Raw genomic sequence first — 50,691 nt, 5'->3', positions numbered from 1 at the left:
GGCAAGAACGGCTCTGTACCGTTCCGGGCCAGCTTCGACTGGTTGATCGCGCCGAGCAACTTCGTGAAGGTCGTCGAGGGGAATTACAGTGCGTGATCCCTACAGCCTTGAGGCAGAACACAGCGTGCTGGGTGCGATGCTTTTGCGTCAGGAACTGATCGACGTTCTCAGCGCAGACCTGGCGGTCGATGATTTTTATTTCGAGGATAACGCCGCGATCTATCGCGGAATCCTAGCTCTGCATGGCGATAACAAGCCTGTTGACTGCGTGACGGTGGGTGTGTTTCTCCACGAGTTGGCTGATGGTGTCAGCGCTCTTGCGTATGCCTCAGAAATTGCAAGAAACACGCCCAGCGTTGCTAATGCGTCCTCGTATGCAGCCACAGTTCGGGAGCGCAGCCTAGATCGCGCCATGATTCAGTTGGGTTCTCGCATCAACGATATCGCCTACAGCGATCAGCCCACCCCCGACAAGGTCGCAGCCATTCAGACCGAGGCTCTGGCCATCGACGGCAAGACTGCCACGGCGGAAGTCATCAAAGCCCAGGACATCTTGGATGATTACATCGAGGTGTTGCAGGCGCGGGCGGATCGCGGAGAGGGTATCGACGGACTGTCGACCGGTATCGCAGACCTCGACGAAAAGCTGCAAGGGCTCAAGCCAGAACAGTTGATCGTGATTGCTGGCCGGCCTGCAATGGGCAAGACAACCCTTGCGATGAACATCGCGTCCCATGCCTGCATCCGCGAGAAAAAGAGCGTGATGGTGTTCAGTCTTGAGATGAACCAGAACGGCCTGATGGATCGCCTAATGGCCTCCGAGGGGAAGGTGCCACTGCAACTGATCAAGAGCGGAAAAGCACCGCATACACACGGTGCCGAACTGATGGGTGCAGCTGCCAAGATCAAGCACGCCGACCTGTACATCTCAGACCGAGCCTCGATGACGATCAACCGGATACGGTCCGCTGCGCGCCGTCACAAGCGCCAACGCGGCCTGGATCTAATCGTCATCGATTACCTGCAGCTGATGGAGTCGGATTCTCGGACATTCAGCCGCGAGCAGGAAGTAAGCCACATGACGCGCAGCGCCAAGCTGATGGCTAGGGAACTGGGTGTGCCTGTAATCCTGCTGAGTCAGCTTTCGCGTAAGTGCGAAGAGCGCCCGAACAAGCGGCCTCTTTCTTCTGACCTGCGTGAGTCCGGGGCGATTGAGCAGGACGCCGACATTATTTTGTTCGTGTATCGCGATGAGGTCTATCACGAACACAGCGAAGCCAAAGGCATCGCCGAGATAATTATCGGCAAGGGACGGGATATCGAAACGGGCACCGTGCGAGCCGCATTCCTCGGCCAATACAGTCGCTTTGAACAGCTTGCTGCGGGCTGGGTAGAGCAACCGAGACCAGCAAAGGTCGCAAGCCTTGCAGATCGTTATAGCAACAAGGATCGGTTCTGATGACCAGTAGACGCTTGGCTCTTCCAGAAATTGAGACCTACCGATACGCAGTGTTCTGCTGCTCGTTCAAGGTTGACCTCAGCTCGACGCCTGACCATGCATTGGCCTTGTTCGTTGATTTGGCTATGGCCAAGCGTTACGGCGCATGGATGTGGCCGAGCACTTTCGAAGTCGTCGACGTGGTCACAGGGCGGCCGCTATGAGCACCGATCTAATGTTGCCCTGGCCACCAAAGGTCCTAAGTCCCAACGCCAGGACGCACTGGGCTACCAAAAGCCGAGCCGCAAAGGCCTATCGGAACGCCTGTTACCTCCTTTGCCTTCAGGCTGCATTGCCAGTGCCCGAGGGCCGCGCATTGCTTGCGCTCGAGTTCATACCGCCGGATCGGCGCCGGCGTGACGATGACAACTGCATCGCGGCGTTTAAGTCTGGACGAGACGGCGTTGCCCAGGCGCTGGGCATCGACGACAGCAGGTTCGTCACCCAGCTGCAGATCAGTGCCGAAACCATCGAGGGTGGCGCTGTACGCGTTCGAATTTCTGACTACGTTGAGGCTCCAGCATGAGCAATCAATTCAAGCCGGGCGACCTGGCGCTGATCGTCGGGACGCACATGACTCCGGACAACGTAGGCAAGGTATGCGAGTTGGTGGAGTTTTTGGCTCAAGAGCAAATCAGCGCATGGCGAGAGCCCCACCACGGCATGGTTATTCAGAACGGTGATGTTCATGCCGCTTGGGTTGTAATCGGCGCTGGCCTCGTATCGTGCTTCGGCTTGAGTGGTTGGGCGCTGGTTGATCAAATCCACCTCATGCCACTGCGTGACTACTCTGTCAAAGAGCAGCAGAAACGCAAGGAGGCGCATCCAGCATGACGGCCGCCGTGCGCATCACCGATGCAGAAATCAAGCGCCAAGCCGCTGGCACCGAGCGTGACCTGCGCGACGTGGAGAACCGTGGCCTGTACCTGCGCTTCACCCGGGACCGTGCGCGGGCGTCGTGGTACTTGGTCAGCAAGGGCAAATGGAACCTCGTCGGCAGCTTTCCCGATCTGTCGGCCAAGCAGGTCGTCGCGGCATTGCCTGCCATCCGCTTGCGGCTCGATGCCGGTGCCGGATCGAACCTGTCTAAGTGGGTCACGACTGGCGAGCTGCTGGACTGGTACGCCGACCGCATGTCGCGCGACCGCAGCCTTTCCGAGAAGCGCAAGAAGACCGGCGCGTCGCTGATCAAGTGCCATCTCAAGCCGCGCCTCGGCGCCGTGCCGCTGACAAGCATCGACAAGGCCACCCTGGACGATCAGTTCATGTGGCCAGCGCAGGAAACCATCGGCATTGACTATGTGCGGTCGGCGTTCCAGCTACTGGCCCTGGCATTTCGGCAGGCCTACAAACTCCGTTTGATCGCGGCCAACCCGATGAAGGAGATCAGGTTCAGCGACTTCTCGAAAGCCAAGGTCGGCATCAAGCCTTCCCGGCTGCGCGGCACCCAGCTGCAGGAACTGATCGCACGCCTGCTGACCGTGCTCGAGTACGAACCAGTCGATGGCCTGCTGGCGCTGATGATGCTTTGCCACGGCACGCGCATCGGCGAGACGCGGCAAGCGCGCTGGGCACACATCAGCCTGGCGGAGCGCGAATGGTTCATTCCTGCCGAGAACACCAAGACCTGCGTTGAGCATCACCTGCCCCTGACCGAACAGGTATGCAAGCTGCTGATCAGCTACAGGGACATTCAGTTGGCCGGCGGGTACAGAGGACAGTTCCTGTTTCCATCCCGGAGCGGCAAGGCACTCAGCGAAGGGCAGGCCAGCGCTGTGTTCAGAAGGCTGGGCCTGGGTGAGTGGACGAGCCACGACCTGCGCAAGGTCGCGCGCACGGGCTGGGCCGATATTGGCATTGACCACCTGATCGGTGAGCTGCTGATCAACCACGCGATGGGCCACAACGTGAAGGTGTACATCCAGTCGGACGTGATGAGCCGCAAGCGTGATGCCCTTGAGAAGTGGCACGCGCATCTAGATTCAAAGGGCCTGAACCGCATTCAGACATTGACCCGCTTTAGAACGGGAGATTCTGGTAACGGGCTACAGACCACGGAACACAAGGGCTGCGACCCTATTCAAGAATCAACCATAGGCGAGGTTTAAAAATGATGATTTCGCACGACAGCGCCTTGGCTTTTGCCTATGCGCTTCAGAAAACCGATATAGGAACGCCCTCGCCGTCGGCCTTCCGTCGCGAGTTCGACCGCTCAAAAGTCTTCATGGTGATGAAGCAAAACTTCGACGACTTCACCCGGCTGACGGTCGTAATGGATGGCGGTCACCGTTTCGATATCGACAGCGACAAAGTCACGTTCAATATCGACCGCGCTGCTGACTGGCTGGTTGGTGAAGGATGAAGAAGAGTCACGGCCCTGCGTTCCGAGCCGCCCAGCTTGAGTTGGCCCAGTGCCCGGCCTGCCGAGGTCGCGCAGTGGTCAAGGGTATTTACTACGAAATGGCATGCGTCCAGTGCAACGCCTCGGGCTGGGTCGCCTCCGAGACCGGTGATGCGCTGCCGCTGGAAGTGCTGGTGACGCAGCTGAGCATGCGCCTGCAGGCCGCTGACCGGCAGATCGAACAATTGAAGCGCCCGGACCAGGTGACTGGACCTGCCGCGATTTATAACCAGAACAACCGCCGCGGTGCCGGTGGATCAAATTGGACAGGGGATTGACCGTGAAAAAACGTACATATGTAGACAAGCCGCTGGGCGATACCGAATACCTGCTGGAAAACTGGGGCTCCTGGCGGAAGTCTGGCATGGGCGTGCCGAGCTATGTCTCCCCACTGGCGGCCCTGATGAGCCAGTGTTGCTCAGAGCCGAGTGAAACGACTTATGTGATCACCGACGATACGGCAATGCTGGTGGACTCGACGATCGCAAGGTTGATCACGCGCAACCAGCAGATGGGCGATTTCATCTGGTGGTACTTCGGCTCCAAGTGGACGATGGTCCGCATTGCCGAGGCTAACAAGATGTCGGAGCGGTCAGCACGCGAAATCATCCGTCAAGGTGTGGCATGGATTGACGGTGCGCTGGGCGATATTTGCGAAGCGGCGTAAAAAGTTCTTTCAGGCCTGATAAACACCTGTTCTGATGGCACGGTGTTCAGCTGTTCCAGCGCGGCACCCCTGATGATTAAGCCCAGCCAAGTGCTGGGTTTTGCTTTCTGAACCATTTCAAAGGCTCGCCATATCGGCGGGCCTTTTTCGTTTATAGATCCCGAAAGGGCCAAGACCGGATGCGCACTATGCCCGACAAGCCAGACACCTGGGCCAAGCTCTGGATGGCCTTATCGAATCCACTATGGCAGGGCGCGATCATGGCCATCATCGTCTCTCTACTGCGAGTCCTCTACGACGCCAAGGAAACCAGCAAGCGCCGGATTTTCTTTGAAGCGTTGATCTGCGGTGCGTTGAGCCTCGTTGCGTCCAGCCTGATCGAGTGGATGGCCTGGCCGCCTAGCCTTTCAGTCGCTGCCGGTGGCACCATCGGTTTTCTCGGCGTAACAGCCATTCGCGAGCTGGTGACCCGGTTCATTGGCCGCAAGGTGGATTCCGTATGAAGGCTCTCGCCGCTGCAATCATCATCAGTTTGGTGGGCCTGCTGCTGGTCGGTATCCAGCAGTACCGCGTCCTCGCGCTGGAAGGGCAGGTGACGCTGCAGATGAAGACTGCCAAGGATGCCACCGACGCCAACACCGAAAGCCAGAAGACAATCACCACGCTCCAGGCCGAGGCCAAGCGCAATGCCAACTACACGGCCGATCTACAGCAGCGCCTCAAGGCCAGTGAAGACAAGGCCCGACAAGCGAGGAAAGACTTTGAAGACCTCAAGCGTAAGAGCCCGGCTGTTCGTAAGTGGGCTGATCAGCCTTTGCCTGACGGCCTGCGCGGCAAGCCCGCGCCCAGTGGTGGTAAAGACATCAGCGGTAAGCCTGGAAGCCCCGGTAATGGTGCCGTGCGAACGGGTCAGCGATAGCGACGAAGACTTGGCGCTGAACGGTGACCTCTGGGCCTTGAAGGACCGAGCAGTAAACCTGCTGGACACGTGCGCCGATCAGGTCGACGCACAGATCAAACGCAGCCAGAGCAAGTGAGTCGAGGTCTGATATGTCCACTCCAGATAGCTTCCACAGCTGTAACGATGGCCGTGGTGCGAGACGTGTCTACGTCAACGGTAATGAAATAAATCGGGTTGCTTGGTGCGATACGCGGATGGGTATCGCTGTGTTCATCCCATATCCCTACAAGATGAATCGGGCATCTGGTGCCTTGGTAACGCGCCGATTGAAAGGCACGGTAACTGTAGAGCGGGTGAACTGATGTCCTGTAGTGGATGTGATGCGCGCCGAGAATGGTTCAAGAAGTGGAGCAAGGTGGCATATGAACGAGCACAGCAACTCTTTGCTAAGCCAGATACTGGCCGAGCAGGTGAAGCAGACCCAGCTGCTACAGCGGATGGCAGAGCAACAGACGCTGCTGATCGACGCACTGAGTGAAGAAGAGCCGGAAGACCCCGATACTCAGCCCCGCACCTACCTGGACGGCACACCATGCCGTTGAGGCCGCAGAAGCCGTGCAATGCCCAGGGCTGCAACACACTGACCCGTAACCCTCGGTACTGTGACGCCCATAAGGATGCGGGCAAGCAGTTCGAAGTAAAGCAGCGTGAGAAGCAACGCGAGACCAGCAGCCAGCGCGGCTACAGCTACAAGTGGCAGCAGGCCCGTAAGTCCTACCTTGCCAAGCATCCGCTGTGCGCTGAGTGCGAACGCCAAGGATTGGTGGTAGTGGCCACTGACCTTGATCACATCGTGCCTCATGGTGGTGACAAGGAGGCCTTCTGGGTTAGATCCAATTGGCAAGGCCTGTGCCATTCCTGTCACAGCAGGAAAACGGCAGCAGAGGATGGCGGCTGGGGGAACGCCAAGGCTGACCGGCCGCGCTGACCGAAACGAGAACGATTCTCGTCAGGTTTCACGAAAATGCACTGATATGGTGCTCGCACCAGTCTGGTGCGGTGGGGGAGGGTCAAAAGTCTGGTGCCTTTGGCTTCTAGACCGCGCCCTCAGTCGTTTTTTTACACCCGCGAAATTAAAAATTCTGGAGTTGCGCGATGGGAGGTACCGCCACGGTCGCCGGCCGTGGTCGCAAACCCAAGCCGACCGCCAAGAAAGCACTAGCCGGAAATCCCGGCAAACGCGCGCTGAATAAGGCCGAGCCCGCTTTTTCGAAGATCACAAATGTTGATCCGCCCGAATGGCTCAGCGACCGCGCTTCGCAGATGTGGAAGATGATTGTTCCCGAGCTTCTGCGCGAAAACGTGGTCGCGATAACTGATTTACACAACGTCGAAGCGTTCTGCGTTGCATACGACAACTGGCGGATGGCGCAGGAGTCAGTCCAGGCCCACGGCATCGTGGTTACTGGTGCCACCTGCGGGCCGATGAAAAACCCGGCGCTGACCGCCGCGAACGAAACGATGCGGCAAATGGTGACGTTCGGTTCGATGCTGGGTCTGGACCCGGCCAGCAGGACACGCCTTATCGGCGGCAACAAGGAAAAAGAAACCAACGAATTCGCCCAACTACTGAGATCTTAAATGGCCAAGTCCACCCACCCCAACGTCGATAAGGCGATGGTTTGGGGAAGGTCCCTGTTGCGTGGGAAAGTGCCAGCCTGCCGTTACATTCATCAGGCCGTTCAACGTCACTTCGACGATCTGGCGGCCAGCCGCAAGCGCGGGTTCAGATTCAAGTTCGATCCGGCCAAGGCTGAGAAAAAACTCAAGCTGATCCAGCTATTGCCGCATACCAAGGGTGAATGGGCGTTCAAGCGCCAGTTGATCACGCTTGAAGGATGGCAGCTCTTCGGCTTGGCCGTCACGTTTGGATGGGTCAAGAAGAAGGGCGGGCACCGCAGGTTCCGCGAAAGCTACTGGGAGGTGCCACGCAAGAACGGCAAGTCCGTTGTAGCGGGTGGTGTGGGCATAGGCATGTTCGTTGCCGACGATGAGTTCGGTGCCGAAGTCTATTCAGGCGCTACCACCGAGAAGCAGGCGTGGGAGGTTTTCAGACCGGCAAAGCTGATGGTGGCGAAATCGCCAATGCTTATCCAGGCTGCAGGCATTGAGGTCAACGCCTCGAACATGAACATCCCGTCCGACTTCAGCCGGTTCGAACCGCTGATCGGCAACCCCGGCGACGGTGCTTCGCCCAGCTGCGCCATCGTCGATGAATACCACGAGCACCCAACCTCGGCTCAGTACGACACCATGCTTACCGGCATGGGGGCGCGGCGTCAGCCGCTGATGTTCATCATCACCACGGCCGGCGCGGACATCGAAGGGCCTTGTTACGACAAGCGCCGCCAGGTGATCGAGATGCTGGCTGGCACGGTTCCAGACGACGAGTTGTTCGGCTGGATCTGGACGCTTGATGAGGGCGACGACTGGACCGACCCCAAGATGTTGGCCAAGGCCAACCCCAACCACGGGGTATCAGTGTTCCAGGAATATCTGGAAAGCCAGCAGGCTCGAGCGATTCGGTCTGCACGTTTCACCAACACGTTCAAGACCAAGCATCTGAACCTTTGGGTGAGCGCCAAGTCCGGCTTTTTCAACATGGAGGACTGGAAATCCTGCGAGGACACCTCGCTATCGCTCGATCAATTCGAGGGGCAAGAGTGGATCGCTGGATTCGACCTTGCGCGAAAGCTGGACATGAACTCGAGGGCGCGCCTGTTTTGGCGGGTGATCGACGGAAAGATTCATTACTACAGCGTGGCTCCCAGGTTTTGGGTGCCATACGACACCGCTTATGACAGCGACAACAAGCGCATGTCCGAACGCTTCCAGGCCTGGCTGAACTCGAAACACCTCGAGGTTACCGATGGTGCCGAGATCGATTACCACGAAATTCTTGAAGACACCAAAGAGGCGAATCAACACGCACCGCTGCGTGAATCGCCCATTGACCCGCATGGTGCTACTGGATTGAGCCATGACCTCGACGACGAAGGTTTCAACCCGATCACCATCACCCAGAACTACACCAACATGTCCGACGCCATGAAAGAGCTGGAAGCGGCTATCACCGCTGGAAGGTTCCACCATGACGGCAATCCCATCATGACCTGGTGTATCGGCAACGTGATCGGCAAAAACATGCCCGGTAACGACGACGTAGTGCGGCCCATCAAACAGGGCGATGACAACAAGATCGATGGCGCTGTGGCACTAATCATGTCGGTCGGGCGGGCGATGATGCAAGTCATTGTCGGCGATGGCGGCGTGGACCGATTCATGGATTCAATCCGGGACCCAATATTCGAATGAATACAGCATCAATCATGTACCTGCTGACTGCGTTGCTGGGCTTTGCCCTTGCAGTGGCGGGCGTATACGTACTGCTTGGCGTGGGCTGGGCGCTTCTTGCCGCCGCTTCGTCATGCTTCGTCGCGGCGGCATTCATCCGAAGAGGGCTGACCAGTGGCTAAGTCCTTCCTGTCCGTACTGAGCCGCGCGGTGTCTGCGCCGCAGACGTCGATCATTGACTGGGTCGGTCGGTCGTTATCCGGTGGCGCCGGCGGGATCTGGGCCCAAACGGTCGGCAGCACGTCCGCTACCGGCAAGACCATCACCGTTAACAAGGCGATGCGCTTGGCGGCCTGCTGGTCCTGCGTCCGGCTGATCTCCGAGACGATCGCCACGCTGCCCTTGGGCCTGTACATGCGCCAGGCCGACGGCGGCCGCAAGGTGGCCAGCGACGACGATCTGCACTGGATCATCAACACCAACCCCAACAGCCGAATGACCGCCGTGCAGTTCTGGGAGGCGGTGGTCGCCTCGATGCTGCTGCGAGGCAATGCCTTCGTCGAGATCGTCCGCATCGGCGGCCGGATTGTGGCACTGGAGTTTCTGCTGCCCAACCGCATGGACCTGGACGTCGCCGACAATGGCGAAATCCTCTACCGGTACCGCGAGAAGAACGGTCAGCTGCGCGACATCGCGGGCAGCGACATGATGCACATCCCGGCGTTCTCGCTGGACGGTCAGATCGGCCTGTCGCCTATCGCCTACGGCGCCGACGTCTTCGGCGCGGCGATGTCGGCAGAAGACGTGGCCGGCTCCACCTTCAAGAACGGCATGCACCAGACGGTCGCCTTCGAGGTGAACAAGACCCTCTCGCCGAAGCAGCGTGATGATTTCCGGGACTACGTCCAGCGCATCAGCGGCGCCATGAACGCCGGCAAGTCGCCGGTGCTGGAGGAGGGCGTCAGCGCCAAGGTCATCGGCATCAACCCGGTCGACGCCCAGCTGCTGGAGTCTCGCGAGTACAGCGCCGAGGAGATCTGCCGCTTCTACATGGTCGATCCGACCATGGTGGGCTACAGCGACAAGGCGTCGAACTGGGGCACGGGCCTGGAGCAGAAGCTGCTGCGCTTCCTGACTTTCACACTGCGCAGCTACATGCGCCGGATCGAGGAGGGCATCAACCGTAACCTGCTCACGCCAGCCCAGCGCCGCCAGATCTACTCGGAGTTCTCCATCGAAGGCCTGCTGCGTGCTGACAGCGCCGCCCGCGCGACGCTGTATTCGGGGATGGTGCAAAACGGCATTTACACGCGCGACGAATGCCGCATGAAGGAAAACCTGCCCAAAATGGGCGGAAATGCCGGTGTGCTAACTGTGCAAACAAACCTTTCGCCGATCGACAAACTGGGTCAGGGCGATGACGGGCAAGCCGCAAGGGCAGCTCTGCAGAACTGGCTGGATCAGCCGGCAAATTCGAAGGAATAAATCATGCAACCAAAATCCAAGGCTGGCAGTTTTAACTGCGAGCTGAGCCCGCGCGCGCTCGATAAATGGAATCCCGCCATCAAAGCGGCCGTGGAGTCCACCAGCGATACCATCACCATCTACGGCGTTATTGGCCAGGACTGGTATGGGGAAGGCGTTACCGTCTCGCGCATCGACGCGGCCCTTCGCTCAATCGGCGACAAGCCAGTCACCGTTTACATCAATTCGCCAGGTGGCGACATGTTCGAAGGCCTGGCCATCTACAACCGGCTCCGAGAGCACAGCCAGGCGATCACCACCAAGGTTCTGGGCTTGGCCGCATCGGCTGCATCGGTGATTTACATGGCCGGCGCAAAGCGGGAAGTGGCGAGCAGCGGGTTTCTCATGATCCACAACTGCTGGACGCTTGCAGTCGGAAACCGCCATGACTTGCGCGATGTCGCGAACACGATGGAAGAGTTCGACGCTGCGATGGCCGACCTTTACGCGGAAGGCAGCGGCCAGGCCGTTGCTGACATTGCCGAGATGATGGATGACGAGACGTTCATACGCGGCCGCCGAGCAGTTGAGCTCGGTTTTGCAACGGCCGTTCTCTCTTCTGACGAAATCACCGAGCGTGAAGACGAGCAGGCCCAGCAGAGTAACGCGCTGAAGGCTATGGATATCGCTTTGGCAAAAGCCGGAATGGCCCGCAGCGAACGCCGCGAACTCTTCGCCAATTTCAAGTCCAGTACGCCGCGCGCTGCTGGCGGGGGTACGCAAAACGCTGCCCCGTCCGATAAGCCCCGCGCTGTCGAGATGGACCTGGCACCCCTACCGAAACTCAACTTTTCCTTTCCCGCATGAGGCTTCACACAATGATGAAATTTCGTCTGTCCCCGGCATTCTTGATGGCTGTGTTGTCCATCGCTGCCTTGATCCCGCTGACCTTCGGTGCCACGCCCGAAGCAGTTATGGGTTCTCTTCTGCTGGTGGGTATCTCCACTGCGCTCGTAAAGCGTGGAACCTCTCACTATCGCGGCTGGAATGCTCAGATGGGGAAAATCGGTGAGGATGACATCGAAACCCAGTACAAGCAGACCCAGGCCAACCTCAAGGACATCGGTGATCAGCTCAAGGCACATGCCGAGCAGGCGCAGAAGAATGTCGATCGCCATGAGGGCCTGAGCAAAGAAACGTCGGCCAAGGTTGACGAGTTGCTGATGAAGCAGGGCGAACTGCAGGCTCGCGTGCTGGAAGCCGAGCAAAAGCTTGTCAATGCCAATCGCGACACACAGCGTACCGAGACTCCGAAGTCCGCTGGCGAGTTGGTTGTTACCAGCGAACACATGGAAGGCGTCAATTCGTCGTTCCGTGGCTCCCGTCGAGTTTCCGTGCCTCGCGCCGCTATCACCACCACATCCGCCGGTGGCTTGGCGGCCACGGAGCGCCTGGACACTGTCGCGCTGCCGGGCATGCGTCGGGCCACCATTCGCGATCTGGTTGCCCCCGGCCAGACCGAAGCTGGCTCGCTTGAGTACGTCCGCGAGACAGGCTTTACAAATAATGCCGCGACCGTAGCGGAGGGCTCTGCAAAGCCGTATTCCGAAATCACGACTGCCTTGGTGACGGCGTCGGTTCGTACTATCGCCCACCTGTTCAAAGCGTCGCGTCAGATTCTGGATGACGCGAAGGCTTTGCAGAGCTACATCGATGCGCGCGCTCGCTATGGCTTGCTGCTCACTGAAGAGTCGCAGTTGCTGTACGGCAGCGGTGCCGGTGCAAATCTGCAAGGTCTCGTTCCGGTTGCAAACCAATACGCGTCTCCAGCTGGCTGGACCGTAACCGGCGAGCAGCGCATCGATCGGCTTCGCCTGGCCCTTCTGCAAGCCGAGCTGGCAGAGTTCCCTTCGGATGGCATCGTGCTCAACCCAACTGACTGGGCTCTGATCGAGTTGATCAAAGACAGCCAGGGTCGCTATCTGATCGGTCAACCGCAGGAAGGCACTGCGGCTCGTCTGTGGAATCGCCCTGTAGTCGCAACCCAAGCGATGAAGCAAAACGACTTCCTGGTGGGGGCCTTCAAACTCGGCGCGCAGATCTTCGACCGGATGGAAGTTGAAGTATTGATTTCCACGGAGAACGACAAGGACTTCGAGAACAACATGGTCACGCTTCGCGCTGAAGAGCGCTTGGCGTTTGCCATCTACCGTACCGAAGCCTTCGTCACTGGCAAGCTCACGGCTGCGGCCGCTGCGGCTTAAGCTGCCCCAACCCCTAAAGCGGCCGGCACCCCCGGCCCACCGAGGTGAGACATGTCAGATGTATTGATCAAGCCGCTGCGGGCTTACGAGGACCGCGGCACCATCCGTGACACCGACAACGAGCCTTATGCCGCGCCTGTATGGCTGGCCAAGGAACTGGAGCAACTCAAGCTTTGCAAGATCGTAAGCGAGGCTGGCGCAGCGCTGACCAACAATTTCAGTGATCGCTCGGCGCTGACGATTGCCAAGAAGGGGCAGCGCTGGATTATCGTCGACGCTGAGGGCGCTCAGGTCGGTGACTTTATCGGCAAGAAAGAAGAAGCCGAAAGCGAGTTGGCCAAACTTATGACCTCCACCACACCGGATCCCGCTGGCAATCCTGAACCTGATGTTCCTGGCGAAGGACCGCCGGTTCAGGACGAGAATTCGCCTCCACAAACCGAGCAGAACCAACCGCCTCAGGAGTGATACATGCCTGTTATCAGTATAGAAACGGCTATGCATCACCTGCACGCAGAATCCGAGGATCAGCCGCTCGTGGAGGAACTTCTGGGCGCGGCTGAGGAAGCTGTTATGCAGTTTTTGCAGCGCCGCTTCTATGCCGATCAGGCTGATGTGGATAGGGCGAAGGCTGACACCATTCAGCGAACTCAAGCCGCGAGAGCTGCATACCGGGCTGCGCTGGAGCTGGCCGACGACCCAGAAAACTCCGACATTCGCTGCCGTCTTCGCGAGCGCGCTCGCCAGTCATTGTCTGAAAGCTTTGAGCAGATAGATATGGACGACTTCGGCGTCGTGATCAACAAGGCCATACAGGCAGCATGCCTGCTCAAGCTGGGCAACCTCTTCGCCAACCGCGAGGAAGTGGTAATCGGCACGATTGCCTCGGAGCTGCCGCTGGCCTCCAAGTCGCTGCTGATGCCATACCGCATCGGGATGGGCGTGTAATGCGTGCCGGCCGACTTCGACATCGCATCACGTTCCAAGCGTTGGGCCAACTGCAGGACCCTAAAACCGGTGAAGAGCTTGAGAGCTGGCAAACGGTATGGGACAAAGTGCCCGCAGCGGTCGAGCCGTTGAGCGCCAGGGATTTCATTGCTGCCCAGGCCAGTCAGTCAGAGGCCACCGCGCGGATGGTGATCCGCTACCGAGCCGGTGTGCTGCCGACGATGCGGATCCTGTACCGGGGTGATACCTACGACATCAAAGGCCCGGCTTTGCCCGATCCCGATTCAGGTTTGGACTATCTCACCATCTTGGTGGCCAAGGGGGTCAACGATGGCTGACTCAGTGGATTTCCAACTGGAGGGTATTGACTCTCTCGTTGGAAAACTCGAATCGATCACTCAGGACATGAAGCGCAAGGGCGGGCGCTCAGCACTTCGAAAGGCAGCTCAAGTTGTAGCGGATGCCGCGAAGCAAAACGCCAATCGGATCGATGATCCGAAAACAGCCGCCGCTATCTACAAGAACATTGCGCTTCGATGGAACGGGAGACTTTTTAAGACCAGTGGCAACCTTGGATTCCGGGTAGGTGTGCTCGGCGGCGCCCGGATTCCGAAATCGAAGCCGAAAGGGGAGGACTCCGGATACCCTGGCGGTGATACCCGTTATTGGGCATTTGTCGAGTTCGGCACGTCGCACTCGGCAGCAAAGCCATTCATGCGTAACGCGCTGGCAGACAACATCAGCCTCGCCACGAACACGTTCATCACGGAATACGAAAAAGCAATAGACCGTGCCATCCGCCGCGCGGCCAAGAAAGGAACGACAGCGTGAACTCAGCCCCGATATTCGCCGTGTGCGCTGCTGATGCTGGTGTGACTGCGCTTCTGGGTGCGTCTCCGACAAGGCTGTACCCATTCGGGGAAGCGCCCGAGGGTGTCGCCAAGCCCTACGCCGTCTGGCAGCTGGTCACCGGCAGCCCGGAAAACTACCTCGCTGGCCGTCCGGACCTCGACGGCTACACGCTGCAGGTCGACGTCTACGGCGCCACGGCAGCCTCGGCCCGCGCCGTGACTACGGCCATCAGCACTGCCATCGAGCTGCAAGCCAACGTGACGCGCTGGGGCGGCGAGAGCAAAGACACCGAAACAAAGCTGTACCGGTCGAGCTTCGATATCGACTGGCTTGTGCCCAGATAGCCGAAACTCATTCATCCGGCCCGCCATGTGCGGGCTTTTTTATGTCCGTCATTTGGAGAACATCATGGCGATTCTTACCCAGGGCACTCAGATCTTTGCGCTTGTGCCCACCGCAGCTGATAAGACCAAATTTGAAATTCTCGAAGTTGAATGCGCTACGGCGTTCAGTCCCGGCGGTAACCCGTCTGACCAAATCGAGGTGACGTGTCTAAGCGACAAGGCTCGTCGTTACATGCGCGGCCTACGCACTCCGGGCCAAGCGTCACTCACTGTGAATGCCGACCCGAACAACGCTTCGCACGTGCGACTTCACCAGCTTTCGGAAGACGACAGCATTGAAAGCATCGCATGGGCGGTTGGCTGGGCTGACGGAGCGGGTATCGCTCCGACGCTCAACGCAAAGGGCGATGACTTCGTGCTGCCGTCCACACGGACCTGGTATCTGTACGACGGGTATGTGTCAGATTTCCCTTTCGACTTCGCGGCGAACACGGTGGTGACCACCGCTGCAACTATCCAGCGCTCCGGCGGTTCCGTCTGGGTTCGTAAAGCCAAGGCCGCCTAAGGAGTTGTCATGAAGCTTAGTCTTGAAAGCTTGCGGGGCGTCGGTGCGTTTACCGGTCGCCCGGTCGAAAAAGAAATCAAATGGCAGCAGGGTGATGAAGAGATTGTCGCCACGGTGTACGTCAGGCCGCTGGGGTTCCAAACGGCGATCAACGATGTGCTTTCCGCAGCAGGCAGGCTTGAGGTTCATGCCGCCCGGATCGCCGCCAGCATCTGCAACGAAGAGGGCAAGCCTGTCTTCACAGTAGATGACATCACCGGTGACGCTGATCCCGAGCGCGGCGCGCTGGACGGCAACCTGACGATGGCGCTGATGAAAGTCATTGCCGAGGTCAACAACCTGGGAAAGACGAAGCCCTCTCCGACGACGAAGAGTTCTGGCACGAGCTCGTCCTCGCCGGCATCGGCGGGCGCACCATCGCCGAAGCGAAGGAAACCCTCAGCCTGATCGAGTTCAGGTCCTGGCTGAAGTACCGGGCGCTACGTGGCTCTCTGAACATCGGCATGCGGGTTGAGCGTGGATCGGCATTGCTCGCCATGTTGTATGCCAACGTGAACTACAAGGACGGTCCGTACAAGATGTTCGACTTCATGCCGCATGAGGCTGAGCAACCCATCAGTCTCGAGCAGGCTATGGAAAGCTGGGTATGACATTGATACAGTTCTTTCTTTGAAATGGAGGATCAGGCTATGCGGCCAGTTGTTACGGAGCAGACGAGTAAACGTTACAAAGGGTTCATGCTGATTGGCGGGCTCTGCTGTTGCGTTGGAGTAATCGCTTTCTTTGGTGAAAAGCCGCTTACTGGCGCTTTCATCTTTTTAGGCGGGCTTGTTACATACCTGTGGGCCAGGGCGGCTGCTTGGTGGAATCACGGATAACCTAAAAATCTCAAAAGCCCGCACGTGCGGGCTTTTTTTCGTCTGGAGAAAAGCTGAATGAGCAAGTCACTGGGCACGCTGACGCTGGATTTGGTGGCCAGGATTGGATCGTTCACCGGGCCGCTAGACAGAGCAAGCCAGGAGGCAAGGAAACGCAATGCAGAAATCGCCAAGTCTTTTGAAAATCTGGCCAAGGGTGTAGGCGTCGCCATTGCTGGCGTGCCCGCAGTCCTGACCGGCCTCGTCGCATATACAGCCAGCAGTTCAAAGGAAGTATCAAACCTTGCAGCCCTCGCTGGCCTCGGTACAACTGAGTTCCAGAAGTACGCAGCGGGCGCGAAAACAGTCGGCGTAGAGCAGGAAAAGCTCGCGGACATCTTCAAGGATACCAACGACAAGCTGGGCGACTTCTTCAACACCGGCGGCGGCGAGCTGAAAGACTTCTTTGAAGTCATTGCGCCGAAGGTCGGCGTGACCGCCGAGAGCTTTAAGAAACTCAATAGCGCAGAAGCGCTCCAGCTGTATGTATCAAGCCTTGAAAAGGCGAACGTCTCCCAGGCTGAAATGACTTTCTATATGGAAGGCATTGCCGACGAGGCTAGCGCACTCGTTCCCTTATTGCGCAACGGCGGGAAAGAGTTTAAGCAACTGGGCGAAGCTGCGGAGTCCGCCGGCGCTATTCTCAGCGTTCAAACTATAGCCGTATCGAAACAGTTTTCGAGCGAGCTTGTGGGGCTCATGCAAAACTTGCAGGGCACAAAAAACAAGATCGCCGACGATTTTATGCCTGTGGTTCAGCAAATGACCAGGGATCTTAATGACAGTATTAAGGCGGGTGGTGGTGTTACCAAAGTAGTAGGGGAAATGAGCGATAAGCTTGTAACCGCCACTGCCTTTATTGTCAGCGCCGGTGATGGAGTGGTGAGGGTCTCAAAAATCATCGCCAACACATTGGTTGGTATGTTTTCTACTGCTGTAGGGTACATTCAAAAGCTTGATTCGTCCGGGCAAGCTGCTCTTTCCCAGCTCAGCTTTGGTGATGCCTCAAAAAAGTTTGCGCAAAACTCAAAGGATATGGCCGCCGAAGCCAAGATAAACTTCGGTGTGGCTGCCGAGGCCGCGGCGGGTATCAAGGAAAGCCTGGAAACGCCCTTGGCTGGCGACACGATCCAGCAATACATTACTGACGCCCGCGCAGCGGCCGCTGAGTACCAGCGGCTGTTCGGCGGCACCGGTTTTAGTAATGAGGGTGGCAAAGGCAGCGATGTAGATCGTAAAGCTTTGGACGCGGCCAAGCAGGCTGCAAAGGACGCTGAATCAGCTGCCAAGAAATTGAGCGACACTGTCAAAAGCTCCGAGACCGACCTGCAACGCCAGATTGCGCTGATCAACACCAGCACGGACGCACAGAAAAACGCCACGGAAGTAGACAAGATTCGCTTCGAGGTCGCATCGGGCAAGCTGGTCGGGATCAACGCTGTTCAGCAAAAGCGCCTTGAGGGCCTGGCATCGGAGCTGGACGCACTCCAAAAACTCAAGGTTGCCAACGAGGAAGAGGCCAAGGCGGCAAGCTTCCTTGCCGCACTCAAGGATGAAAACGCTTCCATTGGTGCGGGCTTCGATATGGAGCTTGCTGGCGCAGGAATGGGCGACAAGGCGCGGGACCGCCTGAAACAGGATATGGCCATTCAAGAGGACTACGCTCGCAAAGCGAAGGGCCTTCAGGAGCAACGCAACACTGGTGATATCAGCGCAGAGCAGTACGCCAAAGAGACTGGCATGCTCTCCGAGGCGCTGGCCGAACGAATGGTCATCCAGCAGGATTATTACAATCGGATTGACGAGGCCCAGTCCAACTGGATGGCGGGCGTGAGCGATGCCTGGCAGAACTACGTTGATGCGGCAGAAAACTACTCCGCCATCGCGGCCGATTTCGTGTCTGGTAGCCTGGATGATTTGACCGGCGGCCTGGGTAATGTTTTCTCTGATGTTGTTACTGGCGCGGCGGACGCTTCTGACGCCATAGCCGACTTCGCCGGAAACATGGCGAAGTCGATGATCAATGCTCTGGCTGATATGGCAGCGCAGTGGCTCATCTATCAGGGCATTCAACTGCTCGTTGGTAAAAGCGGCCAATCGGCGGCGGCCGCCGGGTTGATCGCCAACGCGCAAGCAGCCTCGGCACAGGCAGCGCTGAACGCCTACGCATCGACCGCCGGCATTCCACTGATCGGACCTGCGGCTGCACCGGCCGCTGCAATCGCCGCTGCTGCTGCAACTGCACCAATGGTTGCAGCCGTATCGTCATCAGCGCTCGCCGGTATGGCTCACAACGGTATGGACAACATCCCAAAGGAAGGCACCTGGCTGCTCGATGGCGGTGAGCGCGTGCTCAACCCGAACCAAAACCGCGACCTGACGAAGTACCTGGCTGATAAGGCCGGGAGTGGTACTGGCGGTGCGCCGTCTTTCACCATCAACGCGCCAGTGAATGTCCAGGCTCAGCCCGGCATGACTAACGCGGACGCGGCCAAACAGGGTTCGGCGATATCTTCGGCACTTGAGGCGCAGCTCGGGCAGTTTCTGGACAGAGAGATGCGCCAAGGCGGACGTCTTTGGAGGCGCGCGTAATGGCTGAAACATTCGATTTCGATGTGCAGGTCGGCGCGTCTGGTGATGTGTCTCAACGCACTTGGGAGAACGACTTCGGGGACGGTTACTCCCAATCTGGTGGAGTGGGAATAAACAACCGAACTGAGGCTTGGGACGTAACAGTAACTGGAAGGTATGGCCCAGGTCAGAAGCTGCAACAGGTACGTGACTTTCTGGACCGTCATGAAGGGTACAAGTCGTTCATATGGACACCACCTGGTGGGGTTCAGGGCTTTTACAAGGCTAAGGGATACAAGCCAAATTCTCTCGGTGGCGGCCTGCACTCTATCTCCGCCAACTTCAAGCAAACCTCCAAACCCTGACCCCGCCAAGTGCGGGGTTTTTCGTAGGTAACCACCATGATTTACAGCGCGGACATCCAGAAGCTGGAGCCCGGCAACCAGATTCGCCTGTACGAACTGGATGCGACGAGGCTGGGAGCCACGCTCTGGCGCTTCCACGGGCATGAGCATGAGGGCGACATCATCTGGCAGGGCCAGCTGTATTCGCCTATCCAGATAGAGGTCACCGGTTTAGATATCCGTGGTGATGGCCGCCCAGCCACACCCAAGCTCAGGCTGGCCAACGAGCTATCGGGTATTCCGCGAGCAGTGTCAGCGCTTTGCCTTCAATTCAAGGACCTCGCTGGCGCGGATTTCAAGGTGATCGAAACCTTCAAGCACTTCCTGGATGCCGCGAACTTCGACGGCGGTAACCCGGATGCTGCAGATCAGTGCCGCACCAGCCTTTGGAGGATCGAGCAGAAGACCGAAGAGAACTTTTCGGCGGTCGGCTTCGAGCTTTCCAGCCCCATCGACATGGAAGGTCAGCAGCTGCCGTCCCAGCAGATCACCAAGCTGTGCCGCTGGGCGATGCGCGGCCAGTACCGGCAGGAGGCCTGCGCCTACACAGGCACCGCGTATTTCGACAAGAAGAACGAACCCACCGACAACCCTGCGCTTGACCGCTGCGGGGGCTGGTGGAGCAGCTGCAAGTTGCGCGGCAATACCCGCCGGTTCGGCGGCTCAATGGGCGCAAGCCTGATCGCCAAGGGATAACCATGCGAATCAATCAAAAGCTTCAGGACGCCATGCGGGTGCACGCCGAGCAGTCACACCCGGCCGAGGCCTGCGGGCTGCTGGTCAAGACCGAGACCGGGCGTGAATACGTGCCGTGCGGCAATGTGGCCACCAACCCGCTGCAGCACTTCCTGATCGACAAGCACGACGCTGCGGCGGCAGAAGATAGGGGCGAGGTGCTGGCCATCGTGCACAGCCACCCCGACCGAGCCGCAACGCCAAGCATGACCGATCTGGTCAGCTGTGAGCTGCATGAATTGCCTTGGGCGATTGTGAGCTGGCCTGGCGGTGACATTCAATGGTTCAAACCGAGCGGCTTCCAGGCCCCCTTGCTGGGCCGGGACTTCTCGCATGGCCTGCTCGATTGCTGGGCGGCCTGCCGCGACTGGTACGCCCGCGAGGCCTCACTGCCGCTGCCGAACTTTGAGCGCAAGGAACTGTGGTGGGAAGATCCGGACAGCCCCAGCCATTACGAAGATAACTACGAGGCCTGCGGCTTCGTCCGGGTCGAACAGCCCCAGCGCGGCGACCTGCTGGTGTTCCAGGTCCCTACCGTTGGCAGGCCTTGTCACTTCCCGAACCACGCCGCGATCTACCTCGGGGCCGATGCCAGCCTGCACAGCGAGGACGCGCCGGCACTGGGCGGGTCTGGTCCGTTCATCTATCACCACATGCCCGGTCGCCTGGCTGCCCGTGAGGTCTACGGCTGGTCGATGGCCAACCGCGTGAAACTGATCCTGCGCCACAAGGAATACACCCCATGACCATGCGCACCATCGTGCTCTACGGCGTTCTGCGCAAGCATTTCGGCCGGGAGTACCGCATCGACGTACACAGCGTGCGCGATGCCGTGAATGCCCTGTGTGCGATGAAGCCAGGCTTCGAGAAGTTCCTGCGTACCGGCGAAGAGCGTGGCCTGGTGTTCAGTGTCTTCTGTGGCAAGCGCAACGCGGTGGAAGGCGAGTTCGATATGCAGGGCAGCGATAACACCGATATCCGCATCGTGCCGCTGATCCAAGGCAGCAAGCAGGCTGGGCTGTTCCAGGTGGTGCTGGGTGTGGCGCTCGTCGTGGGTGGTCTCTTCTCCGGCGGCACTACTACCACATTGGGAATGGGATTGCTGGCGGCGGGTGGAGCAGTGGGTTTGGGCGGTGTGGTGCAGATGCTGTCACCGACAACCACCGCGAGCACCGGCAACAACAACGATGACGGCAACAGCCCCAGCTACGGGTTCGGCGGGGCTGTTACCACTGTTGCCCAGGGCAACCCATACCCCGTGCTCTACGGCGAACGAGAGATCGGCGGGGCCGTCGAGTCTGGCGGCATCTACACACAAGATCAGGTTTGATCATCAGGTAACACCAGACCCGCTTCGGCGGGTTTTCTTTTTTCTGGGGGCGGTATGGGAAGTGCGGTAGCAGCGCGAAGCATTCGCGGGAGCAAGGGCGGCGAGGCAACACAGAAGCAGCCGACGATTGCGCTAAACAGCACAGCTTCGATTGCTACCGCGCGCATCGTTTACCTGTGGAGCTGGGGGCCGATCGTTGGACCGGTGAACGGCCTGCGCTCGGTAAAGCTCGACGGCACACCACTGGTGGCCGAGGACGGCACTGTCAACTTTCCGGGCGTGAAGTGGCAGTTCCGCAATGGCGAGCTGAACCAGCAGCGCCTTGAGGGCATAGCCGAGTCCAGCAACGAAGTCGACGTAAACCAGCAGTTGCTCAGCACCACGCCTTACCTGCGCACAGTCAATAATCCGGTGCTGGACGCCCTGCGTGTGCGTCTCAGCTGGCCACAGCTGCAGTCTCAGGACCAGAGCGGCAACATCAACGGCGTGCGCATCGAATACGCCATTGACCTGGCCACCGACGGCGGGCCGTTCATGCAGGTTCTCGCGGACTTGGTTGATCGCAAGAACGTCACCAAGTACGAGCGCAGTCACCGGCTCAACTTGCCTGCGGGCAGTCGCTGGACCTTGCGCGTGCGTCGGATCACGCCCGAGGCCAACAGCTCACTGATTCAGGACGGCATGTTTGTCGACGCCGTGGCCGAGGTCGTGGATAGCGACCAGGAATTCCCGCTAACCGCCGTGGGCTGCGTTGAATATGACGCCCAGCAGTTCGGCGGTGATATCGCCAAGATAGCTGTGCTGATGCGTGGGCGCATTGTGCGCGTGCCGACGAATTACAACCCGGAGACCCGGACCTATGCCACGTCTGGCGCAGGCACCAGCAACGGGATTTGGGACGGCACGTTCAAAGAGGCTTACACCAACAACCCGGCCTGGGTGTGCTATGACCTGGCTCTGAACCATTATTACGGCCTCGGTCACCGGATCGATGCCACGATGGTGGACCGCTGGAATCTGTACCGCATTGCGCAGTATTGCGACCAGATGGTGCCGGACGGGAAAGGCGGCATGCACCCGCGTTTGACCTGCAACATCTACCTGCAAAAGCAGGCGGATGCCTACGCCGTGTTGCAGGACTTGTCGGCCATTTTCCACGGCATGAGCACCTGGGATGGCAGTCAGATCACGTTCAACGCCGACATGCCAGGCGACCCGGTCTACACCTACAACCCGTCGCAGATCCTGAACAATGGTGAAATCCAGTATTCGGGCACCCGGGCGCGCGACCGCCACAACCTGGCAATGGTGACGTGGGACAACCCCGACCAGAGTTTTGCGACGGACAAAGAGCCGGTCTTCGACGAGTTGGCGCTGGCCGAAAGCGGGTCAGTCAACGAACTGTCCGTAGATGCCTACGGCTGCACCTCGCTCGGCCAGGCTCAGCGTGCAGGCCAGTACGCCCTAATCACCGAGCAGACACAGACAAGGGGTGCAACGTTCCGTGTTGGCCTTGACGGCGGTATTCCCAAAACCGGACAGGTTATCGCCGTGGCTGACCCCATGCTGGCAGGTCGTGCGAACGGCGGGCGTATCAGCGCGGTGGCGGGGCGGGTCATTACCGTTGACCGTGACATTGATCTGTCGACCGGTGCCAAGCTGCGGGTGAACCTGCCGAGCGGCAAGACCGAAGCACGGGTGATCAGCTCGCTCAGTGGCCGACGTGTCACCTTGGCTGCCAGCTTCAGTGAAGTGCCGGAAGCGGAATGCGGCTGGATTCTGGAATACGACGATCTGAAAACGATGCAGTTTCTGGTGCGCAACATCACGCGTCCGGAATGGCACCAGTATCAGCTCGAGTGCATCCAGCACGAGCCGAGCAAGTTTGACGCCATCGACTTTGGCGCTGTGGTGGACATCCGTCCAATCAGCGGCATTCCGGTGGGCGTGCAGGCTGCGCCGGGCGCAGTGTTCGTGACACAGCACGTTGTGATCGAGCAGGGCATCGCGATTACCAATATGACCATCAGCTGGGACGCTGCGCCAGGCGCGGTTGCATACGACGTGGAATGGCGCTGGGGCTCGCGCGAGTGGGTCAAGGTGCCGCGCACTGGCGAGCAGTCGGTGGATGTGCCGGGTATCTACTCCGGTCAGTACATGGCCAGGGTGCGCGCTGTCAGCGCCTTGAACGTCTCGTCCTTGCCGGCCACGTCGCTGCTGACGAACTTGCAGGGCAAGACCAGCTTGCCACCTGCCGTTACGTCGCTGACTGCAGCGTCGATGATCTTCGGCATCAAACTGAACTGGACCTTTCCGGCAGGTGTGGAGGATACGCAGCGAACCGAAATCTGGTACGGGCCGACTACCGACCTGGCCAAGGCCACGAAGCTCAGCGATCTGGCCTACCCTCAGTCGGAACACGTCATGCAGCACTTGAAGGCGGGTGTGACGTTCTTTTTCTGGGCGCGGCTGGTGGATCGGACCGGTAATGTGGGGCCGTGGTATCCGGCCGGTATCGGCGTCATGGGGCAGACAAGCAGCGATGCCAACCCTGTTCTTGACCTGCTGGACAAGCAACTGACCGAAAGCCAGTTCGGCGAGCATTTTTTAGGCCGTATCGATCTAATCGACGGTGACGGGCCTGGCTCGGTTAACCAGCGCATGAAAGAGTTGAAGGCCGAGATCGGGGAAATAACCGACGCGCTGGTCTATGTGCCCACCGATGCCTACGTACGGGACAACACCGTGCACGTAGGTGACAACCTCTGGACGGCCATTGCGGCAGTGCCTGCGGCGGCCAACGGTTCCAATGGCCCGCCCAACCCTGCGTACTGGGTGAACGCCGGCCAGTCGATCCGCTCGGCCAACGCCCAGGCTGATCAGGTCTCCAAGAATACAGCCAACATCGCTACGGTTGACGGCAAGACCACCGCTACCGCCACTCAGCTGAATGCGGTGCAAGCTGCGTCGCGGGATGACGGCGTAGAGGGCGAAATGGCCGCAGCCTTAAAGGCGTGGGACGAAACAGCGAATTACGCGCAGGAAGTCAGGGCGCGAACCGAAAATGATTTTGCTCAGGCGCAGCGCACCACGCTGTTGGATGCAAAAGTGGCAAACAACGATGCGAAAATTAGCATCGTAGAAACTGCACAGGCCACCGACAGGGAGGCAGCCGCTCAGCAGATCACGAACCTGACGGCGACGGTCACCGCAAACCAAGCAACGGTTCAGGCGGCCATTCAGTCCGAAGCAACCACGAGGTCTAACGCTGACGGTGCTCTGTCTACTCGGATTGAGACTGCGCAGGCCAAGGCAAACGACGCGACCGTTGCGATTCAACAGACAACCAGCGCGCTGGCCACCACCAACAACAAGCTGGCCGGGATCTGGTCGGTGAGGATGGAGCTCACACAGAACAACATCCCGTACGCGGCCGGGTTCGGGCTGGGACTCGAGAGCGGGGCGGCTGGCACCACCTCGCAGTTCGTGGTGAGGGCCGATACGTTCTTGGTGATGAATACCAGCTCACAATCGCCGCAGTCGTTGTTCGGCATTACTGGAGGACAGACATTCATCCGTTCGGCGTTTATCGAGGACGGCTCAATCAGCTGGCTGAAAGTTGGAAACCTTCAGTCTTCTGACTACGTGGCAAACACTAGCGGCTGGGCTCTTCCAAAGACCGGGCCATGGCAACTCAACGGCAGCATGACGGATGGACGCAGGTCCACCATCAGCAACTCATCCATCAAGATGTATCACGCCAACGGTGTTGTCGGCATCGACCTGAGTCTTTGACATGACTGGAATAACAATTAAGACACCTGATGGGCGAGTGCTGGTTGATATGACCATGAAGCTCAGTCAGACCATGGGCAGCGTTGATACCAATAGCGTTAATGGGGCGGTGACCATTCCAGCGCCGCCGGCCGGTAAGAGCGCCTACTTTATTGTCGTCCCGCTAGTTGACCTACAGCGGGAAAAAGGCAAGAAGCCGGGTGTCACGCTATCAGGTACTTCGCTGTCCTGGGCTTACTCCTACAACACAAACGGCTGGGGGTACTTCTCGGCAAATTGTCGAATCTACTATGGGTATTACTGATGCCTTCATTGGTTGTAAATAAAGATACCGGTGAGCTGCTCTTTGATACTTCCCGCATCTGTTATGGACTTGTCAAAAGCGCTTACTTGGCCGCTGGCGAAGTATGGCAGCGGCGAGTGCTGAGATCGGTTACGAACGATCCTGATCAGGGCGGCAGCTACATAGACAGTACGCGTGCGGGCGATCAGATGTTCACTATCACTGTGAATAATCCTCGATCGCCCATTGTCTTTCTGGTCGGTAAAGGCTGCCTGCAGGGAACCTCGATCAGTGGGGCGACCATGACGTTCCACTTCAGTGCGGCAAGTACGGCGACCAAAGCCTACGTGTTCGATCTGATGGCAGACAACATCGCCGGATCGCCATACCTGAAGACCTTCACTGATCAGGCCGTCTGTACCTTCAATTCCCTGCAGCCACCGTTAAACGTTGTTGCGGCTGTTCAGGCTCCAGCGCCAGGCGCGGCGGATGCATGGGGACGCCGCGCTCAGCCCTATGCCGGAGGGAGCTGGCAGGCGATTCGGGCCCAGACAGCCTCTGTCGATTTCCAGAGCCACTTCGTCGTTGATGTACCGATTGGTCAAGGGATCGAATATGCGGCTTGCCTGCCTTGGTCTCGTGGCGCTTCGGGCTTTATCGATGGATCACTGACGGGCGTAAACGCCAAAGTCATCGGCTTCTCGGAAGGGGCTTATGGCCGCACAGACGGTATCAGCTTCATCTTCGCACCAGCTGGCGCTACGTCGAGTATCGACTTGTCCAGCAACCAGTACAGCATACCCGGCTCCCTGGCCAATCTTCCCCTGGATCGATACCCGCAGGCGCTCGTCGTACCGACAGCGAACCTGCCGTTCCCTTACAACTGAATTTTAAGGAAGCCCCATGCCTTGGTCGAGAAACGGCACAGTTGCCGTCACCCAAAATTCCACAACTGTCACCGGTACAGGTACCACCTTCGCATCTACCTCGCGGGTCGGCGATGCGTTCAACGGGCCTGACGGTAGGCGTTACGAGGTCGCCAACATCGTCAGCGAAACCGTGCTCGCGATTCTCCCGGCCTACGCGGGCGCGACTGTCAGCGGTGCTGCTTATTCCATTGAGCCGGTTCAGGGCTACCCCAAGGCGCTGACGGATTCGTTCAACTCGGTGAATCAGTTGTGGGGCGGTAAACTGGCAGCGCTCGGTACTACGGGCAACTTCGATACTTTGCCGATAGCTAAAGGCGGCACAGGTCGCACTGACGGCAGGGCACTGCTGTCCGAGGTTGGCGTGCAGCAGGCAAGCGCGCTTTACAACAATCAAGGTCTATACCTGGGCTGGAACTCGGGTTCGCAGGGTGAGGGCCACTTTATTGTAAACCGCGGTGGCGGTGCTGGCGGGTTCACTTGGCGATCTGTGAATGCCGGGAACACTGAGACCGGCCCCAGTATGTCGTACAGCTACGGCGGGGTACTCTCGGTACCTCAGTTGAGCGTGACTGCCGCGCCCATTGCGGTGGCCTCTGGCGGCACAGGTGGTAACACGCAGGCAACTGCTCGGGCGGGCCTTGGCATGGGGCCTGAAAATTCCGTTTCATTTGGCTCAATAGAACTTTCAGGCGCAACGCCTTATATCGACTTCCACTACAACAAGACCGCGACGGATTACGATGTCCGTCTCATGAACGATGTCTCTGGAACGCTGGGGCTTATCGGGCGGTTTGCTTCGTCCGGTACGTGGTGCCGTACTGGCTTCGGCGGAAGTCGAGGAACAACCGTTTATAATTTCAACTGGACTGGCAATAACGTCGATGTGTATATCGACAATACCTATGTCGGGACAATGACGCTTTTTACATCCGACTACCGGATCAAGAAGCTCATCAAGGATCTAAAGGTCCCGTCCTATTTGGACAGGATTGACGCATATCGCCTTGTTACCTATGAGCGCAAAGTGTTTGGCGACGTGTTTCGAGGCGACGGCAGAGTCTATCAAGGCCTGATCGCCCACGAAGCCCAGGAAGTTAACCCGCTTGCCGTCACCGGGGAGAAGGACGGCGTCGACGAAAACGGCGACGCTCGCATTCAACAGCTCGATCCAATGGCGTTGATCACTGACCTGATGGGCGCTGTAAAGGAGCTACGCGCCGAACTGCTAGCAGTAAAGGCGTCGAAACAATCGACGCCGACCGTATCCTGATCCCAAAAGTCAATTTTTTCGAACTACATTGCATTAGTTTACTGTTCTGCGACGGCCTCAGTATTAGCGTTTACGCGTAGCTCGTATTGTAATGCGTTGTTGGTGACGGGTGAATGGGTGTTAATTGCTTTTAATAGCTCCTCGAACTTTTCATTTCTGAGGGCTGTACATATTGTGAGTAGCTTAAGTGTCGCATCTTTTATCTTTTCTAATGATTTTGAATCCGGAAGGTGCTTAATGTTTACACTCACGCTCAACAAGGTCTGATTGTTGTGTGGGTTCTGTATTAATAGAGTATGGGCATCTTCGTTTTCACTCGTGCCTCCATGCGCAACCCAGTCGTTTCGTAATCTTAATATGTTTCGGTGAACAGAAAATTCTTCTTTTGAGTAATGTTTTTTTATTTGCTTGTCTTGCAGTCTAAACTTTCTCCCGGAATCAGAGCTGGTAAAACATTTGGAGTAACTTACTAGTGCAGAAATATAAACGTTACGTAAAAGTATGTGTAATGGATTTGTTCGGTCGTAAGCATTTACGTAGGGATGAGCCCCCAGTTCTGAATTCATCCATTTTGTCCATGTATAAGTTAGGTCTTCGTATAGTTCTTTAAGTTCATGGCACATTGATTGTAGTGCGCAAAGATGCCTAGATAGATTGGTGTTTATTAATTTGAATCCTACTGCTGTATCGCCTAGAGATATCCTTTTTGTATAGCCATTTTCATTTCCTTCCAAGTGTACGGTATATTCGCCTAGTGAGGATTTTATCATTTGTGTGGCCCCAGTTGTGGTGTTGACTGCTAAAGAAATTAACTAGTTGGGTGGTGTGGGTCTGATTTTAGCCAAGCATCCACGAAATACAAAAATAATTGGTTCGATATTTTCCAGAATATCTGAAGTATGCATGAACATTTTAGCTTGCCTTTTTCTTATTTTAGACCGGAGATAAACACGCATGCCCATTAAATCTCAGCAACTGCTGCAGATCCTCCCGAGCGCCGGCCAGAAAGCCGGCGTTTTTGCACCCGTCCTCAACACAGCGATGAGCAAGTACCAGATCGTGACGCCGCTACGCATCGCGGCCTTCATCGCCCAGGTCGGTCATGAGTCCGGTCAACTGCGTTACGTCCGCGAGATTTGGGGGCCGACTACGCAGCAGTTGGGGTACGAGGGGCGCAAAGACCTGGGCAATACCGTGCCGGGCGATGGCTCCAAATACCGTGGGCGCGGCCTGATCCAGATCACCGGGCGGGCGAACTACGCCGAGTGCGCCGAGGCGCTGGGGCTGGACCTGATCAACCATCCCGAATTGCTCGAGCTGCCGCAGCACGCTGCAATGTCGGCGGCGTGGTTCTGGCACCGGGCCGCGCTCAATACGCTGGCCGACAAGGGCGACTTCTTGACCATCACCCGACGCATCAACGGTGGCACCAATGGCCTGGCTGATCGGCAAGAGCTGTACGCCCGGGCATTGAAGGTGCTGGCGTAAACACAGACACCCCTCAACCAATCCATTTCAGGCCATAGGCCGCTGGGGAATGCTTTGCAGACAGTGACGAAACAAGAAACCTATGACCGCACCATGAAAGTGACGCTGGCCGTGAAGGCGAACGGCGGATCGGTGTCAGTCCAGATTCAGGCCGGTGATAGCTGGATCAATACCGACACGTTCTGGAAAGACGGCGGCTATCAGCTGAGCATTCCGCCAGCGACAATCCGCTATGTGCCAACCGGTGGCGCGGCATTTGAGGTGTACGCATGAGCCTGCTGATTAACCCAACCCAGCGTCGCCAACTGATCCGCCGAGGCATGGGGCTGCTCGGCGACAGCTTCTCGGGAAACTGCCACACCATAGCGGCGACGGCCTTCGGTACTGAGGCGTATGGCTACGCGGCCTGGATCGCGGCGCGCACCGGCCTGTTCCCGAGCTACGTCGACAATCAAGGCAAGGTAGGCGACCACACCGGGCAGTTTCTCGCCCGGTTACCGGCCTGCATTGCGTCGTCGACGGCCGATCTGTGGCTGTTGTTGTCCCGCACCAACGACAGCACCACGGCAGGTATGAGCCTGGCCGACACGAAAGCCAACGTGATGAAGATCGTCACGGCGTTCATGAACACGCCCGGCAAGTACCTGATCGTCGGCACCGGCACGCCGCGCTTCGGAAGCAGGGCGCTGACCGGGCAGGCGCTGGCGGATGCGATCGCTTACAAAGACTGGGTGTTGAGCTACGTCAGCCAGTTCGTGCCGGTCGTGAATATCTGGGACGGCTTCATAGAGGCAATGACCGTTGAAGGCCTGCACCCGAATCTCCTGGGTGCCGAGTTCATCAGTTTGCGGGTGGTGCCGATCATCACCGCCAACTTCGAATTCCCCGGCATCCCGCTGCCTACGGATGCTGGCGACATTTACTCGGCCATTCGCCCGTTCGGCTGCCTCAATGCCAACCCGCTGATGGCGGGCACTGGCGGCACACTCCCGGCTGGCGTGAACGCCGTGGCCGGCTCGGTTCTGGCGGACGGCTACAAGGCCGTTGGCTCAGGCCTGACCGGGATCACCACGCGGTGGTACAAGGAGCCTGCCGCCTATGGTGAGGCTCAGTGCATCGAGCTGCGTGGCAACATGGCGGCGGGCGGCTACATCTACATGCAACCCACGGCCAACGTGGTACAGACCAACCTGGCGGCCGGCGACGTTATCGAAATGGTGTCGGCGGTGGAAATCACGGGTTCGTCGCGCGGCATTCTGGCCTGGGAGGCTGAGTTGACCATCACCAGGACGGTCAACGGCGCGTCGTCCACGTTTTACTATCGGTCGATGGACAAGTACCAAGAGCCGTTCACCATGCCGGCCAGCTTTTCCGGAGCATTGGAAACGCAGCGCGGCACGATTGACCTGAGTGAAACCGTAATCACCTCGCGCATGGGCCTGTACCTGGCAGCAGGCGTGTTGCAGAACTCAGTGGTGAAGGTTTCTCAGTTCGGTATCCGAAAAGTTTAATTCCCACTCACCGGTAGCGCTAAAGTCGGCTTGAAAATGGGTGCGCAGGCACGCATAAAATCCAAGCAAAAGAGAAGCGATGGCGGGGGATAGAGGTTGCCGGGATTCTCTACAAAGAGTTTAGTAGCTCGTCGAGTTCACTGGGCACCCACACGGTCTTTGCCAAGAAGATTCCGATCACGTGTTGTACGTCTGGCACTTTCTGAAGAACTCTTTTAGCTGCGGTGTATGACGCGCCAAGAGTAATGACATCGTCCAGAATCACCACCCGTGATTTCAGAGGGACAGATAGAAACGCGGGATCTAGCCCAAGCGTCTCTAATAGCTCATCAGGGGATTTGCGAAGTCCCTCATGCTGGCTTTCCCTCAGTTCGGTTTGAATGAGCACCGGTCGAATGTCCAAGCTCGGATACTTGGCCAGAAGCTTCTGTAGGATTTTCAACATTCTGTCATCGTAGTCGGGATGACCAACTGGTTTGGAGCAAGGCATGGGAACAAAGGTGGTATTAGAGGCTGCAGCAGCCAAGTCAAGCGATCCAAGAATCATGGTCGCCCAATAGTCAATGGCCTTTGATTTGTAGTAGAGAACCTTGTCTGTTGAGGTGGGCTTGCTCTTAAGATTCCAAATTTGTTGATTTGTAGTGCCTGCTTTGAAGCCACCCCCGGATGTGTACTCTCCGTAGTGATAGCAATGATCGTCATCGGCGAGATGATAGCGTTCATCGTTGTCCAGCCTGGTCAGTCTTGTCATCCGTGAGCATTCCAATGATATCAGTTACGTTTTTGACCCTGATCGCGCCAAGCTTTTCAAATCGTGAAGGCCAAGTTAAATCGTCCCGTCTAAAGCAGCTATCCAGAATGAAAAGCTTTCGCTTCTGCGCAAGAGCAGCTCGAGCCTGCACCAGCGTGCCGGAGGTGTTGCCAGCTTCAACAATAATGGTCGCGCTAGTCAGTGCAGACATGGTCACGTTTCGAGCAGGGAAGAAAAGCCTGTTCGTTTTAAAGTTTTGATCGCGATACCGGAGAAATGGTACCTGGGATATTACGAGGTGCTCATGAGCAATTAAGTCCTGGAGCTCACGGTTTTCTTTGGGGTAGTACTCGTTCAGAGGGGTACCAATTACGGCAATTGTATTGCCCCCTGCCTGCAGGGCGGCAGTGTGCGCAGCCGTGTCAATTCCTTTTGCCAACCCAGATACGATTGTGTACCCGTGCTTCACTAGCTTGTGCGCAATCAAGCCTGCGTTAAACGCACCTTCATCGGACGGAGAGCGAGTGCCAACAATTGCGACGGCGGGGGTGTCCACCAACTCCCAGTTGCCCTGGTAATAAAGCAACTGAACCGGATGGTCCGCGTCCCTCAGCTTCTGAGGGTACTCACCTGCCCCATGGACTCGTATCCCGGTTTTGGCTAATTGATCACTCCCTATCTCGCTCATGAGCCTTTCATGAGCGACCTCGGCATTTCTTTCATCTACCAAATCGGATGGGATCGCGCCGGGATTGTCTCTGAAGAGGTTGGCTAAATTGGCAAACCAAGCCCCTTGATTCAGCCACAAGGATTCATAGGCGCAAATCTCCTCAAGCGGCACGATAGGCCGCGACTTGAAGAGTTTTAGGGGAGTAGATCTTGAAATCATAGGTGCTTTGTCTATCGCAATATGCATCAGGGCATTCCTTCGCAAGGTCTGGATCGATGCGGTTCAGGCGCAACTCAGAAATCTGTCACACGTCCCTTGGTGTGACCTTGAATGTACGCGATGGGTCACCTCGCGTCATTATAAATGGTGCATTAAACGCACGTTGGATGGTGTTCTACCTGAGAATAACCTCGGAAGTGAAGGTGACTTGGCAACTACGGATCGATGGCATGGGCTCAAATGGCGAGCAAAAGTTGCAAATGAGGCAGGGCAGCCGTCCGTGCCGCGATGGTTACCTGCTCGGCAGGGCTGACGCGCGAGCAAGAGAGCTGGCAAAGGCTTATGGCCAGTCCCGAATAGCCGGGATGGCGTGTAACCGCTTTGCCGATGAGCTATTCAACAACACCAATCAAGCAGGGCCGTAGCCATGAGGCCGCTTGTTCGGGCACTGCGGGTCTTCGATAAAGCCTCGTCCGTCGCAGTGCGTGCAATCGTCACGCACTGCAAATCCATCCAGGCAGTGAAGACATCTGATAAATATCGAGTAGCTATGACGCTCCCATAGCGAAACGTAGGCCTTGAAGTCGCCTTGGTCGAGGGCTACCGCTGAGGCGTCGACGAGCGCTCGATATTGATCCTCATCGCTCAGGCGTTGGTAGCTCACACCGTTGATCTGCCTCGATTGCTCAACCAGTGTCAGCGTCTGGCCGGTTTCGGTATAGATGTAGCGACCCTCGAGCACGCCGTATTTCTTGTAGTTCCTCATAATGAGATCGTTTTTCTCATCGAGAAAAGCGAAGTGGGCGGCGTGATAGGGCGACTGATCGGCCTCATGAAGCACGTATCGTGAGTTCAGCAGGCTGCCAACCACAATGCCGCCCTCGTTGTAGGCCAGATAGTCAGACGCCTGGTGCCTCCATTCATGGTTGCCTTCCTCGGTGAAGTGGCAGAAGGCAGCGCTGGCCAGTTCGAAGAGCTCAAAGCGCTCCAATGGATCGACCAGCCCGCCAGCCTGCATGTCTTCGGCCATGCGCGCCAGAAACCGGTATGTGATTGCAGGGTTCGTCCATTGCCTCCTGTCGTTGAGCCTTTTGTGCCATTCGGCCAAGGCGTCTGAGCTATCGCTCTCGTTCATGGGGGTGATTCTCAATTGCTGTATGTATATACAGTAGTTGAGTGATTAGGATTTGGGGAGTGGTGTTCGTCGGCAGAACGCCGGGAGAGGGATAGTTGCATGTGCTTTCCTTTTAAATCTTCTCCAAAACGCAACCATAAACATCTGATTTCATTGGGATAGTAAAGGTGGGAAAGCGCGGTTAAAAATATAGCTCTTTTCTATATAACTATTTGATTTAAATAGGATATTTGGGGTTCATTGGGGCATTCCAATCGGCGACCACCAGGTCAAATGTGTCGGTCTTCCAGCGCTCAAGCCCTTGTGCGCCGTTTTCGGCCATTTCGCAGTGATGGCCGAGAAAGCCGAGCTGCTGGCAGAGTAGCAGCCGGTTGGCAGGATGGTCGTCGACGATCAGGATCCTGAGCGTCCGATGAGCCACGGCGGCCGGTGGCGCAGCAACGGGCTGTCCGGTCAGCGGCTCAAGTGTGGTCAGCACCAGATTCATGCTGATCCGTGTGCCGTGGCCTGGCGTGCTGTCGAGCGAGAGGTCGCCGCCCATCATCATGCACAGACTGCGGCAGATCACCAGCCCCAGACCGGCACCGGTGCGCGCCATCTGTCCGCTGTTGTCAGCCTGGGCGAAGGGTTCGAACAAGCGCTGCTGGTCCTCGCTGCTGATCCCGATGCCGCTGTCCTGAACGGTAATGTGCAGGTGCAGCATTTGCGGGTCCGGACTCTCGGCGGCCTGCAGGCCGATCCTGATGCGCCCCATCGGGGTGAACTTGATCGCGTTGCTCACCAGGTTGGACAGTATCTGCTTGAAACGCAGCGGGTCGATCAGTACATCGGCGTTGATCCTGCTGTCCAGCTCCAACACCAGATCGAGGTCCTTCTGGCGGGCCAGGCCGTCGAATACCCTGAGTACCGACTCCACCAGTTGACGCAGGTTGGCGCGCTCCGGATTCAGCGACAGCCTTCCCGATTCGATGCGCGCGATATCGAGAATGTCGCCGATCAGGTCCAGCAGATCGTTGGCCGAACTGTAGGCGACTTCGATGGCAGAACGGTCCAGCTCGCCATGATCGGCACGTTTGAGCGCCAGTTCGAGCATTCCGATCACCGCATTCATGGGCGTGCGGATTTCATGGCTCATGGTGGCAAGAAACGTGCTTTTGGCCCGACTGGCGGCGTCAGCCTGTTCCTTGGCGGCCTGCAGGTCTTCAATGAGCTGGCGTCGCTCGCTGATATCGATCCAGCCGCCAATGATGCCCTGTACCTCGCCCAGCGAGTCCCGAAAGGGCAGGATCCAGTGGTAGATGGTCAATTGCCGGTCGCCAATGTGCAGCGGACGGTCAAGGATCAGTGCGGTATTGCTGGCCATGACGCGTTGATAGTCGGCAGCGTATTCCCGCGCTTCGAAGGCATTGCCCAGTACCCCTTCGGTGGCACTCTTGCCGATGATGTCTTCGCGTTGTGCTGAGAAGACTCTGAGGTAGCTGTCATTGCACATGCGCAGCGTGCCTTCGCGATCCCGCACGTAAATTGGATGAGGCGTACCTTCGACCAGCGCCCGCATGAATTCGAACTGATCGCCCAAGGCCCGCTCCGCTGCCTCGCGTTGACGGATCTGCCGCCGCATCCAGGCATTCCAGGCCAGCAGGCCGAGCAGCAAGAGGCCTGCACCGATCAGAATCTGATAGATCAGACGCTCGTAGTCATGCCAGTTGGCACTTGAAGGGGTGTACACTCGCCACCGATTATTGATCGCTGCCAGATCCTGCGGGGCAATGCTCGATAGCGCTTTGTCTAGAATAGAGCTCAGCTCGATGGCGTTGCGTGAGGTTGCCATTGAGATCAGTGCCGGATCCTCACCAATGGTGGCGGTCATCTGCAGGCGCTCTTCAAAGATGCCGGAAGACAGAAAGTAGTCTGCGCTGAGCAGCGAGATGACTGCGCCTTCCGTTCTGCCCAGCGACAGCATGTCCAGCGCCTGGAACGGGTTGTCGATTTCCAGTGGCACGACTCTCGGGTATTTGCGGCGCAGCCAGTCCAGCATCGGACTGCCCTGGGTAATTGCCAGGCGCTTGCCGTCCATCTGTTCCAGGTAGCTGGGCGAGCCTTGATCCTTGCGGGTGACCAGCACAAACGAGTTGTCGATATAGGGCCGGGTGAAGCTCAAGCGGTCCTCGCGCTCATCGCTGGACACCAGCGCGCCGATCATGTCCGCCCGGCCTTCGCCGACCTGGCTCAGCATGTCGGTCAGGCTGGGCGAGCGTTTGACGTCGAACCTGAGCCCGGTACGCAGGCGTACCAGTTCAAGCAGGTCAGCGGTTATGCCGCGAAAATTGCCCTTGGCATCGAAGAACGTCAGCGGAGCGTAGGCTTCGTTGACCACCACGCGTACGGTAGGGTGCTGAGCGATCCAGCGTTCCTCGCGTTGCGTCAGTTGCAGCTTCTGGTCAGTCAGCATCAGATCGCTGCCCGTGCTCCAGCGTCTGGAAATATTGATGCGCTCATCGACGGGGATCGCTTTCAGCGTCTGGTTGATGACCCCCAGCAGTTGTGTATTTCCATTACTGACAGCGAAGCTGAAGCCATTGGGCTCGTGCTTGCCGAAGTTCGACATCTGCACATTGTTCAGATAACCCTTGTTGATGATGTACTGGGTGGAAATCGTATCGCCCAGAAAGACATCGGCCTGATTGAAGGCCACAGCATTGATGGCGTTCTGAAATGAGGGATAGGTCTTGAGCGTTGCACCGGGGTACGTTGCCTCGACCTCTGCAGGCGGCAGGTAGTGATAGACCATGCTCAGGCGCATGCCTTTCAAGCCATCGTCCAGGGGGCGGGTTTCACCTACCCGGGTCACCAGCACGGGCTGGTCCACCGAGTAGGGCTGTGACAACCTGATATTGCGATCGACCGCTTCGAAACCGTTGGCAGTGCCCAGCAGGTCGACCTGGCCTGCGACCAGGGCCTTGATCGCAGCCTCGCGGTTTTCAAAGCGCTGGACCCTGATCGGCAAGTCCAGTGCGTCCGAAATGATGCCCGCGTAATCGGCAGTGATACCTTCATAATCGTTGCCCGAGATCGTGATGTCGAAGGGCGGATAATCGGGGTTCGAGGTGCCCAGAATAAGTTCGCGTTGACCGCGTACCCACTGCCATTGGCTGCCGTCCAGCTTCACATCCATGTGTGCAGGGCTCGAACGACCGAGCAGGGTGTATTGTTCGGCCGCATGGATACCGGACTGAACACCCCAGCCCATGCACAGGCCTGTGGCCAGTATTAATAATTGTCTGAAGCGCTTGGGCATCCGGTTTCTCACACTAGCGCGTTGCGTTTTGCCATCTCGATAAGTTCTACCAAGGTTCTGGTTTTCAGTTTTTGCATAAGTCGTGTTTTGTAAGTGCTGACGGTCTTGTTGCTGAGAAACATGCCCTTGGCTATTTCCTTGTTGGAGCGGCCTTGCGCAAATAATTGCAACACCATCAGTTCGCGATCATTGACCAACTTGAACAGTTCCAGCTCGTTCGTCTGTCCGTCTTCACGAACGGCACACGTCAATGCCTGACTGGGAAAGTAATTGTAGCCGGATAATACCGCTTTCACCGAACTGAGCAGTTCACTCAGGTCTTCCTGCTTGCAAACATAACCGGAAGCGCCGGATTGCATGCAGCGAATGGCAAACAGGTTGGGGGTTTGCGAGGTCAGCACCAGGATCTTGGAGGTCAGCCCCATGGTGTTGAAACGGGCCAGCACCTCAAGGCCGTCGAGCTTGGGAATGCTGATGTCGAGGATGATAAGGTCAGGCATGCATTCGCGAACCATTTGCATGGCGTCGACGCCATTATCGGTTTCGCCCACCACTACATAATTTTCGTTTTCCAGAAGCATTTTGACTGCCATCCGAATAACCGGATGGTCGTCGATGATAAAAACTGAGTTCATATTCCATTCCATAACAAGCGGTGAAGAAAGCGCGCACCTTAGCTCAGATGTTCGGGCAGGCACATAAAGAGACTTGCTCGGCAGGCGTATATAGGAAAAGTCCTACAATAATTAGCGTATCGGAGTACGTAAAAACCTACGTTGAACACAAACGTGTTTAAACGTTAACGCTTATGTCGGCGTGTGTTTGGTTATTGATGCACGGGTTGTTTATTACTTCCTGGAATCATCAGTCGTGTGCGTTGATGATTTCCTACGTGTCCGACTGTAAATTCACAATCGCCTCGGTCTTTCCATCAACGGGCATATTCATAGTTGCCGTGCGTTTCTAAAACCGTGTAGACAGGCCTTCCGACGTCAGTCAGCGCTGTGAGTCAGCAGTTGGATGAGGTCGGGGCCATGCAGGGGCTTGCTCAGGCAGCCGAGCAAGGGCAGATCTCGCTCACTGGCGAGCTGCTTCAGGGTTTCAAGCTGTACGTCGGGCAAACCGCTGAGAAGTATGGCTTGGCGCAGCAAGCCTTGACGGGCTGCCTCGTCGATCAGGTCCAGGCCTGACATGTCCGGCAGACACTGGTCGCATAGCAAAAGCCCGTAGGGCTCGGGGCTGCGCTGCATGGCGGCCATGGCTTCTGCGGCCGTAAGGGCGGGAGTCAGGAGGAAGTAGCCCTGATTGTTGAGCAGCACCTGAGTGGCGATCAATTGGAACGGATGATCCTCCACCAAGAGGATGCGCAGGCTGTGTGTGGACATGTGGTTTCCGGAAAGGCCCTGGCGAGGCGTTCAAACCCCGCAGGCAGCGTGCGGACTCGTCGGTTTCGCAAGCGGATGGATGGATGCGCCGGGGTGGCAGTTGAAGTGGCTGCAATTATTGAGGGATGCAAGAAAAGCTGCGATAGGACTCGTCTGACATGCATGTAGGGCGTGTCTGAGTTTTACGAGGTAATCACCTCTGACCAGTGTTGTACCTGCCTGCGCTCAGGTACAACACTGGTCGATCAGGGTCAGATCTGTCCGGAACGGCCGGTCATTTCCCGGGCCATTTCACTGGCGTAACTATCAGTCATCCCGGCAATGAAGTCGATCATGCGCAGGAAGGAGGCATGCAACGGTGCCTTGGGATCTGGCGCGCTGTTGCCCAGCAGGTCGAGGATGCGTCGGTGCTTGAAGGAAGGCGTTCTGCCACCGAACTGTTCAACCGCCGCACCGCAGAAAGCGTTGAGGAGGATTTCCAGTGTGGTATAGGCACCAATTTCATGCAGCGTCTTGCGCTTGTCCTGAAAGATTTTCTTGCGAGCCATGTCCTTGGCATTCAGCACACAACGTTTGGCTGGCCCATGCATATGCTCGACCAGATCCCCCGAAAGCGTACCGGCCAGCAGTGCATCCTGTTGCTCGACGAATGCTCTGGCGGCTGCGTTGGTCAGGTGCTCGATGGCCTTGCCTCGCAGAATGGCCAGCTTGCGCCGTCGTGAATCGCCCGGGCCCAGCTGCCGATAGGTTTCCGGAAGGTCATCGCCGACCAGCCCAAGCAAGAGCGACCCCACTTCCGCATACTCCAGCAGGTCCATCTCCAGACCGTCCTCCAGATCGATCAGCGCGTAACAGATGTCATCGGCGGCTTCCATCAGGTAGACCAGTGGATGGCGCGCCCAGCGCTGCTCTTCAAGCTGTGGCAAACCCAGCTTGCCGGCGATTTGCTCGAGGATCGGCAGCTCGCTCTGATAACAGCCGAACTTATGCTTTTTATAGCCCAGCGAGTCTGCGTGGCGAGCGGTCCACGGGTATTTGAGGTAGGTGCCCAGCGTGGCGTAGGTCAGGCGAGTGCCGCCATCGAACTGATGGTATTCCAGCTGCGTCAGCACCCGAAATCCCTGGGCATTGCCCTCGAAGTTGAGAAAGTCGTTGCGCTCGGTTTCGCTCATCGCGTCGAGCCAGCCACGTCCGGCGGCTTGATTGAACCAGTTGCGAATCGCATCTTCGCCCGAGTGGCCGAACGGAGGGTTGCCGATGTCATGCGCCAGGCAGGCGGACTGAATCACCATCCCCAGGTCGCTTGGATCGCACCAGTCGGGCAGGGCAGAGCGCAGGGTTTCACCAACACGCATGCCCAGTGAACGGCCGACGCAGCTGACTTCCAGAGAGTGGGTAAGGCGAGTATGGATATGATCGTTGCTGGACACCGGATGGACCTGGGTCTTGCGTCCCAGACGGCGAAAGGCACCGGAAAAAATGATTCGGTCATGGTCTTTGTGAAACGGACTGCGTCCCAGTTCTTCGGGGCTGTGCAGTGTTTTGCCAAGTCGTTCGCGGTTAAGCAGGGTTTGCCAATCCAAGGCGTTCACTCCGTCAGTAATAGTGGCCGTAGCTTCCCGGTTCGACACGTCTGTCGCAAGGCCTGAAGCGTCGACAGATGAAAACAGTCCCGCGGAAAAAATAAATGCCTGCACCGGCAGGCCGGGGCAGGCATTTGTCAAAGGCATGATTCACACGAACAGCCTGACCCAATCAGAGTCGGCGATTGCGATTCTGAATGGCACGACTCTGCATGGCGACTTTGATCAATGGCGTTAACGTGATGCCCAGCTTCAACAGACGACCCAGCAAGCTGGTACGGCCGGTCTTGGCGCGTTTGCCGCTCAGAAAGCCCAGCAGGGCAACCGAACCCACTCCCCAGAGTGGCGCGTGGCGAAAGCCGAGTGCGCTTTTCCAGTCGTGGCGGATTCCGCGGAAGCGTTGCAACGGCTGCAGCAGTTGCGTCGATTCGTGGCGGATCTCCTGGCGATGCATCTCCATGCGCAGGCGGATCAGTGCCTTGCGCAGTTCTCGACGTGTATTGCTCTGGTGCGACTTGGGTTCACTCATGGCATCAATCGCTCACGGTCGTTGGCCAGCTCTTCGAGGGTTGCGTGGAACGGTGAAGACTCGTCGAAAATGGCTGCCTTCAAGCGCAATCCGCAGAAGATGGCGGCGAGCAGGTAGAACGTGCACAGGCCTACGATACCTGCCAGACGGTAGCTGTCCCACAAGACGATCAACAGCAAGGCCGACAGACCGGTAAGCAGCAACAGGCCGAAAACCAGCGCCAGACCCGCGAACAGCAGCAGACTGACCGTTCGTGCCTTTTGCTCCTGCAGTTCGATACCGAACAGCTCGACGTGAGTGTGCAGCAGGCCAAGGAATGCAGCGCCGAGACGCCGCGGTGAAGAGCCCGGAGTTCCCTCGGGCGGTGCTGATTCCGTTCCCAGAGTCATGATGTTAGCGCCTTGTAGCCAGCAGGCCGATCAGAAAGCCGACACCTGCGGCGATACCGACTGACTGCCAGGGGTTGTTCTGAACGTAATCTTCGGTAGCGATCACAGCGGCCTCACCACGTTCGCGCAGCGAGTCTTCAGTGGTCTTCAGCGTTTCCTTGGCACGCAGCAGGCTTTCGCGAATCTGGGCACGCAGTTCATCGGCCTGATCACCTGCCAGAGACGCGGTATGCGCGAGCAGTTTCTCAGTGTCGGCAACCAGTACCTGGAAGTCGGCTCTCAGGATTTCCTGAGCATTCTGTGCGGTTTGGCGGGCCATGATTTTCTCCGTTTGGGTGGCATATGGATGTTTCGAGTACCGGTGATTCCTGAAGGTTCACTTCGATTGCCCTATCGTTCGATCGGGCTGGGCGGTGCCGCTGCACCTTACTCCAAAAGTATCGGTCAGGAAAAACCGCAACCTGTTGAAGATTGGGGTTCCGTATTTCTGGCCATTGGCTATGCTCCACACGCGTGACTGCATGCGTGGTGCGCGACAGGTGAGCTGAATGGAGAGAGGCATGGAGCGGCTGTATTCCCTGCAAGGGCTCAGGGGCGTAGCTGTCCTTGGTGTGGTCTTGTTTCACATGATGTCGGTAGAGAGCAAGTTTTCCGGTGGTGACATTCTGTTGCCGCCACTGCTCGATTTCTTCCAGTTGGGTGTCGATCTGTTTTTCGTCATCAGTGGCTTCGTGATGGTGATTGTCAGCCGTGGCCGGTTTCAGAGCGCAGGCGAGGCCCGGCGCTTTCTGTTCAATCGGGTGTCGCGGATCTACCCTACGTACTGGCTGTATTTTTTCATCACGCTGGCGGTCTATCTGGTGCAGCCCGGCATGGTCAACAGCGGGCACGGGTCGTCCAGTCTGATCATGTCTTTCCTGCTGTTGCCCAACGATAAAGTGCTGCTGGTGATGGTCGCCTGGTCGCTGCTGTTCGAGCTCTGGTTCTACGTCGTGTTTTCCGGTTTTCTGGTATTTCACGAGCGCAGCCTGCCGCTTTTGCTCGGCGGATGGGCGTTGATCATTACCGTATTCAACGCGGTGGCCGACTGGCAGGACTATTCCCCCGCACTGAAGATTATTCTGCACCCCTACGCCCTTGAATTCATTCTCGGCGCAGCGCTGGCCTTGTTCTTTTATGGTCGTCACAGTGCACGCGTGCCGACGGCTGCCGTCCTGGTTTCGCTAGGGATCGCACTGCTGCTGGCCGTGCCGCTTATCGGCTACTACCGGTTGTACGACAGTCAGGGCTTGTTGCGCATGCTCGCCGTCGGGGGGACGTTTGGCATGCTGGTACTGACCCTCGCCTTACTCGAGCGTCGTCGACAGCTGGTCGTGCCGAGGTTTCTGGTCTCTGTAGGCGATATGTCCTACACAATTTATCTGTCTCATCTGCTGGTACTGGGCGTGATCGGGCGGGTCTGGAGCCTGGTGGGTGCCTGGCCCGAAAGCTACCTGGACAACCTGTTCTTCGCACTGCTGATGATGACGGCAGCGGTGTGCTACGGCTGGGTCGGTTACCGTTGTTTCGAAAAGCCGGTGCTGGACCGCGCCAACGCGTTCAGCAAGACGCATTTCCGGGTGTCGACGTGATCACTGGGTGCGCCTAAAATAATTTTCGGTTGCAGATTGGCCGAGGATCATTTTCATGCCACCCGAATGTCAGCTGTTCAGCACCCTGGGATGCCCTCTTTGTGAGGTTGCCGAATCCGTTTTGTTGCCGTTTGCGATCGAACATGGCCTGCTGGTCGAGCTGGTGGAGATCTGCGAGGATGAGCAACTGTTCGAGCGTTACGAGTTGCGCGTTCCGGTGCTGCGCCGGGTCGACACCGGCGATGAACTGGATTGGCCTTTCGACGCCCCTCAAGTGGCATCCTTTCTCAGTCGTTGAGCTGCGTTTCTTTTTATTCCCCGGATCCGACACGTATTGAATATCGATACCCGCATCAAATTTCGCCATCTGGTCTGCTTTCTCGAGGTGGCCCGGCAGGGCAGTCTGGCGCGTGCGTCCGACGTCCTGGCGATCAGTCAGCCTGCATTGTCAAAAAGTCTCAAGGAACTGGAAAGCCTGCTGGCGACCACCTTGTTCGTGCGTAGCAAGAGCGGCGCGGCGCTTACCGAGGCTGGCGTGGCGTTCATGCGCTTCGCCGGGCCCAGCGTTCAGGCCCTGCGCGAGGGCGTAAGCAGCTTGCGCTCCGGGGAGCACGAAACCGTGACGGCAAGGCTGGGCGTGCTGTCCACGGCCGAAAGCCTTCTGGTTCCGGAGGTCGTCCATCGCCTGCACGAACGGCACCCGGCGTTGATCGTCAGCGTGATGACCGGCCCCAGTGCTTACTTGCTGTCGCAACTGAGGGTAGGGGAGCTGGACCTGGTGGTCGGGCGCATGACTGACAGTCCGCAGATTCAGGGGCTGACGTTCGAACATCTGTACAACGAGTCGATGACCCTGGTGGTACGTAGCGATCATCCGTTACTGGCCGCGCCGCTCAAGCCGGAAAGTCTGGGGCAGTTCCCGCTGGTACTGCCGCTTGCCGGTACGACTATCCGCAAGTTTGCCGACAGCCTGTTCGTGCAGTGCGGTATCCGCATGCCGCGTCAGCGCCTTGAAACACTTTCGCTTACGTTGAGCCGTCGCTATGTACAGTGCAGCGACGCGATCTGGATCGCCCCGCTGGATGCCGTGTCGCTGGAGTTGCAGGGTGGCACGCTGGTAGAGCTGGACATGGGAATTCGCGAGCCGGGTGGTTCTGTGGGCCTGTGCAGTAATCCGGCCTTGCCGCTGACGCGCGCAGCGCAATGGTGTGTGGATGAGTTACGAGGCGTCGGAGAGGCGTATCGCAAAGAGCAGTATCCATAACCATTCGGTTATGGATGGCGGGTTTTATTTCATTTCTCTGTAAGTATGAATCGCGCGACACTTCGCCGCAGCCTGTAGCGCAAGTGATCGACGCCTGCGCGCTAACTTATAAGAAAAAGGAGAATGCCATGTCTGCTGCGGACAATAGCCGCTTCGTCATCCGTGACCGAAACTGGCACCCCAAAGCGCTGACACCTGATTACAAGACCTCTATCCTGCGCTCGCCGCGCCAGGCTCTGGTCAGTATCCCGCAATCCATTTCCGAAACCACAGGCCCGGATTTCTCTCATTTGAAATTCGGCCAGCACGATAACGACCTGCTGCTCAATTTCAACAACGGTGGGCTGCCTATCGGTGAGCGTATCCTGCTGGCCGGGCGGGTCTGTGATCAGTACGGAAAGCCGATTCCGCATACGCTGGTAGAGATCTGGCAGGCCAACGCCGGTGGGCGTTATCGCCACAAGCGCGATGCCTATCTGGCACCCATCGATCCCAATTTCGGCGGTGTCGGACGTGCGTTGACCGACAGCGAAGGCAATTACAGCTTTCGCACTGTCAAGCCTGGCCCTTACCCGTGGCGCAACGGCCCCAACGATTGGCGTCCGGCGCACATTCATGTGTCGATCAGTGGGCCGTCGATTGCCACGCGCCTGATCACTCAGCTGTATTTCGAAGGCGATCCGTTGATTCCGATCTGCCCGATCGTCAAGGCCATTGCCAACCCGGACGCGGTGCAGAGTCTGATTGCCAGGCTCGATCTGGGAATGGGCAATCCGATGGATTGTCTGGCCTATCGCTTTGATATCGTGTTGCGCGGCCAGCGCAAGACTCATTTCGAAAACTGCTGAGGAGGCCCGACATGCCCGTTCAATTACTGCAGGAAACCCCTTCGCAAACCGCTGGCCCTTATGTGCATATCGGTCTCGCACCACAGGTGGCCGGCAATCCGACCCGCGAGCTGGAAATCTGGAACGAGATGGCCAGACCCGATGCGCCGGGTGAGCACATCGTGCTGGTCGGCAATGTTTTCGACGGCAACGGTCATTTGATCCGTGATGCGTATCTGGAATTCTGGCAAGCCGACCATCAGGGCGCGTATCACTGCGAGTTCGACCCTGAGCGGCCGTTCAACGGTTTCGGTCGTACGGCTACCACCGACGACGGCCAATGGATTCTGAAGACCATCAAGCCTGGCACGGTGCGCAATGCAGCTGGCGTGCCGATGGCTGCACACGTCAACGTTTCGCTGTTTGCCCGTGGCATCAACATACATCTGCAGACGCGGTTGTATTTCGACGACGAAGCGCAGGCCAATGCGCAGGACCCGGTGCTCAATCTGATTGAGCAGCCACCCCGTCGTGAAACACTGATTGCACGCCGCTGCACGCATGAAGGTCAAACGGCCTATCGTTTCGACATCCGTGTGCAGGGCGAGGGGGAGACGGTGTTTTTCGATTTCTGAATGATGTGCGTGCGTTTCACGGTGCCTGCATCGGCAGGCGACCCTATAAAAATAAGACCAAAAAAATAGAAGGACACCTCCATGACGCTTTCAGCCGGCAGGCCCGCGGCGGGCACGCTCGATGTTCAGGCTTTCATCAATGCGCAACCGTTGTCCGGGTATCAGTGGCGAGTGGTCGCCCTGTGTTTTCTGATCGTTTTTCTCGACGGCCTTGATACCGCCGCAATGGGGTTCATTGCACCGGCGCTCAGTCAGGATTGGGGTATCGATCGGGCCAGCCTGGGGCCGGTGATGAGCGCTGCGCTGATCGGCATGGTATTCGGCGCGCTGGGTTCCGGCCCGCTGGCCGACCGTTTCGGGCGCAAAGTGGTGCTGGTTGTCGCGGTGCTGCTGTTCGGTCTTTTCAGCCTGGCGTCTGCCTACAGCAGCAACATCGATCAACTGCTGGTTCTGCGCCTGCTGACCGGGCTGGGGCTTGGCGCAGCGATGCCCAATGCCACCACGTTGTTGTCGGAATACACACCCGAACGGCTCAAGTCGCTGCTGGTGACGAGCATGTTTTGCGGGTTCAATCTGGGCATGGCCTGTGGTGGTTTCGTGTCGGCCAAACTGATTCCCAGCATGGGTTGGCACAGCCTGCTGATGCTGGGCGGTATCCTGCCGTTGATACTGGCGCTGGTGCTGATGGTCTGGCTGCCGGAATCGGCGCGGTTTCTTGTGGTACGTAATCGCGGTGCAGAGCGGGTTCGCAAAGTGCTGGAGCCGATTGCGCCGAAGGCGTTGGCCGGCATCACCGATTTCAGTGTGCCCGAACAGAAAACGGTCAGTAGCCGCAATGTACTGAAAGTGATTTTCTCCGGCACCTACAGCGCGGGTACGTTGTTGCTGTGGCTCACGTATTTCATGGGGCTGGTCATCGTCTACCTGTTGACCAGTTGGCTGCCGACCCTGATGCGCGACAGCGGTGCGAGCATGGAGCAGTCGGCGTTCATTGGCGCGTTGTTCCAGTTCGGCGGAGTACTGAGTGCCGTGGGCGTCGGTTGGGCAATGGATCGTTACAACCCGCACAAGGTGATTGGCCTGGCCTACGCGCTGGCGGGTGTGTTCGCCTGGCTGGTCGGGCAAAGTCTGGGTAATGTCGCCTTGCTGGCTACCCTGGTGCTGCTGGCCGGCATGTGTATCAACGGCGCGCAGTCGGCAATGCCATCGCTGGCCGCGCGTTTCTACCCCACTCAGGGGCGCGCCACGGGAGTGTCATGGATGCTCGGGATCGGCCGTTTCGGTGCCATTCTCGGTGCCTGGGCCGGTGCCACGCTGCTGGGGCTGGGCTGGAGTTTCGAGCAGGTGCTGACGGCACTGGTGGTTCCGGCCGCCCTGGCCGCGATAGCGATCCTGATCAAGGGCTGGGTCAGTCATTCGGACGCCACCTGAAACCTTTCAATCTGGAGCGGTGATGTGAACAGAGCGAGCAATCAACTTTTCGATACCTACTTCACGCAAACCGGGATGCGTGAAATATTTTCGGATGAGGGCCGGGTACAAGGCATGCTCGATTTCGAAGCCGCGCTGGCGCGGGCGCAGGCACGAGTGGGGCTGATCCCGCCTGACGTAGTGGCCGACATCGAACGCAGCTGTCATGCCCGGTTGTTCGATTTCGGCGAGCTGGCGATCGCCATCGGCAGTGCTGGCAATTCGGCTATTCCGCTGGTCAAGGCGCTGGGCAGGCAGATTGCCACGCGCAGTGCCGAAGCCGAGCGATATGTGCACATGGGCGCGACCAGTCAGGATGTGATGGACAGCGGGCTGATCCTGCAATTGCGTCGAGCGATCGTTTTGCTGGAGCACGATCTGACCCGGCTGGCCGATGCGCTTGCAGTACAGGCGCAACGCCATGCCACCACGCCGCTGGCGGGACGCACCTGGCTGCAGCAGGCCACGCCGGTCACGCTGGGGATGAAAATTGCTGGCTGGCTGGGCGCTGTCACCCGCCATCGACAGCGTTTGCACGAGATCCAGCCGCGCCTGCTGTGCCTGCAGTTCGGTGGTGCTTCCGGCAGCCTGGCAGCGCTCGGCGATCAGGCGTTTTCGGTGGCGGAAGCGTTGGCGGGCGAATTGAACCTGCAATTGCCCGAGCAACCCTGGCACACCCAGCGTGACCGGCTGGTGGAGTTTGCCAGCCTACTGGGCATGATTGCTGGCAGTCTCGGTAAACTGGGGCGTGACGTCAGCCTGCTGATGCAGACTGAGGTAGGCGAGGTCTTTGAGCCTTCGGCACCCGGCAAGGGCGGATCTTCGACCATGCCGCACAAACGCAACCCGGTGGGTGCCGCAGTCATGATCAGCGCGGCCACCCGTGCACCAGGGCTGGTCGCTACGATGTTTGCGGCCATGCCCCAGGAGCACGAACGCAGTCTGGGCCTCTGGCACGCCGAGTGGGAGACCCTGCCGGAGTTGTGCTGCCTGGTGTCGGGCTCGCTGCAACAGGCGTTGCAGGTGATACCCGGGCTGGAGGTAGATGCCGAGCGCATGGGGCTCAATCTGCAATCCACCAAAGGCCTGGTGCTGGCCGAATCTGTGAGCATTGCGCTGGCCCAGCGTATCGGGCGTGACGCTGCTCATCATCTCGTAGAGCAATGTTGCCGTCGTGCGGTCGAGCAGGGGGCGCATTTGCGACACGTGCTCGGCGAAAACCCGCAGGTCTGTGAGCAATTTTCTTCCGACGAGCTGGATCGCCTGCTTGATCCGGCCCATTACCTTGGTCAGGCTCGACAGTGGGTTGAGCGCGCCGTGGCCGAACACACAAGGATTTCCCGATGACCGAAGACGAACGTTACGAAGCCGGCATGCACGTGCGCCGTGCGGTGCTGGGCGACGCGCATGTCGATAACAGCCTGAGCAAACTGACGCCGTTCAATGAAGAATTTCAGGAAATGATCACCCGCCACGCCTGGGGCGATATCTGGACACGCCCGGGGTTGCCGCGCCATACCCGCAGCCTGATCACTATCGCGATGTTGATCGGCATGAACCGCGAGGGCGAATTGCGCCTGCACTTGAAAGCCGCAAAAAACAACGGCGTGACCCGTGATGAGATCAAGGAAGTCTTGATGCAGAGCGCTATCTACTGCGGTATTCCGGCAGCCAACGCGACGTTTCACCTGGCCGAAGCGGTGTGGGATGAGATGGGCGTGGAGTCATTGAGCGAGCGCTGAAACAATCTTTTTGCGAAAGACACCGCCGTCACTCCATACGAGCCCGGCGGTGTTTTTTTGAATCAGAGCAACGACAGCGGGTAGCTGACGATCAGGCGATTCTCATCGAACTGGTTGGTGTTGTAGTCACGGCGCATGGTGGAGTTACGCCACTTGAGTGACAGGCTTTTGAACGCGCCACTCTGGAATACATAGGCCAGTTCGGTTTCCCGTGCCCACTCTTCGCCATCGGTGATTGCGCCAGTGTGTACATTGTCACCGCTGATGTAGCGGTTCATCAGGGTCAGGCCGGGTACGCCCAGAGCTGCGAAGTCGTAGTCATGGCGCAACTGCCAGGATTTCTCCCTCGCGTTGTCGAAGCTGGAGTTATAACTGTCGTTGGCCAGCGTACCGCCGCTGGTGCCGTTGACGCGCATCCAGGCGCTGTCACCGCTGACCTTCTGCAAGCCCAGGTAAAAAGTGTTGCCGCCGTACCGTGCCGAGAGCATCGCTGACCAGGTCTTGTTGTCCAGATCACCCGCCAGCGACTGACCGTCATCCTTGCCCTGGAAGTAGCCAAGGTTGGCCCCCAGCGTCCAGTTGCCCAGCGGCTGGCTGTGCAACAGGTTGAGGTATTGCTGGTGGTAGATGTCTTCAAGCTCGGCGTACCAGACCCCGATCTGGGTACGCTTTTCGTTGAAAACATATTCGCCGCCACCAAAGTTGAAACGGTCGGAGGTGAACGCCGTGCGGCCGTTCAGGGACATGTCTTCCATGCTGGCGTCGTTGCGTGGACTGTTGCCGCGGAACTGGCCGCCGTAGAGGGTCAGCCCGTCGATTTCTTTGGAGGTGATCTGTCCGCCCTGAAAGGTTTGCGGCAGTGATCGACCGTCATCGGAGCGCAGGATAGGCAGCACCGGCATCCACTCGCCGATCTTCAATTCGGTCTTCGAAAAACGCGCCTTGCCCGCCACGGCCAGTCGACCGAAGTCATCGGCAGGGCGTCCATCGCTGTGGATCGGCAACAACTGTGTGCCGCCCGTACCTTTGCCTCCGTCTAGCTTGAGTGAGTAGAGACCCAACGCATCCACGCCAAAGCCAACGGTGCCTTGGGTGAAACCGGAGCGGGCATCGAGGATGAAGTTCTGCGTCCACTCCTCGGCGTAGTTCTGCGCGTTGCCCGGGTCGACGAAGTTGCGGTTGATGTAGAAGTTGCGTAGGTTCAGATTGACCTTGGCGTCGTCGACGAATCCGGCAGCGTTGCCGCTGATGGGTGTCAAGTGTGCGGCAATGGCCGCAGACAGACCGCAAAGGAGTTTGCAGGAGGAATTGGCGCGCATGGAACAGACCTTTTTTGTAGTTATTGAGTCGTGTAGCTGGCTGCGATAGTGAAATGCCGAGGCACGGCCTGCAATTGCGAAACAGCTGTTTAGGGCGATTATCGAACGTTAATGAACTGGTTCGAACATTTTGTGCGGGACATTGCAAACGCGTGTGCGATGCTCTCTGATTGGTAAACATGGGTAGCGGGCTGTGGCGCTTTCGGCCACAGCGTCCGGCTGCCGACACTTCAACAAGGAAGCGCGATGAGCACTGCCAGCACGCCGTCGTCCGGCGTCAACCAGCCCCTCAAGGGTATTGGCTTCATCCTTCTGGCGACCTTTCTGTTCGCCAGTCACGACACACTGTCCAAGTACCTGTCCGGCTTCTATCCGATCATTCTGGTGGTCTGGGCGCGCTATCTGGTGCACACGTTGCTCATGGCCTGCATCTTCATGCCGTCGGCGGGGCTGCGCGTGCTGCGCACCAAGCGTCCCGGTCTGCAGGCATTGCGTGCGCTGGCGCTGTTGGGTACCAGCCTGCTGTTTACCAGCAGCCTGATGTTCATACCGCAGGCGGAGGCGACGGCGGTCAACTTTCTTGCGCCGTTGCTGGTCACGGCGTTGTCGGTGCCGCTGCTGCACGAGCGTGTAACGCGTGGGCAGTGGGTTGCAGTGGTTGTCGGGTTTATCGGAGTGATGATCATCATTCATCCGGGTGGCGAGCTGTTTACGCCAGCGATCCTGCTGCCGCTGTCGTCAGCCTTGTGTTTTGCGCTGTATCAACTCCTGACACGGCTGGTCAGCCCGTTCGACAGTCCCACCACCAGCAACTTTTTTGCAGGGCTGTTCAATACTCTGTTGATGAGTGCGCTGGTGCCGTTTTTCTGGGAAATGCCTGCGCTCAAGCACTTGCCGTTTCTGCTGGCGCTCGGTGCGTGCGGGATGTCTGCGCATTTGCTGCTGACCCAGGCCTTCCGCTTCGCCGCTCCGGCGATGCTTGCGCCTTTCAGTTATTGCCAGATCGTATTCGCCGGATTGCTGGGCTTCGTGGTGTTCGACCATATGCCGCCGCCGACCGCGCAGGCAGGTATTGCAATCATCTGCCTCAGCGGCCTTGCGGCGGCGTGGCAACAGCGCCGCAAGGGTGGGTAGCGTCTGACGCTGATGCCAATGTTCGGCTGGCATGTCGTTCCTGGCGCACTGCGTTGTAAGTCTTCGCTGCAGCATAATGTCATGTTGCGCCTGCAGGAGGCCGGCATACGTGTTTTTCGATCACGATGGCACTGACAACGCCAATTACGATGTAAGTGAGGGATCAGTGCCAAGACGAAGTCGGGCCGGAAACGGAGCTGGGACTTTGCTTACTTTGGT

Annotated in this window: 61 protein-coding genes and 1 pseudogene; 50 read left to right on the top strand and 12 right to left on the bottom strand. The window is 58.0% G+C overall.

The genetic code is table 11. The annotated features are described in order from the left end of the window. Positions 1-88: 88 nt before the first annotated feature. The 36 genes from dnaB to ALO80_RS17745 all read left to right on the top strand — a co-directional run bounded on the left by dnaB (position 89) and on the right by ALO80_RS17745 (position 27,492). Positions 89-1,459: a replicative DNA helicase gene (dnaB, locus tag ALO80_RS17910; RefSeq protein WP_055009972.1), complete on the top strand. Its 1,371-nt coding sequence runs from the start codon at positions 89-91 to the stop codon at positions 1,457-1,459. After that, positions 1,459-1,662: a hypothetical protein gene (locus tag ALO80_RS17905; RefSeq protein WP_055009971.1), complete on the top strand. Its 204-nt coding sequence runs from the start codon at positions 1,459-1,461 to the stop codon at positions 1,660-1,662. Before dnaB ends, ALO80_RS17905 begins: the two co-directional genes overlap by 1 nt. Then, a complete protein-coding gene (locus tag ALO80_RS32345) occupies positions 1,659-2,024 on the top strand; it encodes an endodeoxyribonuclease RusA (protein ID WP_055009970.1) in 366 nt (121 codons plus the stop codon). The genes ALO80_RS17905 and ALO80_RS32345 overlap by 4 nt, the downstream gene beginning before the upstream one ends. Continuing rightward, positions 2,021-2,332 (top strand): hypothetical protein, encoded by a 312-nt coding sequence (locus ALO80_RS17895; protein WP_055009969.1) that lies wholly within the window; start codon positions 2,021-2,023, stop codon positions 2,330-2,332. The genes ALO80_RS32345 and ALO80_RS17895 overlap by 4 nt, the downstream gene beginning before the upstream one ends. Further along, entirely contained in the window at positions 2,329-3,606 is a 1,278-nt protein-coding gene (locus tag ALO80_RS17890) for a tyrosine-type recombinase/integrase (RefSeq protein ID WP_055009968.1), read from the top strand. Before ALO80_RS17895 ends, ALO80_RS17890 begins: the two co-directional genes overlap by 4 nt. A 2-nt stretch (positions 3,607-3,608) precedes the next feature. Then, positions 3,609-3,860 (top strand): hypothetical protein, encoded by a 252-nt coding sequence (locus ALO80_RS17885; RefSeq protein ID WP_055009967.1) that lies wholly within the window; start codon positions 3,609-3,611, stop codon positions 3,858-3,860. Beyond that, positions 3,857-4,177: a hypothetical protein gene (locus ALO80_RS17880; protein WP_055009966.1), complete on the top strand. Its 321-nt coding sequence runs from the start codon at positions 3,857-3,859 to the stop codon at positions 4,175-4,177. The genes ALO80_RS17885 and ALO80_RS17880 overlap by 4 nt, the downstream gene beginning before the upstream one ends. A 2-nt stretch (positions 4,178-4,179) precedes the next feature. After that, positions 4,180-4,566 carry an antiterminator Q family protein gene (locus ALO80_RS17875; protein ID WP_055009965.1) on the top strand — a complete coding sequence of 129 codons (387 nt, stop codon included), beginning with the start codon at positions 4,180-4,182 and terminating at the stop codon, positions 4,564-4,566. A 179-nt stretch (positions 4,567-4,745) separates the two neighbouring features. Continuing rightward, positions 4,746-5,069 carry a phage holin, lambda family gene (locus tag ALO80_RS17870; RefSeq protein ID WP_082427135.1) on the top strand — a complete coding sequence of 108 codons (324 nt, stop codon included), beginning with the start codon at positions 4,746-4,748 and terminating at the stop codon, positions 5,067-5,069. Beyond that, positions 5,066-5,485: a hypothetical protein gene (locus ALO80_RS17865; protein WP_055009964.1), complete on the top strand. Its 420-nt coding sequence runs from the start codon at positions 5,066-5,068 to the stop codon at positions 5,483-5,485. The genes ALO80_RS17870 and ALO80_RS17865 overlap by 4 nt, the downstream gene beginning before the upstream one ends. Continuing rightward, the gene (locus ALO80_RS31775; RefSeq protein ID WP_230852676.1) at positions 5,415-5,603 is read left to right on the top strand and encodes a hypothetical protein; all 189 of its coding nucleotides are present in this window, start codon (positions 5,415-5,417) and stop codon (positions 5,601-5,603) included. The genes ALO80_RS17865 and ALO80_RS31775 overlap by 71 nt, the downstream gene beginning before the upstream one ends. A 286-nt stretch (positions 5,604-5,889) precedes the next feature. After that, the gene (locus tag ALO80_RS17860) at positions 5,890-6,069 is read left to right on the top strand and encodes a hypothetical protein (RefSeq protein ID WP_024668580.1); all 180 of its coding nucleotides are present in this window, start codon (positions 5,890-5,892) and stop codon (positions 6,067-6,069) included. Next, on the top strand, positions 6,060-6,455 hold the full coding sequence (locus ALO80_RS17855; RefSeq protein ID WP_055009963.1) for an HNH endonuclease: 396 nt from the start codon (positions 6,060-6,062) through the stop codon (positions 6,453-6,455). Before ALO80_RS17860 ends, ALO80_RS17855 begins: the two co-directional genes overlap by 10 nt. Positions 6,456-6,622: 167 nt before the next feature. Then, a complete protein-coding gene (locus ALO80_RS17850) occupies positions 6,623-7,108 on the top strand; it encodes a phage terminase small subunit P27 family (protein ID WP_055009962.1) in 486 nt (161 codons plus the stop codon). After that, positions 7,109-8,842, top strand: a complete 1,734-nt coding sequence (locus ALO80_RS17845; protein ID WP_055009961.1) for a terminase large subunit — start codon at positions 7,109-7,111, stop codon at positions 8,840-8,842. Next, positions 8,839-9,003: a hypothetical protein gene (locus tag ALO80_RS31630; RefSeq protein WP_162839050.1), complete on the top strand. Its 165-nt coding sequence runs from the start codon at positions 8,839-8,841 to the stop codon at positions 9,001-9,003. The genes ALO80_RS17845 and ALO80_RS31630 overlap by 4 nt, the downstream gene beginning before the upstream one ends. Next, positions 8,996-10,306, top strand: coding sequence for a phage portal protein (locus ALO80_RS17840; RefSeq protein ID WP_055009960.1), 1,311 nt, complete (start codon positions 8,996-8,998; stop codon positions 10,304-10,306). Before ALO80_RS31630 ends, ALO80_RS17840 begins: the two co-directional genes overlap by 8 nt. Before the next feature lie 3 nt (positions 10,307-10,309). Further along, the gene (locus tag ALO80_RS17835; protein ID WP_055009959.1) at positions 10,310-11,152 is read left to right on the top strand and encodes a head maturation protease, ClpP-related; all 843 of its coding nucleotides are present in this window, start codon (positions 10,310-10,312) and stop codon (positions 11,150-11,152) included. Positions 11,153-11,163: 11 nt separating this feature from the next. Next, on the top strand, positions 11,164-12,549 hold the full coding sequence (locus ALO80_RS17830; protein WP_083493317.1) for a phage major capsid protein: 1,386 nt from the start codon (positions 11,164-11,166) through the stop codon (positions 12,547-12,549). 51 nt (positions 12,550-12,600) lie between these two features. Then, positions 12,601-13,017, top strand: coding sequence for a hypothetical protein (locus ALO80_RS17825; protein WP_055009958.1), 417 nt, complete (start codon positions 12,601-12,603; stop codon positions 13,015-13,017). Between the two features lie 3 nt (positions 13,018-13,020). Further along, positions 13,021-13,497 (top strand): head-tail connector protein, encoded by a 477-nt coding sequence (locus ALO80_RS17820; RefSeq protein ID WP_055009957.1) that lies wholly within the window; start codon positions 13,021-13,023, stop codon positions 13,495-13,497. Beyond that, complete coding sequence (locus ALO80_RS17815; protein WP_055009956.1) at positions 13,497-13,835, top strand: phage head closure protein; 339 nt, start codon at positions 13,497-13,499, stop codon at positions 13,833-13,835. Before ALO80_RS17820 ends, ALO80_RS17815 begins: the two co-directional genes overlap by 1 nt. Beyond that, positions 13,828-14,328 (top strand): HK97-gp10 family putative phage morphogenesis protein, encoded by a 501-nt coding sequence (locus ALO80_RS17810; protein ID WP_055009955.1) that lies wholly within the window; start codon positions 13,828-13,830, stop codon positions 14,326-14,328. The genes ALO80_RS17815 and ALO80_RS17810 overlap by 8 nt, the downstream gene beginning before the upstream one ends. Further along, on the top strand, positions 14,325-14,693 hold the full coding sequence (locus ALO80_RS17805) for a DUF3168 domain-containing protein (RefSeq protein WP_055009954.1): 369 nt from the start codon (positions 14,325-14,327) through the stop codon (positions 14,691-14,693). The genes ALO80_RS17810 and ALO80_RS17805 overlap by 4 nt, the downstream gene beginning before the upstream one ends. Positions 14,694-14,757: 64 nt before the next feature. Further along, positions 14,758-15,258, top strand: a complete 501-nt coding sequence (locus tag ALO80_RS17800; RefSeq protein WP_055009953.1) for a phage tail tube protein — start codon at positions 14,758-14,760, stop codon at positions 15,256-15,258. A 9-nt stretch (positions 15,259-15,267) separates the two neighbouring features. After that, entirely contained in the window at positions 15,268-15,705 is a 438-nt protein-coding gene (locus ALO80_RS17795; RefSeq protein ID WP_055009952.1) for a phage tail assembly chaperone family protein, TAC, read from the top strand. After that, a complete protein-coding gene (locus ALO80_RS32740) occupies positions 15,660-15,908 on the top strand; it encodes a phage tail assembly protein T (protein WP_428842121.1) in 249 nt (82 codons plus the stop codon). The genes ALO80_RS17795 and ALO80_RS32740 overlap by 46 nt, the downstream gene beginning before the upstream one ends. A 285-nt stretch (positions 15,909-16,193) precedes the next feature. Then, entirely contained in the window at positions 16,194-18,767 is a 2,574-nt protein-coding gene (locus ALO80_RS17785; protein WP_055009950.1) for a phage tail tape measure protein, read from the top strand. Then, complete coding sequence (locus ALO80_RS17780) at positions 18,767-19,111, top strand: phage tail protein (protein WP_055009949.1); 345 nt, start codon at positions 18,767-18,769, stop codon at positions 19,109-19,111. The genes ALO80_RS17785 and ALO80_RS17780 overlap by 1 nt, the downstream gene beginning before the upstream one ends. A 36-nt stretch (positions 19,112-19,147) precedes the next feature. Beyond that, entirely contained in the window at positions 19,148-19,846 is a 699-nt protein-coding gene (locus ALO80_RS17775; protein ID WP_055009948.1) for a phage minor tail protein L, read from the top strand. 2 nt (positions 19,847-19,848) lie between these two features. Beyond that, the gene (locus ALO80_RS17770; protein ID WP_055009947.1) at positions 19,849-20,631 is read left to right on the top strand and encodes a C40 family peptidase; all 783 of its coding nucleotides are present in this window, start codon (positions 19,849-19,851) and stop codon (positions 20,629-20,631) included. Then, on the top strand, positions 20,628-21,215 hold the full coding sequence (locus tag ALO80_RS17765) for a tail assembly protein (RefSeq protein WP_055009946.1): 588 nt from the start codon (positions 20,628-20,630) through the stop codon (positions 21,213-21,215). The genes ALO80_RS17770 and ALO80_RS17765 overlap by 4 nt, the downstream gene beginning before the upstream one ends. Before the next feature lie 54 nt (positions 21,216-21,269). Further along, entirely contained in the window at positions 21,270-25,010 is a 3,741-nt protein-coding gene (locus ALO80_RS17760) for a host specificity protein J (protein ID WP_055009945.1), read from the top strand. Position 25,011: 1 nt separating this feature from the next. Further along, on the top strand, positions 25,012-25,314 hold the full coding sequence (locus tag ALO80_RS17755) for a hypothetical protein (protein ID WP_055009944.1): 303 nt from the start codon (positions 25,012-25,014) through the stop codon (positions 25,312-25,314). Continuing rightward, the gene (locus ALO80_RS17750) at positions 25,314-26,180 is read left to right on the top strand and encodes a hypothetical protein (RefSeq protein ID WP_055009943.1); all 867 of its coding nucleotides are present in this window, start codon (positions 25,314-25,316) and stop codon (positions 26,178-26,180) included. The genes ALO80_RS17755 and ALO80_RS17750 overlap by 1 nt, the downstream gene beginning before the upstream one ends. 16 nt (positions 26,181-26,196) lie before the next feature. Further along, positions 26,197-27,492: a tail fiber domain-containing protein gene (locus ALO80_RS17745; RefSeq protein ID WP_055009942.1), complete on the top strand. Its 1,296-nt coding sequence runs from the start codon at positions 26,197-26,199 to the stop codon at positions 27,490-27,492. A 38-nt stretch (positions 27,493-27,530) separates the two neighbouring features. On the opposite strand, the gene ALO80_RS30900 is transcribed toward ALO80_RS17745, so the two are convergent. Next, the gene (locus ALO80_RS30900; protein WP_144434235.1) at positions 27,531-28,058 is read right to left on the bottom strand and encodes a hypothetical protein; all 528 of its coding nucleotides are present in this window, start codon (positions 28,056-28,058) and stop codon (positions 27,531-27,533) included. Positions 28,059-28,446: 388 nt separating this feature from the next. Between ALO80_RS30900 and ALO80_RS17740 the strand changes: the two genes are divergently transcribed. The 3 genes from ALO80_RS17740 (at position 28,447) to ALO80_RS17730 (ending at position 30,491) form a co-directional block, all read left to right on the top strand. After that, complete coding sequence (locus ALO80_RS17740; protein WP_055009941.1) at positions 28,447-28,980, top strand: glycoside hydrolase family 19 protein; 534 nt, start codon at positions 28,447-28,449, stop codon at positions 28,978-28,980. 93 nt (positions 28,981-29,073) lie between these two features. After that, positions 29,074-29,253: a hypothetical protein gene (locus ALO80_RS17735; RefSeq protein WP_055009974.1), complete on the top strand. Its 180-nt coding sequence runs from the start codon at positions 29,074-29,076 to the stop codon at positions 29,251-29,253. Further along, on the top strand, positions 29,250-30,491 hold the full coding sequence (locus tag ALO80_RS17730) for an SGNH/GDSL hydrolase family protein (RefSeq protein ID WP_055009940.1): 1,242 nt from the start codon (positions 29,250-29,252) through the stop codon (positions 30,489-30,491). Before ALO80_RS17735 ends, ALO80_RS17730 begins: the two co-directional genes overlap by 4 nt. A gap of 109 nt (positions 30,492-30,600) precedes the next feature. Here ALO80_RS17730 and ALO80_RS17725 read toward each other — a convergent pair whose 3' ends face one another. Together ALO80_RS17725 and ALO80_RS17720 are read right to left on the bottom strand one after the other, a co-directional pair. After that, positions 30,601-31,242 (bottom strand): hypothetical protein, encoded by a 642-nt coding sequence (locus ALO80_RS17725; RefSeq protein WP_055009939.1) that lies wholly within the window; start codon positions 31,240-31,242, stop codon positions 30,601-30,603. Continuing rightward, positions 31,211-32,158: a DNA-processing protein DprA gene (locus ALO80_RS17720; protein WP_083493316.1), complete on the bottom strand. Its 948-nt coding sequence runs from the start codon at positions 32,156-32,158 to the stop codon at positions 31,211-31,213. The genes ALO80_RS17725 and ALO80_RS17720 overlap by 32 nt, the downstream gene beginning before the upstream one ends. A 237-nt stretch (positions 32,159-32,395) precedes the next feature. Here ALO80_RS17720 and ALO80_RS30895 point away from each other — a divergent pair. After that, a pseudogene (locus ALO80_RS30895) lies at positions 32,396-32,556 on the top strand (DUF2514 family protein); the annotation flags it as partial. Here the strand turns inward: ALO80_RS30895 and ALO80_RS17710 are convergent. The 8 genes from ALO80_RS17710 to ALO80_RS17675 all read right to left on the bottom strand — a co-directional run bounded on the left by ALO80_RS17710 (position 32,541) and on the right by ALO80_RS17675 (position 40,769). Further along, positions 32,541-33,161, bottom strand: coding sequence for a hypothetical protein (locus tag ALO80_RS17710; protein WP_083493319.1), 621 nt, complete (start codon positions 33,159-33,161; stop codon positions 32,541-32,543). The pseudogene ALO80_RS30895 and the gene ALO80_RS17710 overlap by 16 nt on opposite strands. 322 nt (positions 33,162-33,483) lie before the next feature. After that, a complete protein-coding gene (locus ALO80_RS17705; protein ID WP_083493315.1) occupies positions 33,484-36,564 on the bottom strand; it encodes a transporter substrate-binding domain-containing protein in 3,081 nt (1,026 codons plus the stop codon). Between the two features lie 8 nt (positions 36,565-36,572). Then, positions 36,573-37,199 (bottom strand): response regulator transcription factor, encoded by a 627-nt coding sequence (locus ALO80_RS17700; RefSeq protein WP_054985406.1) that lies wholly within the window; start codon positions 37,197-37,199, stop codon positions 36,573-36,575. 357 nt (positions 37,200-37,556) lie between these two features. After that, positions 37,557-37,949, bottom strand: a complete 393-nt coding sequence (locus tag ALO80_RS17695; RefSeq protein WP_054985407.1) for a response regulator — start codon at positions 37,947-37,949, stop codon at positions 37,557-37,559. A 251-nt stretch (positions 37,950-38,200) separates the two neighbouring features. Next, positions 38,201-39,532, bottom strand: coding sequence for a deoxyguanosinetriphosphate triphosphohydrolase (locus ALO80_RS17690; protein WP_055009935.1), 1,332 nt, complete (start codon positions 39,530-39,532; stop codon positions 38,201-38,203). A gap of 172 nt (positions 39,533-39,704) precedes the next feature. Further along, a complete protein-coding gene (locus ALO80_RS17685) occupies positions 39,705-40,061 on the bottom strand; it encodes a hypothetical protein (RefSeq protein ID WP_002553116.1) in 357 nt (118 codons plus the stop codon). Continuing rightward, positions 40,058-40,450, bottom strand: a complete 393-nt coding sequence (locus ALO80_RS17680; RefSeq protein WP_002553117.1) for a phage holin family protein — start codon at positions 40,448-40,450, stop codon at positions 40,058-40,060. Before ALO80_RS17680 ends, ALO80_RS17685 begins: the two co-directional genes overlap by 4 nt. Before the next feature lie 4 nt (positions 40,451-40,454). Continuing rightward, a complete protein-coding gene (locus tag ALO80_RS17675; RefSeq protein WP_002553118.1) occupies positions 40,455-40,769 on the bottom strand; it encodes a DUF883 family protein in 315 nt (104 codons plus the stop codon). 66 nt (positions 40,770-40,835) lie between these two features. Here ALO80_RS17675 and ALO80_RS32210 point away from each other — a divergent pair, with 66 nt between their 5' ends. From ALO80_RS32210 to pcaC, 9 genes are all read left to right on the top strand, one after another. Then, positions 40,836-40,967: a hypothetical protein gene (locus ALO80_RS32210; RefSeq protein WP_259641121.1), complete on the top strand. Its 132-nt coding sequence runs from the start codon at positions 40,836-40,838 to the stop codon at positions 40,965-40,967. 43 nt (positions 40,968-41,010) lie between these two features. Beyond that, positions 41,011-42,081 (top strand): acyltransferase family protein, encoded by a 1,071-nt coding sequence (locus ALO80_RS17670; protein WP_055009934.1) that lies wholly within the window; start codon positions 41,011-41,013, stop codon positions 42,079-42,081. Between the two features lie 55 nt (positions 42,082-42,136). Next, on the top strand, positions 42,137-42,379 hold the full coding sequence (locus ALO80_RS17665; protein ID WP_055009933.1) for a glutaredoxin family protein: 243 nt from the start codon (positions 42,137-42,139) through the stop codon (positions 42,377-42,379). Between the two features lie 36 nt (positions 42,380-42,415). After that, positions 42,416-43,345 (top strand): pca operon transcription factor PcaQ, encoded by a 930-nt coding sequence (pcaQ, locus tag ALO80_RS17660; protein ID WP_055009932.1) that lies wholly within the window; start codon positions 42,416-42,418, stop codon positions 43,343-43,345. Between the two features lie 128 nt (positions 43,346-43,473). After that, positions 43,474-44,193: a protocatechuate 3,4-dioxygenase subunit beta gene (pcaH, locus tag ALO80_RS17655; RefSeq protein WP_003366939.1), complete on the top strand. Its 720-nt coding sequence runs from the start codon at positions 43,474-43,476 to the stop codon at positions 44,191-44,193. A gap of 11 nt (positions 44,194-44,204) precedes the next feature. Then, on the top strand, positions 44,205-44,807 hold the full coding sequence (pcaG, locus tag ALO80_RS17650; RefSeq protein WP_055009931.1) for a protocatechuate 3,4-dioxygenase subunit alpha: 603 nt from the start codon (positions 44,205-44,207) through the stop codon (positions 44,805-44,807). A gap of 81 nt (positions 44,808-44,888) precedes the next feature. Continuing rightward, a complete protein-coding gene (locus ALO80_RS17645; protein WP_055006458.1) occupies positions 44,889-46,238 on the top strand; it encodes an MFS transporter in 1,350 nt (449 codons plus the stop codon). Between the two features lie 24 nt (positions 46,239-46,262). Beyond that, a complete protein-coding gene (locus tag ALO80_RS17640; RefSeq protein ID WP_055009930.1) occupies positions 46,263-47,624 on the top strand; it encodes a 3-carboxy-cis,cis-muconate cycloisomerase in 1,362 nt (453 codons plus the stop codon). After that, positions 47,621-48,019: a 4-carboxymuconolactone decarboxylase gene (gene pcaC / locus ALO80_RS17635; protein WP_054985416.1), complete on the top strand. Its 399-nt coding sequence runs from the start codon at positions 47,621-47,623 to the stop codon at positions 48,017-48,019. The genes ALO80_RS17640 and pcaC overlap by 4 nt, the downstream gene beginning before the upstream one ends. Before the next feature lie 62 nt (positions 48,020-48,081). Here the strand turns inward: pcaC and ALO80_RS17630 are convergent, their stop codons facing one another. Next, positions 48,082-49,338: an OprD family porin gene (locus ALO80_RS17630; protein ID WP_055009929.1), complete on the bottom strand. Its 1,257-nt coding sequence runs from the start codon at positions 49,336-49,338 to the stop codon at positions 48,082-48,084. A gap of 246 nt (positions 49,339-49,584) precedes the next feature. Between ALO80_RS17630 and ALO80_RS17625 the strand changes: the two genes are divergently transcribed. Next, positions 49,585-50,472, top strand: a complete 888-nt coding sequence (locus ALO80_RS17625; RefSeq protein WP_054985418.1) for a DMT family transporter — start codon at positions 49,585-49,587, stop codon at positions 50,470-50,472. The last annotated feature ends 219 nt before the right edge of the window (positions 50,473-50,691 follow it).

The sequence above is a fragment of the Pseudomonas caricapapayae genome, assembly GCF_001400735.1.
Taxonomy (GTDB): domain Bacteria; phylum Pseudomonadota; class Gammaproteobacteria; order Pseudomonadales; family Pseudomonadaceae; genus Aquipseudomonas; species Aquipseudomonas caricapapayae.
Note: the sequence above shows the minus strand (reverse complement) of the source record. Positions and strands in the feature narration are given on the sequence as shown.

Bases quoted from the DNA above. Each gene is read 5' to 3' on its own strand.
- ALO80_RS17905 (WP_055009971.1), top strand. From the start codon at position 1,459: ATGACCAGTAGACGCTTGGCTCTTCCAGAAATTGAGACCTACCGATAC.
- ALO80_RS32345 (WP_055009970.1), top strand. From the start codon at position 1,659: ATGAGCACCGATCTAATGTTGCCCTGGCCACCAAAGGTCCTAAGTCCC.
- ALO80_RS17895 (WP_055009969.1), top strand. From the start codon at position 2,021: ATGAGCAATCAATTCAAGCCGGGCGACCTGGCGCTGATCGTCGGGACG.
- ALO80_RS17890 (WP_055009968.1), top strand. From the start codon at position 2,329: ATGACGGCCGCCGTGCGCATCACCGATGCAGAAATCAAGCGCCAAGCC.
- ALO80_RS17885 (WP_055009967.1), top strand. From the start codon at position 3,609: ATGATGATTTCGCACGACAGCGCCTTGGCTTTTGCCTATGCGCTTCAG.
- ALO80_RS17880 (WP_055009966.1), top strand. From the start codon at position 3,857: ATGAAGAAGAGTCACGGCCCTGCGTTCCGAGCCGCCCAGCTTGAGTTG.
- ALO80_RS17870 (WP_082427135.1), top strand. From the start codon at position 4,746: ATGCGCACTATGCCCGACAAGCCAGACACCTGGGCCAAGCTCTGGATG.
- ALO80_RS17865 (WP_055009964.1), top strand. From the start codon at position 5,066: ATGAAGGCTCTCGCCGCTGCAATCATCATCAGTTTGGTGGGCCTGCTG.
- ALO80_RS17860 (WP_024668580.1), top strand. From the start codon at position 5,890: ATGAACGAGCACAGCAACTCTTTGCTAAGCCAGATACTGGCCGAGCAG.
- ALO80_RS17855 (WP_055009963.1), top strand. From the start codon at position 6,060: ATGCCGTTGAGGCCGCAGAAGCCGTGCAATGCCCAGGGCTGCAACACA.
- ALO80_RS17850 (WP_055009962.1), top strand. From the start codon at position 6,623: ATGGGAGGTACCGCCACGGTCGCCGGCCGTGGTCGCAAACCCAAGCCG.
- ALO80_RS17845 (WP_055009961.1), top strand. From the start codon at position 7,109: ATGGCCAAGTCCACCCACCCCAACGTCGATAAGGCGATGGTTTGGGGA.
- ALO80_RS31630 (WP_162839050.1), top strand. From the start codon at position 8,839: ATGAATACAGCATCAATCATGTACCTGCTGACTGCGTTGCTGGGCTTT.
- ALO80_RS17835 (WP_055009959.1), top strand. From the start codon at position 10,310: ATGCAACCAAAATCCAAGGCTGGCAGTTTTAACTGCGAGCTGAGCCCG.
- ALO80_RS17830 (WP_083493317.1), top strand. From the start codon at position 11,164: ATGATGAAATTTCGTCTGTCCCCGGCATTCTTGATGGCTGTGTTGTCC.
- ALO80_RS17825 (WP_055009958.1), top strand. From the start codon at position 12,601: ATGTCAGATGTATTGATCAAGCCGCTGCGGGCTTACGAGGACCGCGGC.
- ALO80_RS17820 (WP_055009957.1), top strand. From the start codon at position 13,021: ATGCCTGTTATCAGTATAGAAACGGCTATGCATCACCTGCACGCAGAA.
- ALO80_RS17815 (WP_055009956.1), top strand. From the start codon at position 13,497: ATGCGTGCCGGCCGACTTCGACATCGCATCACGTTCCAAGCGTTGGGC.
- ALO80_RS17810 (WP_055009955.1), top strand. From the start codon at position 13,828: ATGGCTGACTCAGTGGATTTCCAACTGGAGGGTATTGACTCTCTCGTT.
- ALO80_RS17800 (WP_055009953.1), top strand. From the start codon at position 14,758: ATGGCGATTCTTACCCAGGGCACTCAGATCTTTGCGCTTGTGCCCACC.
- ALO80_RS17795 (WP_055009952.1), top strand. From the start codon at position 15,268: ATGAAGCTTAGTCTTGAAAGCTTGCGGGGCGTCGGTGCGTTTACCGGT.
- ALO80_RS17785 (WP_055009950.1), top strand. From the start codon at position 16,194: ATGAGCAAGTCACTGGGCACGCTGACGCTGGATTTGGTGGCCAGGATT.
- ALO80_RS17780 (WP_055009949.1), top strand. From the start codon at position 18,767: ATGGCTGAAACATTCGATTTCGATGTGCAGGTCGGCGCGTCTGGTGAT.
- ALO80_RS17775 (WP_055009948.1), top strand. From the start codon at position 19,148: ATGATTTACAGCGCGGACATCCAGAAGCTGGAGCCCGGCAACCAGATT.
- ALO80_RS17770 (WP_055009947.1), top strand. From the start codon at position 19,849: ATGCGAATCAATCAAAAGCTTCAGGACGCCATGCGGGTGCACGCCGAG.
- ALO80_RS17765 (WP_055009946.1), top strand. From the start codon at position 20,628: ATGACCATGCGCACCATCGTGCTCTACGGCGTTCTGCGCAAGCATTTC.
- ALO80_RS17760 (WP_055009945.1), top strand. From the start codon at position 21,270: ATGGGAAGTGCGGTAGCAGCGCGAAGCATTCGCGGGAGCAAGGGCGGC.
- ALO80_RS17755 (WP_055009944.1), top strand. From the start codon at position 25,012: ATGACTGGAATAACAATTAAGACACCTGATGGGCGAGTGCTGGTTGAT.
- ALO80_RS17750 (WP_055009943.1), top strand. From the start codon at position 25,314: ATGCCTTCATTGGTTGTAAATAAAGATACCGGTGAGCTGCTCTTTGAT.
- ALO80_RS17745 (WP_055009942.1), top strand. From the start codon at position 26,197: ATGCCTTGGTCGAGAAACGGCACAGTTGCCGTCACCCAAAATTCCACA.
- ALO80_RS30900 (WP_144434235.1), bottom strand. From the start codon at position 28,058: ATGAATTCAGAACTGGGGGCTCATCCCTACGTAAATGCTTACGACCGA.
- ALO80_RS17740 (WP_055009941.1), top strand. From the start codon at position 28,447: ATGCCCATTAAATCTCAGCAACTGCTGCAGATCCTCCCGAGCGCCGGC.
- ALO80_RS17735 (WP_055009974.1), top strand. From the start codon at position 29,074: ATGAAAGTGACGCTGGCCGTGAAGGCGAACGGCGGATCGGTGTCAGTC.
- ALO80_RS17730 (WP_055009940.1), top strand. From the start codon at position 29,250: ATGAGCCTGCTGATTAACCCAACCCAGCGTCGCCAACTGATCCGCCGA.
- ALO80_RS17725 (WP_055009939.1), bottom strand. From the start codon at position 31,242: ATGACAAGACTGACCAGGCTGGACAACGATGAACGCTATCATCTCGCC.
- ALO80_RS17720 (WP_083493316.1), bottom strand. From the start codon at position 32,158: ATGCATATTGCGATAGACAAAGCACCTATGATTTCAAGATCTACTCCC.
- ALO80_RS17710 (WP_083493319.1), bottom strand. From the start codon at position 33,161: ATGGCCGAAGACATGCAGGCTGGCGGGCTGGTCGATCCATTGGAGCGC.
- ALO80_RS17705 (WP_083493315.1), bottom strand. From the start codon at position 36,564: ATGCCCAAGCGCTTCAGACAATTATTAATACTGGCCACAGGCCTGTGC.
- ALO80_RS17700 (WP_054985406.1), bottom strand. From the start codon at position 37,199: ATGAACTCAGTTTTTATCATCGACGACCATCCGGTTATTCGGATGGCA.
- ALO80_RS17695 (WP_054985407.1), bottom strand. From the start codon at position 37,949: ATGTCCACACACAGCCTGCGCATCCTCTTGGTGGAGGATCATCCGTTC.
- ALO80_RS17685 (WP_002553116.1), bottom strand. From the start codon at position 40,061: ATGAGTGAACCCAAGTCGCACCAGAGCAATACACGTCGAGAACTGCGC.
- ALO80_RS17680 (WP_002553117.1), bottom strand. From the start codon at position 40,450: ATGACTCTGGGAACGGAATCAGCACCGCCCGAGGGAACTCCGGGCTCT.
- ALO80_RS17675 (WP_002553118.1), bottom strand. From the start codon at position 40,769: ATGGCCCGCCAAACCGCACAGAATGCTCAGGAAATCCTGAGAGCCGAC.
- ALO80_RS17670 (WP_055009934.1), top strand. From the start codon at position 41,011: ATGGAGCGGCTGTATTCCCTGCAAGGGCTCAGGGGCGTAGCTGTCCTT.
- ALO80_RS17665 (WP_055009933.1), top strand. From the start codon at position 42,137: ATGCCACCCGAATGTCAGCTGTTCAGCACCCTGGGATGCCCTCTTTGT.
- pcaH (WP_003366939.1), top strand. From the start codon at position 43,474: ATGTCTGCTGCGGACAATAGCCGCTTCGTCATCCGTGACCGAAACTGG.
- pcaG (WP_055009931.1), top strand. From the start codon at position 44,205: ATGCCCGTTCAATTACTGCAGGAAACCCCTTCGCAAACCGCTGGCCCT.
- ALO80_RS17645 (WP_055006458.1), top strand. From the start codon at position 44,889: ATGACGCTTTCAGCCGGCAGGCCCGCGGCGGGCACGCTCGATGTTCAG.
- pcaC (WP_054985416.1), top strand. From the start codon at position 47,621: ATGACCGAAGACGAACGTTACGAAGCCGGCATGCACGTGCGCCGTGCG.
- ALO80_RS17630 (WP_055009929.1), bottom strand. From the start codon at position 49,338: ATGCGCGCCAATTCCTCCTGCAAACTCCTTTGCGGTCTGTCTGCGGCC.
- ALO80_RS17625 (WP_054985418.1), top strand. From the start codon at position 49,585: ATGAGCACTGCCAGCACGCCGTCGTCCGGCGTCAACCAGCCCCTCAAG.